Source organism: Gulosibacter hominis (assembly GCF_904842695.1).
GTDB lineage: Bacteria > Actinomycetota > Actinomycetes > Actinomycetales > Microbacteriaceae > Gulosibacter > Gulosibacter hominis.
Window position 1 is genome coordinate 230687 of the sequence record NZ_CAJGWQ010000001.1, and the last position, 57671, is coordinate 288357.

Genomic DNA, 57671 nt, shown 5'->3' on the forward strand with positions numbered 1-57671 from the left:
CCGGCTTTCCATGATCGCTCGCTGCAGGGGCGACCACGTGAGCACAGAGCGCAGCACAACGACTTACTAGGTCGCGCTGAGTCGACACCCACAATGGTGAATGCAAAACAGGCTGCGCCGTGAGGTCAGTGTCGACCATCCGGGGCAGAGCGCAGCAAGGACGGTTCACTGTAGAGTCGGCGATCTTTGCAAGATTGATCAGGATGGTGCGCTCGGAAAGCTGTGTATGTCTGTGCAATTTAGAGAGCGCCCATGCATCCACAAAGATCTGGGCAATACTGGCGGCACCGCTCGGTATTACTAGCGGCATCCGATAATGTACATTATGTCATTCGGTAATGATGGTGCTATCGGTTCGACGTGCGGATGCACTGCAACGCATAGGCTGCCACTCCTTCCCCGCTGCACCGGCCGGACGTAAAAAATCGTGGGGCCACCAGACTGGCAGCCCCACGATGTTCTGATTCCCGATTCCCCCCAACGAGGTATGTCAACGATACGAAGAATGGCGCGCCATAGGCTGAGTGTCGATGGCATATGCGCTGGGTGTTGGCTGTGATACCCAAAAAACTGCTTGAGCTTCAGGCTGTTTTCAGCGCCCAGGTCGCAAGGTGGACGGGTGAACGAACAGAACGACTTCAACTTCCAACGCGGTAATTCGGAACCCGAATCGGCCGCTCCTAACAGCGCGGCTGCCGCACAGCACGAAAAAAACAACGACACTGCGGAAGCCAGCCGGAACGAAGTTATCAATAGCGCGGAAGTTGAGAACAGCACCGTGGATGCTCAGCGCCACGACACCGTGCCGCTGCCCCGCGACGACGACAACCCCCGGGCTCTTCCTGAGCTGCCGCTGATCAAATCAGTCTCACAGGGCTCGAGGCCACATTCGCCTGCCGATACATCCGTCGATCCATCACCACTGGCACCGCTACCCCAGTTGCCCCCGCTGCCTGAGCTCGGCGTACCCGATGGCACACAGCAGAGTAAGGATGCGGGCCAGTCACGGCAACGCACCCCGTGGGCCGCAATTGTCGCCACCGCCGCAGCCACCGCCCTGGTGGCGGGCTCGCTCGCTTCGCTGATCACTGGCCAGATTGTCGGTCAACAGCCCGCCAGCGCGGGTCATCCCGCACAGCAAGCGCAGCAGGCTACCCCGGCAACTTCACCGAGTGACTGGAGCTCCGTTGCCCAAAAAGTGGAGCCCTCGGTAGTGGCTATCCAGGTCGTTGATGGTGAATCTCGCGGTAGCCAGGGATCGGGCGTGGTGTGGGACGACCAGGGCCACATCGTCACCAACAATCACGTGATTCATGGCGCCTCACCCGACGGCGTAGTCGTGATTGTGGGCAATAACACTTACGCTGCCTCGATTGTTGGCGGCGATGCTGCCACCGATATCGCCGTGCTCAAGCTTGAGCGGGTACCGGACGGGCTCACACCAATTCAGCACGGCAATTCGGATTCGCTCGTGGTGGGTCAAGAGGTGGCCGCCATCGGTAATCCGCTGGGGCTTTCGGGCTCGGTCACCACCGGTATCGTTTCAGCCCTCGACCGACCAATTGCCACCGGTGGTAGCAGCACCAAACCGGTCATCACCAACGCCATCCAAACCTCCGCGCCACTCAACCCCGGTAATTCGGGCGGCGCGCTGGTCGACCGTAATGGCGCACTCATCGGCATCAACTCGGCGATCGCCAGTGTCAACGGCGCTGACTCTGGGAAACAAAGCGGCAATATCGGCATCGGTTTTGCAATCCCGATATCCCTCACCGAAAACATCGCGAGTCAGCTCATTGAAAACGGTAAAGTCTCGCACGCCTTTTTGGGGACCGCCACCGTCGACGGTGCGGTGCAGGTCGACGGCGAACAGCGACTTGGTGCTGAAGTAAAAACCGTCGTGCAAGACGGGCCTAGCGAACACGCCGGCCTCGAGGTTGGCGACGTGATCGTCACCCTCGACGGTCACGAAATACTCGGTTCACAGCATCTGGTCGGCACTGTGCGCACCCTAAAAGTGGATCAACAGGTCACGATGCAGGTGGTTCGCAAAGGCAAACGCGTTGACCTCGAGGTGAAGCTTGGCACCGCTCCCGACCTGTAAACAGCGAACGCCGTAACAGACCGCGCTTACGAGAATGTCACCTCCTGGTCGACTGAACATCAGACTCGTCCACTAGTGTCAGCCACATGACGCACGCACAGTTGACAGTTCGAGACGGCTCCCCCGCGGTTCGCCTGTCGGCCCAGTTCCCGATTCCGGCCGGCAAACTCTGGTCACAGGCGCTCACACCCGAGGGCCTTGCCACATGGTTCCCGTTTCAGGTCGAATTCGCTCCCGAGATCGGCTCGCGCATCACCTTCACCGACAAAACCTCGGATGCGTCCACAAACTTCACCGGCGAAATCACCAGCCTGCGAGACCCCGAAGAGCTGGCCTTCACCTTCGGTGAAAACAGCCACGTCACGATGACGCTCAATAGCGATGGCAAAGAAACAACGTTTGCAGTGGTTGAGCGACTGGCAAATGAAAACGAGGCTGCCCGAAACGCTGCCAGCTGGCACGCGGCAGTATCGAAGCTCGAACGCCTGCACGGGGTCGATTCCCCCGAACTCGACTGGAACACCATCTACGAGCGCTATGTCGACGAGGGTTTCCCGACCGGCGCAGCGGTTCCGGGAATCGACGAGGAAACGCTCGTCTAGCATCCCGATCGAATTCAGCTCACTCCCCTCAACCTTCCGCTTTATGCGGCAAACGAAGACAGCACCATGACACTGCGGCACATCATCTGGGATATGGGCGGCACGCTCATTGACACCTATCCGAGTGTGGCGAATTCACTCAGCCAGGCCATTCGGTCCAGCGCGACTGCGGACCCTGATGAGCAGCGGCTCACGCAACGGATGCGCGCCTCCTCGATCGCCGAAACTATCGCATCGCTGGCAGCAGAATACGACATCTCCCCCACGGTGCTTGAAGATGCCTACCGGGCGCTCAAAGCCTCGTGGGAGCACGGTGCCACTCCCCCGGTGATGCCGGCGGCGGCAGGTCTGATCCGACGCGTTCAGGCAGCCGGCGGCAAAAACATCGTGGTCACCCATCGCGACCGTGAGAGCGCCAGCGCGCTTTTGGCCGGCACCGGGCTTGCTATTGACGGCATGATCACCGTGTCGGACGGCTTCGCGCGCAAACCCAATCCGGCGATGTTTCATGCCGCTCTCACCCGCTTTGATCTCGACACGGCGCAGACACTGGCAATCGGTGACCGAATGATCGATATCGCTGCGGCCGAGGCGGCGGGATGCACGGCAGTACTGCTCACGCATCCCGGCGATCTCGCACTCGATGCCGCGGCTGGCGACAGCGACAGGCGCGTAAACCGCATCGGATCACTGACCGAGGCTGCGCCCCTGATCCCACTCGACACCCCACACGCAAAAATGATCGCAGGCGAGCCCTACTACGCAGATGTGCCAACACTTGCGGCTGCTCGCGTGCGTGCCCGTGCGCTCAGCCAGCAGTTCAATAGCTCAGCACCGGATGCGCTCACCGAGCGCGCGGAGCTACTGACGCAGCTGCTGGGTCGAAGCGGTGGAGTTGATCTGCAACCGCCGTTCCACTGTGACTATGGCACCAATATTCGCTTCGGTGACGCCTGTTTCGTGAATTTCGACGGGATATTCCTCGACGTCGCCCCGATCATCATTGGCGATCGCGTCCAGTTTGGTCCGGGAGTGCAGCTACTCACGCCAACGCATCCGCTGGATGCAGCAGAACGTGCAACGGGTATCGAATCCGCCGCGCCCATCACGATCGGCGATGACGTCTGGCTCGGCGGCAATGTCATGGTACTCGGCGGCGTCACCATTGGTGCCCGAACAATTGTTGGCGCCGGTTCGGTGGTGACCCGCTCACTGCCCGAAAATGTGATTGCGGCCGGTAACCCGGCACGCATCCTGCGCGAGGTTCCGACCGCAACCGAGCGCTAGACCAGAATCCGCCCAGCTCAGGCCGAACGCAAATTATTGGCCGGTGAAATTTGGCCGGCGCTTCTGCTGAAAAGCCGCGAACCCCTCCGCGTAGTCGGAGCTCGAACACAGCTCGGCCTGGGAGGTGTTTTCATTGGCGATTGATTGCCACATGCCGATGCGCTGGTCACGAATTTCATGCACCAGTTTTTTGGATGCGGCAAAGGCGAGCTGCGCGCCCCTGGCGGCTCGAAGGGCACGCTCCCTGGTGAACTCAATCAGTTCATCATCAGCGACCCAGCGACTAAACAGGCCCTGTTCGACCGCTTCGCGGCCGTTCATAAACTCGGCGGTATAGGTCAGATCGAGAGTGCGATGCGGGCCCAGTCGCTCGGTAAACAGCCAGTGCCCGCCCGAATCGAGGGTGGCTCCCAGGTTGGCAAACGGTGAGCCAAGTTTGGCGCTTTCAGCCACATACACAACATCACAGGCCAGCGCCAGGCCAAGGCCAACTCCGAGGCAGGCGCCGTGAACGGCCGCGAAAGTGGGTGCCGGAAACTCGCTGAGCGCGCGCATCACCGCCGTCACATGACCATCGAGATAGGCCGCAACATCGTCGGTGGCCGGAACAACCAGGGCGATATCGCGCCCGGCACAAAAGCCCCGGCCTTCGCCCCGCAAAAGCAGCGCTCTTGCGCCCGCTGCCGCAGCAGTTTCAAGCTTTGCGTGCAGTTCTTGCAAATTGTCCGCATCCAGCGCGTTAAGTTTTTTCGGGGCGTTGAGCACCACTTCGGCGAGGCCCGTTTGTTCGTCAAAGTTCAGATCGATCATGTATTCATTCCTCGGTTTTGAGTGTTCAACAACCCGCACACTGTCGGGTCGCGCAACGACTTGGTGGGTGTGGCCGGTCGACACTAGGCGTCGAAATCGACCACGACCCTGTCGCTGGTGGGACGCGATTGACAGGTGAGCACATAGCCGCGCTCCAGCTCGTCAGCTTCAAGCGCATAGTTTTCGGCCATGTCGACCGTTCCCTCGACCACCTTGGCGCGGCAGGTGCCGCACACGCCACCGGCACATGCGAACGGCACATCGGGGCGCACCCGCAACGCGGCGTTAAGCACGGTTTCGCGGGCATCCTTGGGTGATTGCACCTCGCCCGAAAGCCCGTCGAGATTAAACGAAATATCGAAGTTTTCGCCCTCCGGGTCAACCTCTACCGGCCGACCGGCCTGTGCGCTCGGACCCTCCCCCGGCTCACCGGTGGTGAAGAGTTCAAATCGAACCCGGTCGGTCGGCACCGCACGCTTGGTGAGCTCGTCGCGGATCAGCTGCACGAGTTCGAACGGGCCACACAGGAACCATTCGTCAACTTTGGGCACGTCAATGAGACGGTCAAAAATCGTGTTGAGTTTTTCTACGTCGAGTCGGCCCGAGTAGATCGGTGCCTGGCGTTGCTCGCGCGACAGCACGTGGTGAATGGCCAGTCGTGTCGGATAGCGGTCTTTGAGGTCGGCGAGGTCTTCGAGAAACATGACCTCTGCCGTGGCGCGGTTCGCATAAATGAGGTCAACGAAGGTGCCCTCGTGCGCCAGCAGCGACTTTGCGATTGCCAGCACCGGGGTGATGCCCGAGCCAGCGGCGGCGGCCACGAAATGGGCGTTGCCCGATTTCACGGCAGCGGCCGAAAGCTGCTCGGGATCGTTCATATCGGTGAGTCGGTGCTTCGAAATAAACGCACCCTGCGGGCTCATCACGTCAATTTCGAATCCCGGGGCCAGATGGTCGTTCGCCCAGTTCGAAAACAGACCTCCATGGTCACGTTTGATACCGACCTTGATCGTCCCGGCTGTGGGTGCCTCACAGATCGAGTAGCTGCGGCGCACCTCCTGGCCGTCAATATTGGCGCGGAGCGCTACGTACTGTCCGGCCACATAGTTGTATTCATCCTGCAGGTCTGCGGGGATCTCAAACGAGACTTCGATCGACTTTTCGGTGAGTGGACGCACGGCGCTCACCTTCAGGGTGTGAAAGGTTGCCCGACGTTTCGCCGGTATCACATCGGTTTTTTGGGCTTCAAAATTGGCTTGTTCGTTGGTCACTAGTGCACCTTGAAATAGTCGAAGGGTTCTTTGCAGGATGCGCACTGGTAGAGCGCCTTGCAAGCGGTGGAGCCAAAACGGCTGAGTTGATTGGTGTCGATCGACCCGCAGCGTGGGCAACGCACCGAAAGCGACAGCGAGGTTGGAGCGCGTTCGCCAAGTCTTGGAGCGGCGCCGGTGGGTGCCGCGATCCCGTACGCCTCGAGCTTGCGCTTGCCCGATTCGCTCATCCAGTCGGTAGTCCACGCCGGCGAGAGCACAAGGCTCACCTCTGCCCTGTGGTAACCGGCTTCATGCAGCGCGTGTTCAACATCAGCTTTGATGGTGTTCATGGCCGGGCAGCCTGAATAGGTGGGCGTGATCACAATCTGCACGGTGCCGTCGCTGCCAATAACGGCGTCGCGGAGGATACCGAGATCGGCAATGGTCAGCACCGGAATCTCCGGGTCGCAGACAGTGGCGGCAACGTCCCACGCGCGACCGGCTTCCGGATCATCGGGCCGGGTGGTGGCGTCAGGATGCGATGCAGCGTTGGTCATGCGATCGCCTACCAGGTTGCGCCGGGGTGTTTACGAGCAAGCACCTGCATTTCGGCGAGCAGATAGCCGAGGTGCTCACGGTGTTCACCGCGGCGACCGCCGGTTACCGCCTGCTTGACATCGGGAACCTGCAGGCCGGCACGCTCGATGATGTCGGTGATGCCGGCCATTACCGGTTCGCGCAGTGTCGAGGGCCGCACCGCGACCCCTTCGAGACGGTCGTGCAGTTCGTCATCCTCGAATAGCTCGTCGATATAGGGCCAGCAATAGTCGAGCCCAGCCTGCAGTCTGCGATTGGCTTCTTCGGTGCCGATGCCCAGCCGCAGCGACCACTGTTCGGCGTGGTCGAAGTGGTAGTCAAGCTCCTTTGCCGCCTTCACTGCAATCGCCCGCAGCGTTTCGTCGCCCGTCTCGAGACCGGCAAGACGCGTGTACAGCTCATAGGCGTAGGCACTGTAGATGAGCTGGCGCGCGATGGTCTGACCGAAGTCGCCATTGGGTAGCTCAACCAGGTGGAGACTGCGAAACTCTTCTTCCTCACGGAAGTAGGCGAGATCGTCTTCGGTCTTGCTCCATGCGGTGCCAGCGTAGGTGAGCAGCACTCTGGCGTGACCGATGAGGTCGAGCGCCACATTACCGAGCGCAATATCTTCTTCGAGCTCGGGCGCGCGTGAAATCCACCAGCTCAGTTGCTGGCCGAGAATGAGCGCATCATCGCCGAGACGGAGCGCGTATTGAGCGACATCTTCGCTAGCTTTCACCCCGAGCTGCTGGATCTCTTCCGAGGTGAGTGCGTAGCCCGCCGATATGAGCGTGGCTGAGTCAAATCCCTGGCTCACAGGTGAGGCACCCCCTCCGACTGCTGGTAGTAGGTGGCGTGGCGGTAGTTCTTCCCCTGCGACGATTCAAAGAAGGCGTCTTTGTGATCGGGGTCGGATGCGGCGATGTCCGAGCTTCTCACTACCCACAGCGAGACCCCTTCGTTGCGGCGCGTGTAGAGATCCCGGGCGTTGCGCAGCGCCATGGTGGCGTCCGGCGCGTGAAGTGATCCGGCGTGCACGTGGCTGAGGCCGCGCGATGAACGCACGAACACTTCCCACAGTGGCCACTCGTTGTCGGTTGCGGGTGCGACACTTTTTTCAGTCATATTGATCCTGCTCTCCATTGAGTTGCGGAATGCCATTGAGTTGCGGAATGCGAGTGCCTCGGCGATGCCACCGCCCGGATTGGTCCCGAGCTGGTCACCCAGGGTGCGTTATGCCACTGCCGCTTCGCTTGCTTCTCGCTGTTTGCGGGCGTACTCGGCGGCTGCTTCACGCACCCAGGCACCGTTTTCGTGCGCTTCGACGCGGCGTGCCAGGCGCTGTGCGTTGCAGGGGCCGTGGCCCTTAATCACCCCAAAAAACTCGTCCCAGTCGAGCTCGCCAAAGTCGTAGTGGCCGCGCTGTTCATTCCACTTGAGATCGGGATCGGGCAGGGTCAGTCCGAGTGCTTCAGCCTGGGGCACGATCATGTCGACAAAACGCTGGCGCAGCTCATCGTTTGAAAAGCGCTTGATCTTCCAGGCCATCGACTGTTTCGAGTTCGGCGACTGGTCGTCCGGTGGGCCGAACATCTGTAGTGCCGGCCCGTAGAACCGATTCACCGCATCCTGAGCCATCTGTTTTTGTTCTGGAGTGCCGTTCGAGAGGGTGTAGAGAATCTCCCACCCCTGGCGCTGGTGAAACGATTCTTCTTTACAGATGCGAACCATCGCTCGACCGTAGGGGCCGTACGAGGTGCGGCACAGTGGCACCTGATTGCAGATCGCGGCACCATCTACGAGCCAGCCGATAGCACCCATATCAGCCCAGGTGCGTGCCGGATAGTTAAAAATTGACGAGTACTTGGCTTTGCCCGTGAGCAGCTGTTCATTGAGCTCGTCACGCGGTGTGCCGAGGGTTTCGGCAGCCGAGTAAAGGTACAGGCCGTGACCGGCTTCATCCTGCACCTTTGCCATCAGGATGGCCTTGCGTTTCAGTGACGGTGCGCGGGTGATCCAGTTGGCCTCGGGCTGCATGCCGATGATTTCTGAGTGAGCGTGCTGTGAAATCTGCCGAGTGAGCGTCTTGCGGTAGGCGTCGGGCATCCAGTCGGCTGGCTCAATACGTGAGTCGCGAGCAATGATGTCGTCAAAGTAGGCCTGAGCGCGTTCGAGGTCGATCTCGTCACGCTGCGGCAGATTGGTCACGTTGTTCGTCATGCTGGAGTCTCCTTTGGCCACCTATTGGTCAGTGGATGACCTGAGTTGCAACTTGATGGCTCCACTGCCATCAATTTACAGAACGTCCGTTCAGTATATGCCGCCACGATTCTAGGTCAACAACAGAACACCCCAATCGTCGCACGATCTCTCGGTAACCTCACTGGCAAAAACACTCAAATCGGCGTATTTTCTGTAACACTGGTCAGGAATTCACAAAGGAGTGACACATGAACCAGCCAGGTCGAAAAACCGCAGGCGAACAGCCCTATGCCGACCTCGCCAGCGCGCACCGAATTTTGCGCGACGATTTCGCCAGCGAGTGGATGGGCGTACGGGTGTTACACGTCGCCCCCGGCGAAGCAAAAATTGAGATGGACCTGCGCCACGAGATGCTTAACGGCTTCGGCATAGCTCATGGCGGCATGATTTTTGCTTTCGCCGACACCGCTTTCGCACTGGCTTGCAACAACCCCCACGAGGACGACGGCACCATCACCGTCGCCTCCGGCGTCGATGTGAACTTCCTGCGCCCGGCCCAATCCGGACAGACAATCACCGCCCACGCCAAAGCGCTCCACGAGGGGCGCAGCGGCGTATACGACATTGAAGTTTTTGCACAGGGCCCCAACGACCCCGAACCGATACGAATCACCGTGTTCCGAGGTCGTAGTCGCACCATTTCCAAGCCCGGCTCGAAACAGTAGCGATCAACGCGAGTTTCCCGCATATCCCTCAACAACCACCCAAGAGAAGGCAGCGCCGCCATGGTGACCGACACCAAATTTGATCTCGAAACACTCGACCCCGAAGAACTCATGTCTCGTGAAGAGCTCGAAGCACTCCAGCTCGAGCGCCTCAAGTGGACTGTGAGGTACGCCTACGAAAACGTGCCCATGTACCGCCAAAAATTTGACGAGCACGGCGTCAAACCCGACGATCTCCAGACCCTCAGTGATATCAGCAAGTTTCCTTTCACCACCAAAGAAGATCTGCGCCGCAACTACCCTTTCGACACCTTCGCGGTGCCGATGGACCAGGTGCGCCGCATCCACGCATCATCTGGCACCACCGGACGCCCGACGGTTGTTGGCTACACCGAAGGCGATATAAAAATCTGGGCGCGAGCCTTCGCTCGGGTGCTGCGCCTCGCCGGCGCCCGAAAGGGCGATATTGTGCACAATGCCTACGGATACGGTCTGTTCACCGGCGGTCTTGGTGCCCACTACGGCATCGAAGAAGCGGGTTTGACGGTGGTTCCTATGTCGGCCGGCCAAACCGACCGACAGATTCAGCTCATCCACGATTTCAAACCGCGCATCATCATGTGCACGCCCTCGTATCTGCTCACCATTCTCGACCGCATGCAGGCCGAAGGGATTTCTGCCCGTGACACATCGCTTGAAATTGCGGTGCTGGGTGCTGAACCGTGGAGCGAGCAAATGCGGCAAGAGATTGAAGCCGGTTTCAACCTCAAAGCGGTAGACATCTATGGTCTGTCTGAACTGATGGGGCCGGGCGTTGCCGGTGAATCAGCCGAGCATCAGGACGGCTCGACCATTTGGGAAGACATGTTCCTGCCCGAAATAGTGAACCCCGACAATCTCGAAGAGGTGCTCCCCGACGGTGAAGCTGGTGAGCTCGTTTTCACGGCGCTCACCAAAGAGGCGATGCCAATTATTCGCTATCGCACCAAGGACATCTCGGTGCTCTTGCCCGGGGATGCGCGCCCGAATATGCGCCGAATGAAGAAAGTTGCTACCCGCACCGATGACATGATCATTTTGCGCGGTGTAAATATGTTCCCGTCGCAAATTGAAGAGCTCGCGCTCACCCAACCCGCACTCAGCCCGCACTACTTCCTTGAGCTCACCCGTCCAAAGCGGATGGACGAGCTCACCGTGGTGATCGAACGCCGTCCCGAGTTCACCATGATCGAAGCCGAACAGGCGGCCAAGGCACTCCAGCACGACATTAAGATCCGCATCGGTTCGTCGGTGCGCATCCACGTCGTCGACCCCAACACCGTGGCTCGATCCGAGGGTAAGGCCAAACGGATCTACGATTACCGCGACCGAGCCGGGCACGAACTTCCCGCTCATCTGCGGTAATTGCGGGTAGGCTGGTCGTTCAGATCAAATGGCGGCGGGCGGGCAGACTCGATTCAAAGGTCTGTCGCCCGCCGCCATTTTGCTCGGTGACTGTTTGATTTTGTGCCTCCGGAGGGCTGTCGATGTCCACTACCGTTCACTCCCCTGCCCGCCGCGGACGCCCCGGTAACGATCGAGCCGATGTGGTTGCCGCGGCGGTCGCGCTGTTCAATCAGCACGGCTACGAGGCAACTTCCGTGGGGATGATCGCCGAACGACTCGGTGTTTCAAAATCAGCCATCTATCACCACGTGGCGAGCAAAGAAGAACTGCTCAAACAGGCCCTCGACCGCGCCTTGAACTCGCTTGAAGCGGCTCTTATGTCAGCACAGGCCCACAATCCTCAAACGCCGGAGGAACACCTGCAGCAGCTCGAAACTCTGATTCGGGCAACTGTCGACGTGCTCATCGACGAACTCCCGTCGGCGACGCTGCTGCTGCGGTTGCGCGGTAACACCGAGCTGGAACGCGCCGCGCTCGATCGGCGCCGCAAGTTCGATCACGCTGTGGCGCGCATGGTGGCATCAGCTGCCGATGCTGGCGACCTCGCCTGGCGCAGCGACACCCGCGCCACCACGCGCCTGGTGTTTGGGATGATCAATTCGATTATCGAGTGGTACAAACCCGGCGGTTCACTCGGCCCCAAACAGCTCGGCGATCTCGTGGTCGCCATCGTATTTGAGGGGCTGCGACACTAGCTATTCGCCGCCTCCCCTACTCCCCGCCGAGGGCCTGCTCCTCCCGCTTGCCCGCAAGGGTGAGCACGTCATAGTTGGCGATCGTCTCGCCGTCCTGGTTCAGTAACAGTGCATCCCACACGACCTCGGCGTAGTCTTCCGATTCGCGCGGCGTGATGCGTTTAGCGGTCAGCTCTACCCGCACCGAGTCGCCGGGCGACACCGGCTGCAAAAAGCGCAGATTATCCATCCCGTAGTTGAGGTACACGGCGCTGCGGCCCGGGGCCACAAACAGCCCGGCGGCCCAACTCACCAGCAGATAGCCGTGCGCCACAATGCCCGGGAAAAACGGGTTGGCTTCCGCCGCCTCGGGATTGGTGTGTGCGTAAAACACATCACCGGTGTCATTGGCGAAACGAGTGATGTCGTCGAGGGTCACCTCGCGCAAATCACTGATGAAAGCGTCACCGATACGCAGCGTCTCGAGCGACTTCCGGAACGGATGCACGGCGCCATCAACACCCTCGGGGGTGGCGTTGAATTTTTCGCAGCCCACGCGCACCTGATCGGCGCCGAGGTGCCACTGCCCGGTCACCGCGGTGAGCAGATTCGGCGACCCCTGAATCGCAGTGCGCTGCATGTAGTGGAAGACCGCGCGAATACCGCCGAGCTCTTCACCGCCGCCGGCGCGGCCAGGGCCACCGTGCACGAGGTGTGGCATCGGAGAACCGTGTCCGGTCGAGGTCTTGGCGTCTTCGCGGTTGAGCAGGTGGATGCGCCCGTGATAGCCGGCGATTCCGCGGGAGATTTCGGCAACCGCAGCCATGTCATTGCTGCAAACCGTGGCGACCAGCGAACCGTCGCCGAGGGCGGCAAGTTCAACTGCTTCCGACACCGATCCGTAGCCCAGTACCGAGGTGACCGGCCCGAACGCCTCGGTCGAGTGCACCGCCGGCGCCCGATTATCGGCCCAGCGCAGCACGATCGGTTCCATGAATGCGCCGGCACCCTCGCGCAGCTCATTCGAACCGATCACAATTTCACCGCCACCGGCAACCAGGGTGTCGACTGCGGCGCGCACATCCCGCAGCTGGTCAAGTGAGGCGAGCGCCCCCATTGAGGTGTGTTCATCGCGGGGGTCACCCACCCGAATCTTGTCGCCGACCCGTTCAGCCAGCGCAGCAATTACCGGCTCGACCAGCTCATTCGGCACGATCACCCGGCGAATCGCGGTGCACTTCTGGCCGGCCTTCGCTTGAGTTTCACCCACGACCGAACGGATGAAGGCCGCGAACTCGGGCGTTTCGGGGGTTGCATCCGGCCCCAGAATCGCCGCGTTGAGCGAGTCTGCCTCGGCGGTGAACCGCACCCCACCGGTCGCCACGTTCGGGTGCGCCCGCAGCGTGTCGGCGGTCTGCTTCGACCCGGTGAAGGCGACCATATCGCGGTAGTCGAGGTGGTCGAGCAGATCGCGTGCCGAGCCCGAGATTAGCTGCAGCGCACCGTCGGGGATGATGCCCGATTCGACAATCATGCGCACACACGCTTCGGTGATGTAACTGGTGGGCGTTGCGGGTTTCACCACCGAGGGAACTCCGGCAACGAACGCCGGCGCGAATTTTTCGAGCATCCCCCACACCGGGAAGTTGAACGCGTTGATCTCAACCGTAATTCCGGGGATGCGGGTGTAAATGTGCTCTCCCAAAAACGATCCGTCTTTTGAGAGCCGCTCGGTCTTGCCATCAATCACCACGTTTGAGTTGGGAAGTTCGCGGCGGCCTTTTGAACCATAGGTGAACAGCACGCCGATACCGCCGTCAATATCGATGAAATTGTCTACCTTCGTGGCACCCGATCGGGTCGAAAGTTCGTAGAGCTCTACCTTGCGTTCAGTGAGGTATATCGCGAGCTCTTTAAGTTTGAGCGCGCGCTGATGGATGGCGAGCTCGCCAAGCTGGTCACGTCCGTTTTGGCGTGCGTAGTCGATCACGCTCGCGATGTCGAGACCCTCAGCAGACACGGTGGCGATCGGCTCATCGGTGCTGGCATCGAGCACCTCTCGACCGACCGTGCCGGCGGCGGGAGTCCACCAATCACCGCGCACATAGCTGGCAACGTAGTTCGATGGGGTCGGTGCAGTTGAAGTCATCATCGTCCTTCTGTTCGCTGCGCATCATCGCGCGGTCGAGCGTTGATATCCCGACCAATCGGTCAGAAATACGTCTCTACACTACTGGAAGCACCTCAAAACCGCGGCCCCGAACAGAAAGACGCACCTATGTCGCAAGGCCCACCCGTTCGATACCACCCCTGGACCATCACCCTCGGTGAACTGGATGAGCGTATGGGCATTGAGATCGTCGAACAGTCGGCGCATCGGGTGGTTGCCAGGATGCCAGTTGCCGGTAATCGGCAATCGCACGGCCTGATGCACGGCGGAGCATCGCTGGCGCTCGGTGAGGCGGTTGGCTCGTGGGCCGCGGTGATTCACGCTTCCACCTACGGGAAGGTTGCTGTCGGCGTGGATGCATCCGGCACCCACCACGCTTCCGCTCGCGATGGCTGGGTGCGGGCCACCGCCACGGCAATCCACCTCGGCCGCACCCTCACCTCGCACGACGTGATTATTGAGCACGAACAAACCGGCGCGCGCTTGTGCACCTTCCGCATCACCAATGCCGTGATCGACCGCAAGATTCCCGGCTTTGAATATGTGCCGGTGAGTGACTAACTGTGAGCAGCACACTGCGGGCCGGAATTGCGCAATAGCATCCCGGCCCGCAGTGAAGCGTTAGGTCCAGTCGTAGAACCCTTTTCCGCTCTTGCGGCCAAGCTCTCCGCGCTCGACCATTTCGCGCAGCAGCTGCGGCGGCGCGAACCGCTCCCCCAGATGTTCGGAGAGATATTCGGCGATGCCGAGGCGCACGTCGAGTCCAACAATATCGGTGGTTTTCAGTGGGCCCTGCGGGTGGCGGTAGCCGAGTTCCATGGCCGCATCGATGTCTTGGGCACTGGCGACTCCTTCTTCAACCATGCGGATTGCCTCAAGCGCGATGGCCACCCCGAGACGTGAGGATGCAAAGCCTGGCGAATCTTTCACCACCACCGGGGTTTTGGCGAGCTGTTCCACCCAACGGGGTGCGGCTGCAACTACATCCTGACCGGTCTTCGGCGCAATCACGACCTCGATGAGTTTCGAGGCCGGTACCGGGTTAAAAAAGTGCAGCCCCAATAAGCGCTCTGGCCGGTTGAGGGGTTCGGCCAGATCAGCGAGCGAAATCGACGAGGTGTTCGAGGCCAGTACGGCCTGATCGCCAAGCACGGCTTCTGCCGCGGTGAGCGCCTCAAGCTTGACGTCAAAGTCTTCGAACACGGCTTCAACCACGAGGCCGCAATCACGCAGCTGGTCGTAGTCGAGCACCACCTGCAGTCGCTGCGTAACCTCGTCGAGGTTTGCGTCGGCGGCGCCAAGCTCAATCGACTTTGCCACCGAGCGCTCGATGCGCTCCACTGCCGCCTGCAGCGCAATGGGCTCACGCTCGATGACGGTGACACGACTGCCGGCCATGAGGAAGGCGTGGGCGATACCCCCGCCCATGCGACCACCGCCGATAACGCCAACGTGGTCGGGAATCTTGGTCAGATCAGACATGGCTCAACTCTCCTGTGCGTTCGATTCGTTTGCGGCGGCGCGCTCCGCCTCGCGCTGCGCTCTGCGGGCGGCGCGCTGATCGAGAAATCCCTGCATCCGCTCAAATTTTGCTTCCGATTCAAAAAGGATGCCTTGAGCGAGCGTGTCAATAACGGGGTGTGCTTCGCGCGGGGTGTGGAAAACCGCTTTGGTGATGCGCACGGCCAGCGGATCCTGCTTACTGATGCGATCGGCAAGCGCGTGTGCTGCCGGTAGCAATTCGTCGGCCTCGTGCACCTCGGTGATGAGGCCACAGGCGAGTGCCTCACTGGCAGTGAGTTGCCGGCCGGCGAGCAAGATTTCTTTGGCGAGCGGTTCGCCAACCAGCTCACGCAGGCGCCAGGTGGCGCCGGCAGCGGCGAGGATACCGAGCGCGGTTTCCGGATTACCAATCTTGATGTCCGGCGTGGCGATACGAAAATCAGCCGCGTAGCCGAGTTCGGCGCCGCCACCGAGCGCGTATTTTTGCATCGCGGCGATCACCGGCATTGGCAGCCGCGCGATGCGATGAAAAATCGTTGAGTTGATACCGGCGAGGGCGTCGTCTCGACGGCGTTCTTTTAGCTGCGCAATATCCGCACCCGAGGCGAACAGCCCGTTGGCCCCGGCGATAATCAGCGTGCGCGGATCCCGTTCAAGTTCGGCACACACCGCGTGCAGCTCATCGACCATCTGCTGATCGATGGCGTTGCGAGTGGCGGCGTGGTCGAGTACGACCTCAACACGGTCGGCGCCGACGGTCACCCGCAGGCGTTCCCACTGCATGTCGTTGAGTGTGTCGACGCTCATTTAACCGCCTCCAGCAGCACTGCCTGCCCCTGGCCCACACCAATACACATGGTGGCCAGGCCTCGCTCGGCGCCCTCCTGCTCCATGCGGTTGAGCAGCGTAATAGCAATACGTGATCCCGAGGATCCCAGTGGGTGACCGAGCGCGATTGCGCCACCGTTGCGGTTGACGATCTCCGGGTCGAGACTGAGCTGATCCATACACACAAGCGACTGGGTGGCAAATGCCTCGTTAAGTTCGACAGCGCCGAGGTCGGCCACCGACCAGCCAGCACGATCGAGCGCCTTGCGGGTTGCGGGAACCGGCCCGATGCCCATGATCTCAGGTTCGAGGCCGGCCGCAGCGCCCCGCACGACACGAGCCCGCGGTGTGAGTCCATATTTTTCGACCGCCGCCGACGACGCAATCACGAGTGCCGAGGCCCCATCGTTCAGCGACGACGAGTTGCCAGCGGTCACGACTCCCCCGGGCTTGACCACCGAGCGCAGACCGGCCAGCGCCTCCATCGTGGTTCCTTCCCGCGGCCCTTCATCGGTGTCGACCACGGTCACCTGGCCCTTACGGCTCGGAACCTCAACGGGCACGATTTCGTTGTGAAAGCGACCGCCGTGAATGGCGTCGAAGGCGAGCTCGTGTGAGCGCACCGCGAACGCGTCGGCAGCTTCACGGCTCACCTGAAAAACTTCGGCGACTTCTTCAGCGGTTTCGGGCATCGAATACAGCATCTTGCCGTCACGACTGAGTTCACCCTCGGCAAACTTGGGGTTCGGGAAACGCCAGCCGATGGAAGTGTCAAATGATTCGCCCGGCTTCGCCCAGGCTTTGGCTGGCTTTTCGACAACCCACGGAGCACGGCTCATCGACTCAACGCCGCCGACGACCACGAGATCTGCGTCGCCGGCCTTAATCGCCTGGGCGGCCGAAATGATCGCTGTCATACCGGATGCACAGAGCCGGTTGACGGTGTAGCCAGGCACGTTCAGCGGCATTCCGGCCAGCAACCACGCCATTCGTGCCACGTTGCGGTTTTCTTCGCCGGCACCGTTGGCATTTCCGAAAATCACCTCATCGACGTGCTCTGGGTTGATCTTTGCGCGTTCAATAACTTCGCCAATCACCAGCGCCGCCAGATCGTCGGGGCGCACCGGTGCGAGCGCACCGCCGTATCGACCCACCGGAGTGCGAACACCATCGATGATGTATGCCTCGGCCACTTGAACTCCTTTGTTGTGAACCATGCCTATTGACACTTTACGCATTTTCGCGCGTAATCCTGACCGCAGCGTCAGTATTGCTTGGTTCAGATGACCGGGTCATTGAGAGGACATGAACGAATAGTCCCGCGTGTGGCGCAAGGGCCACCACGCGGGACATTACCGACACGGAGACTCCCTAGCGCTTTTGCCGCTTCCCAGCAGCACCGACGAGTGCCATCACGATGACCGCACCGATCGTCGAGAAAATCCACATGAACGGGTTCCAGAATCCCCAATTCGCATCACCCGGCAGCAGCAGCCCGGCGAGAAACCCGCCGAGTGCAGCACCCAGGATGCCCAGCACAAGCGTGAGCCACCAGGGGTAGCTCTGCTTCATAATTGCCGATGCAATGAGCCCGACGATTATGCCCACGATGATCCACGACAAAAAACCTAGTTCAAACATCCGTACTCCCTCTCGCTTCTACCTCAGTTTGTAGTCACTATTGTCGTGCACTGCCGCGAGCTAATGCTGAAAGCACGGGTCAATGCCCGCGAGTCTCCGCGATTTCACGCCAGCGGGCGACGTAACGCGGCTGCAGCTGCGAAAACGTGAAACACACACCCACCACCATCACCCAGGTGAAAAACAGGAACAGTTCCGAGACGGTGATCGCGGGCAGAGCGCTAATTACGAGCCCGCCACAGGCGCTAGCAAACGCATCCCCAACGCTGAGCCTGGTGACTTCTCGCTCACCGAACATCCTGCTACCGGCAGTCAGCGCGAGCATGATTCGATAGCCGAATGCATAGCCGGCCGCCAATGCCACTGACATCACGACCCAACCCAGCAGCACCGACACGAAGCCAACCCGCTGCAGCTGAAATTCGAGCATCCCGGTGCCGAAATAAAACAGAAAAAATGACAGCAGCCAGGCGATAAGCGTCACCCAAAAAATGGGCCGCATAAGTTCGCGGGGTTCGCCACGTACCTCATAGGCACGGATGCGATAGATACCATCATCGCGCCGCTCGCGACGTCGAAAAAGCTTCACTAGTTCCCGCTGTAGTTCTGGGTGGCGGCGACGAACCGTTCAAGCTGTGTCAGCGCGCGACCCGACTCAATCGTGTCGCGGGCCACGGCAATCTTTGCGATCAATCGATCGCGGATTGGTTCTTCCGCGCTATCGGGGTTGCGAGCCAGATCAAAGGCGACCATGCCGGCAGCGGCGTTCAACAGCACAATGTCCAAAACTGCGCCCTCAACGTTTCCGGCGAGCGTTTCACGCAATATCTGCGCATTCTCTTCCGGCGTGCCGCCGATCAGTTCTTGCATCCGGTAGGTGCCGAGACCAACATCACGTGGATGAATATCGTGTTCGGATACATCCCCTCGGCACACCTCCCAGATGCGCGAGTAGCCCGTGACCGTGAGCTCATCCAGCCCGTCATCGCCGCGGAAGACCAGCGCCGCCGCACCACGAGTGCGGAATACACCGACAACGAGCGGAATCCCCTCGCGCTTGGCGCAGCCAACGGCACTGGCTTCGGCGCGGGAGGGGTTAGTGAGTGGGCCCAGATAATTAAAGATGGTCGAAACACCCAGCTGTTTGCGCACCGGTGCCACGTGCCGGAATCCGGGGTGGAAAAGCGGTGCGGCGAGGAAGGTCATCCCCGTTTCTTCGAACACCTGGCTGAGCTCAGTTGAATTATTGCCGTGACGAGCGCCGAGCGCGGTGAGCACATCGGTCGCGCCCGACTTAGCCGACGCGGCACCGCCACCGTGTTTAATAACCGGCACACCAGAACCTGCGATCACCATCGCCGACATGGTCGATACGTTCACGGTGCCAACCATGTCACCACCGGTGCCAACGATGTCGACCGCCCACGGCGTAATGTCAATCGGCGTCGCATTGGCGAGGATGGCATCGCGAAAACCGACAACCTCTTCTACCGTCTCACCCTTGGCACGCAAGGCGATCAGCCAACCGGCCAGCGAAGCATCTGATACTTCACCGGTCATGATCTGTTCCATAGCCCAGGTTGCCTGGGCTACCGACAGGTCTTCGCCGCGCAGCAGCGATTCGATCATCTCGGGCCAAGTCTGAAGTTGCGTCATGGGCATCAGTGTACGCCGCCTTACTAGCCGCTAAATGCAGTTGATCAGGCAGAACCTTCACACGGTTTTCTAACGCGAGTCGCGTCGAAACTTGGCCAAACTGAGAAATCGGTCATAATGGACAGGTGACTTCAGCAACATCCATTTCAGGCGCTCCGCGCGTCCATCGTCCAAATACCCTTGCGATCGGCACGATCGTCTGGCTCGGCTCGGAAGTTATGTTCTTCGCGGGCCTATTCGCGATCTACTTCACGCTCCGCGCGATGGCGCCGGAGCAGTTCGTGGCCGGACACGACGTGATGAACATTCCGTTCTCTACGATCAACACGCTCATCCTGGTGTCCAGCTCGGTCACCTGCCAGTTCGGCGTTGCTGCCGCCGAACGCGGACAGCGTTTCCGTGAGAATGGTCGTCTCGGGGTAATCGAGTGGTTCTACATCACCTTTTTCCTCGGTTCGGTATTCGTTGCTGGACAGATTTTTGAGTACGCCACGCTCGTCTCCGAGGGTTACGTATTCAACCTCAACCCCTTCACCAGTGCCTTCTATATGACCACCGGCTTCCACGGTCTCCACGTGATCGGCGGTCTGTTCGCGTTCCTGCTCACCATCGTGCGCATGTATGCCGTGCGTCGGATGGGCCAGCGCGAGGCATCGATGGCGATCGCAGTCTCGTACTACTGGCACTTCGTTGACGTTGTGTGGGTCGGACTGTTCTTCGTCATTTACATCCTTCCGTTCATTTCTTAGTAGCCAGGAGAGCTCCACATGTCACTCGTCACTAAGAAGGCTGCGAAGAAGTCACGCAAGCGCAGCCGCCGCACACCGCTCGCCTCCGCAGCGCTACTCGGCATCGGCCTCCTGGTTGCCGGCAGTGCGTACGCGGCCGTCGACACCGTCACCGCTGCTGAGGGTGACACCGCTGTCCCCCTCGACAGCGCCCAGACTATTGCCGCAGGTGAGTCGCTGTTCAACGCCAACTGCGCTACCTGTCACGGCATGAACGCCGTCGGCACCGAGAACGGCCCGAGCCTCGTCGGTGTTGGCGCGGCGGCAGTCGACTTCCAGGTTGGTACCGGTCGTATGCCGATGCAGATGCACGGTCCGCAGGCTCCGAAGAAGGCTCCGCAGTTTGATGAGGTACAGACTCACCAGATGGCTGCCTACGTCGCATCGCTTGCTCCCGGCCCAACTATCCCCAGCCGTCAGTGGTTGACCGAGTCGGAAGCTGACATCGCCCACGGCGCCGAAATCTTCCGCATCAACTGCGCCATGTGCCACAACGTTGGCGCCGCCGGTGGTGCGCTCACCGAGGGTAAGTTCGCCCCTGAGCTGCAAACCGTCGACCCGGTTCACCTCTACGAGGCCATGGTCACCGGCCCCCAGAACATGCCGGTGTTCAACGACGCGAACCTCAGCCCCGAGGACAAGCGCGACATCATCGCCTCGATCCGTTGGATGACCGACAACACCTCGTCGATCGGTGGCTACAACCTCGGTGGTATCGGCCCGGTTGCTGAGGGTCTGTTCATCTGGATCTTTGGTATTGGCGGCGCTGCCGCCGCCGCCATCTGGCTCACCTCGCGCCCCAACTAGGCAACGCGAACCCATAACTTCTGATTTCTGCTGCACCTCCTTCTAGAAAGGGAATTCCTCATGGCTCAAGACGAACACGGCGGGGAGCTTCGCACCGCCCATTCGTCGGACCGGTCGGTGAGTTCGGGGGCCGCAATCCTGGCGGATAGCGAGTTCACGAACCCCGGACTGCCCGACCACCACGAGCGGGTAACCGACACGGACCCCAAGAAAGAAAAGAACGCTGAGCGCGTAATCACCGTCCTGTTCTGGGTGTCGCTCGCTTCGGCGCTCTTTGCGACGGTCGCCTACTTCGCTTGGCCGATCGACCGCAACGACATCACCTCGGTACGCGGTAATAACTTCTTCCTCGGTCTTGGCATCGCCCTGAGCATGCTGACGCTCGGTATCGGCACCGTTGCCTGGGCGAAGTACCTCATGAAGGACAAGGAGATGGCCGAGGCGCGGCACCCGATCGCCGGCAGCCCGGCAACTCGCCAGCGGGTCAGCGAAATCTTTGCGCAGGCCGACGAAGAGTCAGGCTTCTCGCGCCGGAAGATGCTCCGCAACTCGCTCATCGGTGCGCTCGTGGCACTGCCGCTGCCAGGCATCGTGATGCTGCGTGACTTCTACAACGCCAACAACGAAAAGCCGGTGAAGCTGCTGCACCAGACCCTCTGGGGCGAGGGCGTGCGCCTCGTGCGTGACCCTTCGGGCACCCCGATCAAGTGGGCAGACGTCACCATCGGTTCGGCCTTCCACGTGATTCCGGAGACGCTCATCGAGCTTGAGGAGAACCACGACCCGAACTTCCTCAACGAGAAGGCCAAGGCCGTTGTGCTGCTCATGCGTCTTCCCGAAGAGCGTTTGAAGATCGATCCGGCCCGCAAAGACTGGTCGTTCAAGGGCATCGTCGCCTACTCGAAGGTCTGCACCCACGTTGGCTGCCCGGTGGCACTCTACGAGCAGCAGACCCACCACCTGCTGTGCCCTTGCCACCAGTCGCAGTTCGATGTCACCGAGCACTGCAAGGTGATCTTCGGTCCTGCTGGCCGTCCGCTGCCGCAGCTGCCGATCGCTGTTGACGACGAGGGCTACCTCATCGCCACCAGCGACTTCCACGAACCTGTTGGACCGACCTTCTGGGAGCGTCGTCATGACTACAACGTATAGTTCGCCCGTGGCCGAGGGCTCCCGCCTCGCAAAGGCCTCCAACTGGATTGACGAGCGCACCAGCATCTCGGGTGCGGTTAAGGAATTTGGTCGCAAGATCTTCCCTGACCACTGGTCGTTCATGCTCGGTGAGGTGGCGCTCTACAGCTTCATCGCCATCCTCATCTCGGGTACGTTCCTCACCTTCTTCTTCGATCCGTCGATGACCCACATGGTTTACGACGGCCAGTATGTGCCGCTCAAGGGTATGGGCATGTCGGCGGCTATGGCCTCGACACTCGACATCTCGTTCGACGTACGCGGTGGCCTGCTAATGCGTCAGGTGCACCACTGGGCGGCACTGCTGTTCGTTGCCTCCACGATGATGCACATGGCCCGCGTGTTCTTCACCGGTGCATTCCGCAAGCCCCGCGAGCTCAACTGGATCATCGGTCTCGTGCTGTGGATCATCGCCATGCTCGAGGGCTTCAGCGGTTACTCGCTCCCCGACGACCTGCTCTCGGGTAACGGTCTGCGCATCGTAGACGGCATGATCAAGGCGATCCCCGGTATCGGTACCTGGATGTCGTTCTGGCTCTTCGGTGGCGAGTTCCCCGGCGACATGATCGTTGGCCGTCTGTACTCACTGCACATCATGATCCTGCCGGCAGCCCTCATCGCCTTCCTGGCGATGCACCTGCTGCTGATGGTCGTGCACAAGCACACCCAGTGGCCGGGTGCCGGCCACACCGAGCAGAACGTGGTCGGTAACCCGGTGCTCCCGGTGTTTGCCGCTAAGGCAACCGGCTTCCTGTTCATCGTTATCGGCTTTATCTACCTCATCGCCACCTTCTTCCAGATCAACCCGGTTTGGAACTACGGCCCCTACGACCCCTCACCGGTGTCGGCCGGTACCCAGCCTGACTGGTACATCGGCTTCGGTGACGGTGCGCTGCGTCTCATCCCGCCGGGCTGGGAGGTGCCGCTTGGTAACTACACGCTGAGCTTCGCCATTCTGGTGCCGTTCTTGATGATGGGCATCTTCGTGATCGGTCTGTTCGTCTACCCCTTCATGGAGTCGTTCATTACCGGTGACAAGCGCGAGCACCACCTGCTCGACCGCCCGCGTAACGCTCCTACTCGCACCGCTCTCGGTGCGGCGTGGATCAACTTCTACGCGACCATGTGGGCGGGTGCATCGTCAGACCTCATCGCCACGCACTTCCACATGGCGATGGAGCACGTGATTCACTTCCTGCAGTTCTGGCTCATCGTTGGTTCGGTGATTGTGTTCATCGTCGCCAAGCGCTGGTGCCTCGCACTGCAGCGTCGCGACCGCTCGCTGGCATTGCACGGTATTGAGTCGGGTCGTGTGATCCGCCTCCCCCACGGCGAGTTCCAGGAGGTCGAGGTTCCGCTCGAGCCGCACGACCAGTGGCAGCTTGTTTCGTACGAGTCGTACGCGCCGATCACCGCTCAGCCCGACCCGAAGACCGGTAAGGTTCGCGCGGGCCAGAAGTTCCGTGCGACCCTGTCGCGCTGGTTCTACAGCGACCGAGTCGAGGCCCCCACTGCAGCCGAGATCGAAGCGGCACACGCAGCACACCACGGCGAGATCGAGCGCTAGTTCGACGCACCTTCGCTGGCGGGCGGGATGTTCTTCGGAATGTCCCGCCCGCAGGCGTTTCCGCGTGTCGCCCCCCCCCGATTCGCTCTTTGCGCGTCGGGTAAGGTATTGTTCTCGACAGCGGATCTGTAGCTCAGTTGGTAGAGCGCCACGTTTACACCGTGGATGTCGTCGGTTCGAGCCCGGCCGGATCCACCATTTCGTGTCTGGGATGCTTCGCAGTTTCGTTTGCTGCCGAGCATCACATGTCTGACTCCCCGACTCTCGGCGTTCGAAATTTTTCTCAATTCACCCAAGAGCATGCGGTATTCAGTCTGCCTTGAACGTCACTGTGGTCAGCTAGTCGGCAACTACACTTGCACCCGAGGAAACGGCATCGTGAGTTCTTCGTCATCGCCCTACAGCAACGGGCAACCTTCTGACGGCGAGACGCACACTACTCCCCCGGTTTCAGGAGCAAACAATGGGCAGCACCAGCAAGCTCCCGGCAGCGCAGACGGCGTCTGGACCAGCGGTGGTGCGCAGTGGCAGTCCGAAGGCGCGCAATCGCCATACGCATCCAGCAATGCATCCACACCGGGACAGCAGCCACCCCAATACCAGCAACCGTACGGTTCGCCCATCGGCCCGACGATGTATCCCCAAGAGAATCCCTATCGGATTCAACCTCCGGCAGCGGGTAACGAAACCTGTCTCGGTTGCGGCTCGATGGGATGCCTCTTCGGCGTGATCTTGCTCTCGTGCGTGATCCTGATCTTTGTGATGATCTGGATCCTCGGTGGCGCTATGTGGGCAATCCGATAGGCCTGAGCGAGCTACTCCGACATAGTTCCGCAGGGAAGTTCAATGTCGATTGTGGCCGTGACCGCATAGTCGGTTCCCGAGACCACCTTCCCCGAGACACGGAGTCCGTCCTCGTCAAGTTCAATCTTGGTCGCTTGCGTCTCGTCGCCGTACCAAGCCTGGTTCTCTTCGATCAGCAAAAGCAGTGTGCGTTTCCCCGGCCCACCGTGGCCTGCTGTCAAGCTGGGGTACTGCTCGCTTTTCTGCGGTGAACTCGCCAATAGCCACGGTTCATCCGTACTGAAATTACAGCGCACCGACCAGCCGCTGGGTGGCGCATAGCTTTCTCCGTTTACACGGACGTGACCGCTGGTCACCGTTGCGGGAATCGCAGGCTGCGTAGCGTCACCAGCCGGGACGTTCGCGTTCTCCGCGCATCCCGTCAAGAGTGCGGCCAAGGTGACCAGCGAAACGGCGGCACAACGGGATTTGACTCGCATCATTCGGCTTCTTTCTCGTGTCACAGGCCGCAACGCTACAGCGGCAATCGCAGTCTAATGCTCAGCGTTCCAGCCGGATGCGGCCAACCGGATACCCCGCTCGTGATCGCCCTTTGCTCGCGCCACCCCGGCCGGGCTGGCGGCAACCTGCACCCAGGAGCCAGCAACATCGATGGCAAAGCTCCGGCGATGCGCGGTGCCCGATCGCTCATCGAACGCAGCAAAGTGACTGGCGAGCGCACCGTGTGGCCAATGATCGCTGATTCCGATGAATCCGGCCGAGCCATCCGCATCCGCCAACCAGGCCCGCAATGTTGCCGGAGTGTCGCAGCTGGCGACCAGCAGCCGCACGTCGAGTGAGCTGGCGAGACCGCTGAGCCCAGCGAGTTCTTGCAACTCACTACCGCACACGGGTGTGAAAGCGGCCGGTACAAACATCAGCAGCGAAGCCTCACCCGGCTTAAAAAGATCAATTGTGTCGCCTCGGTGTGTGCGCACCGGAAATGGGGATGCGGCGCGGGCTGACACGGTCGGCTCCATATTTGACTCCGCCCACCTTTACTACGAAAAATGCAGGGTTTGTTTGTTGAATGTGGCTAAGCTTGCAGCCGCATACTCTCACAACATTGAGAGTTCCCGTCAACTCTGACTCCGCTTCATGAAAGAGGTCACCAGTGGCTGTACACACGCAGGATCCCTACTCGGAAGATTTTGTCGATACCGATCCGCAAGAAACGGCCGAGTGGAAAGAGTCGCTCGACGCGCTGATCGATGAGCGCGGCCACCAGCGCGGCCGTGACATCATGCTGGCGCTCCTTGAACGCTCGCGCGAACGCCTGCTGGGCGTGCCGATGGTTCCGGTAACCGACTATGTCAACACCATTGCCCCCGGCGACGAACCCGAGTTTCCCGGTGATGAACAGCTCGAACGCACCTACCGCCGCTGGATCCGCTGGAACGCCGCACTCACCGTCCAGAACTCGCAGGATCCCGGCATCGCCGTGGGCGGCCACATCTCGTCATACGCTTCACAAGCGACGCTCTACGAGGTTGGCCTGAACCACTTTTTCAAGGGCTACGACCACCCGGACGGCCCCGACCAGGTCTACTTCCAGGGGCACGCATCCCCCGGTAACTATGCCCGCGCGTTTCTCGAGGGGCGGCTGACCGCCGACCAGCTCAGTGGTTTCCGCCAGGAAGCATCGAAGGCGCCAAACGGTCTGCCGTCCTATCCGCACCCGCGCCTGATGGAAGACTTTTGGCAGTTCCCCACCGTGTCGATGGGTATCGGCCCGATGAACGCCATCTGGCAGGCTCATTTCAACAAGTACCTGACCAACCGCGGCATCAAGGATGTTTCGGGCTCGCATGTGTGGGCGTTCCTCGGCGACGGTGAGCTCGATGAACCCGAGTCGCGCGGTCAGCTGCAGTTCGCCGCAAATAACGAACTCGATAACCTCACCTTCGTCATCAACTGCAACCTGCAGCGTCTCGACGGCCCGGTTCGCGGTAATGGCAAGATCATCCAAGAACTCGAGTCGTTCTTCCGCGGCGCTGGCTGGAATGTCATCAAGGTGATCTGGGGACGTGAGTGGGACGAGCTGCTCGAGCGTGACGAACACGGGGCACTGCGTCGCCTCATGAACGTCACTCCCGACGGTGACTTCCAGACCTACAAGGCCGAATCAGGCAAGTTCGTTCGCGATAATTTCTTCGCCCGTGACCCGCTCGCACTCAAACTCATCGAAAACTACACCGACGACCAGGTGTGGGGGCTCAAGCGCGGCGGCCACGACTACCGCAAGATGTATGCCGCCTATAAGGCCGCGGTCGAGCACAAGGGCCAGCCCACGGTTATTCTCGCGCACACCATTAAGGGCTACGGTCTGGGCAGCCACTTCGAGGGTCGTAACGCAACCCACCAGATGAAAAAGCTCACCATCGACGACCTCAAGCGGTTCCGCGATGGTATGCAAATTCCGATCTCGGATGCAGAGCTCGAGCGCGACATCTACAACGTGCCGTTCTACCGCCCAGATGACAACGACCCGGCACTCGAGTACATGATCGAGCGCCGTCGTGCACTTGGTGGCCCTGTTCCCGAACGCCGCTCGAAGTACACGCAGATCGACCTGCCCGACGACAAAACCTACGCGATTACCAAGAAGGGATCGGGGCACCAGGAAATCGCCAGCACGATGGGCTTCGTCCGCCTGCTGAAGGAGCTCATGCGCTCGGGCGAGTTTGGCCGCCGAATCATCCCGATTATCCCGGATGAGGCGCGCACCTTTGGTCTCGACTCGTTCTTCCCCACAGCGAAGATCTATAACCCGCGTGGCCAGCACTACATTGCCGTCGACCGTGAGCTACTGCTCGCCTACCGTGAGTCGCCGCAGGGCCAGCTCATGCACGTGGGAATTAACGAGGATGGTGCCACCTCGGCAATGATCGCGTCGGGCACCTCGTATTCGTCACACGGCGAGATCACGATCCCGATCTACATGTTCTACTCGATGTTCGGTTTCCAGCGCACCGGTGACGTATTCTGGGCGGCGGCCGACCAGATGACTCGCGGTTTTATCATCGGTGCCACCGCAGGACGCACCACCCTTACCGGTGAGGGCCTGCAGCACATGGACGGGCACTCGCACCTGCTGGCTTACACGAACCCGGCCGTTGTCAGCTACGACCCCGCCTATGTGTACGAGATCGGCCACATCATGCGCGCCGGTATCGAGCGGATGTACGGCGGCAAGCACCCCGACCCGAATGTCATGTACTACATCACCATGTACAACGAGCCGATGGTGCAGCCGGCCGAGCCCGAAAACCTCGATGTTGACGGCCTACTGAAGGGTATTTATTACCTGAACGCACCCGTGCGTAACGATGGCCCCGAGGCTCAGCTGATGGCTTCCGGTGTCGCAGTGCCGTGGGCACAGCACGCTCAGCAGCTGCTGAGCGACGACTGGGGCGTGCGTGCGCATGTCTGGTCGGTTACCAGCTGGAGCGAGCTGCGTCGCGAGGGTCTGGCGGCTGAGGAACACAACTGGACCCACCCGAGCGAGCCCCAGCGCGTGCCGTACCTCACCGACAAGCTCTCGGGTTCAAACGGTGTGTTCCTGGGCGTGAGTGACTACAACCACTCGCTTCCCGATATGGTTCGCCCGTTCGTGCCCGGCGACTATGTCACGCTCGGTGCTGACGGCTTCGGCATTTCCGACACTCGCCCCGCAGCCCGCCGCTTCTACAAGATCGACTCGCATTCGATCGTCGTGCGAGTGCTCGCCGAGCTTGCCCGTCGCGGTGAGATCGATCCCTCGGTCGTCCAGCAGGCGATTGATCGCTACGACCTGCACAACCCCGCTGCTGGCCAGTCGGGTACCGCGGGTGGCGACGCCTAAAAAGGCGCTCCCTGTGACCTACTGGTTCGAGGTCGCAGCAGGCTGATCATCAATTGACGATCTTGCCGGTGGTGGGGTTGCTGACCACTTCCCCATCACCGGCTCGGCATATGACTGAACTCACTCAAGATAAGCACGCAGCCATCACCTGGCTGCGCAGTATTACCGGCGATCTGAGCACCACGGTGCACAAGCGCATGGAGCAGCAGCTCCCGTGGTTTCTCGAGATGCCGCCGGGTCGCCGCTCGGCGGTGGGCCTTGTTGCCCAGGCAGGTATTGCCTCGTTCGTGCAGTGGTTTGAAAATCCGGATGCGGCCACCTGGGTTGCCCGTGACGTGTTCGATTCGGCGCCCCGCGAGCTACTGCGCTCGGTGAGTTTGCAGCAGACCCTGCAGCTGATCCGCGTTGTGGTGGATGTGTTTGAAGAGCGCACTCTGAACGCGCCGCAATCGATTCGCGAGGGTGTGCTGCGTTATTCGCGTGATGTCGCGTTCGCGGCCGCCGACGTGTACGCGCGTGCCGCTGAGGCACGCGGCCTGTGGGATGCGCGACTCGAGGCGCTGGTGGTCGATTCAATCCTCACCGGTGAGCACGACAACGAGCTACCGAGCCGCGTGGCCGCGCTCGGGTGGCACGGCCACGGTGAGGTTGCGGTGTTGGTTGGCACCACCCCGCGTCAGATCGAGGTGGATCAGCTGCGCCGCACAGCCCGCCACAACCAGGCCGATCTGTTGGTTGGCGTGCAGGGAAGCCGGCTCGTGGTGGTGATGGGCAGGTCGAAGCCCGCCGCAGACCTCGATGCCGAGCCGGTGCCGTTTTTACAGATCGCCCGCGCCATCGAGCCTGGTTTCGGTGAGGGACGCCTCGTACTCGGGCCGGAAGTGCCTTCGGTGGTGCAGGCGTCGCGGAGTGCTCGGGCAGCGCTCGCCGGCTTTTCGATTGTTGAGGCCTATCGACGCAGTGAGCGCCCGATGCTCGCCGACGATCTGCTTCCCGAGCGTGCGCTCGCCGGAGACTCGCTCGCGCGCCAGACGCTCGTGCAAAACCTCTATCGTCCGCTGGCGGATCACCAATCGGATCTTTTGCTGACGCTGTGGTGCTATCTCGATAATGGCCGGTCGCTTGAGGCCACGGCTCGTGAGTTGTTTGTGCATCCCAATACCGTGCGCTATCGCCTCAAGCGCATCACCGACCTCATTGGCTGGGATGCTACCGGCGCCCGCGAGGCGCTCGTGATGCAGTGCGCGCTCATCCTCGGGCAGATTGCCGACTCGGGTACTGCTGAAACGAACCGCCCGTTGTCTCGCTATCAGCGTCGCGATCGCTAGGCCGAAGCGAACAGTTGCCGGCGCATTTAGTAGCCACCCACGAAGTTTTTGCGTTTTTCTTGAACAAAACCACCAAGCAATCGGCCAAATTCCTGGAAAGATAGTCATCATGACCATTGCCGTGACATTCCCCGGCCAGGGATCGCAGAAGCCGGGTTTTCTCGAACCCTGGCTCAGCGAATCCAAACACCGCGAAACTCTCGAGCGCGTCAGTGATGCTGTTGACATCGATCTCATCAAACACGGCACGGAATCGGATGCGGAAACGATCCGCGACACGGCCGTTGCCCAGCCGCTCATTGTTGCCGCAGGCATCCTCGTTTGGGATGCGCTGGTAGCGCGCTCTGCTGATCAGCTCGCAGGAGTCGTGGTCGCCGGGCACTCCGTTGGTGAGATCTCGGCCGCCTACGCCGCCGGTGTTTTTGATGCCCCCACCGCCGTGCGGTTTGTCGCGCGCCGGGCAGAGCTCATGGCGGCAGATGCCGCTGCCACTCCGACCGGCATGGCGGCGGTGCTGGGTGGTGAACCGGATGCGGTTGTCGCGCAGCTCGAACAGCTGGGCGCCGCTGCCGCCAACTTCAATGGCGGTGGCCAGATCGTTGCAGCAGGCTCCCCCGAGACGCTGGCAGCGGTGCAGGCTGAACCACCGGCGGGTAGTCGAGTGATCCCGCTCAAGGTTGCCGGGGCTTTCCACACGCGCTACATGGACCGCGCACACGACACCCTGGCTGCCGAGATCGAGCAGTTCGAGGTCGCCGGCCCGCAACGCCCACTGCTCACCAATTTTGACGGTGCGCGCGTCGACTCTGGCATCCAATTCCGTCAGCTTTTGGTTGATCAGGTCAACCGTCCGGTGCGTTGGGACCGCTGCATGGAAACCCTCACGAAGCTTGGCGTATCCGGCCTGGTTGAGGCTGCCCCCAGCGGCACCCTGGTGGGTCTTGCCAAGCGCGCAATGCGCGGCACTCCCACGGTGGCGTTGGCCTCGCCAGACGACCTCGAGGCGGTTGCAACACTGCTCGACTCCGCCGCCCAGTGATCGACAGCTTTACGAAAGGATCGTTCCGAATGAGCGCACCAACCCTTAAGCAGGCCGTTGGTCACCCCTACACCCAGATTCTCGGTCTGGGGGCCTATCGCGGCGATACCGCGGTCGACAATCACGAACTTGCCGGACCGATTGACTCGAGTGACGAGTGGATTCAGCAGCGCACCGGCATCATCACCCGTGCGCGGGAACGCGGCGGTAAAAACGTTATCGACATGGGTGTCATCGCCGCCCGCGAAGCAATCGACAAGGCCGGCATCACCCCCGACCAGATCGGCGCGGTGATTGTCGCCACGATCACCAATGTGATGCAGACCCCTGCGGCCGCCACTCGAATTTGTGCCGAGGTGGGCGCCGGGGATGCGGTCGCCTACGATATTTCGGCCGGTTGCGCCGGTTATTGCTACGGCATTGCACAGGCTGATGCGCTGGTTCGCTCGGGAGTTGCCGACTACGTGCTCGTGGTGGGCTCTGAAAAACTCAGTGACCTCGTCAACCCCACTGATCGGTCGATTTCATTCCTGCTCGGTGACGGTGCCGGCGCCGCTGTGGTCGGGCCAGCTGACACGCCTGGTATCTCAAAGTCGGTGCTCGGCTCGGATGGCAGCAAGTGGGATGCCGTGGCGATGAGCGGTGAGCTGATGGCCTACCGGCGTGGTGAGGCTGAGTGGCCCTATCTGCGTCAGGATGGCCGCACGGTTTTCCGCTGGGCCGTGTGGGAGATGGCCAATGTGGCGCGTCAGGCGCTGGATGCAGCGGGCATCTCATCGGCGGATCTGGCCGCGTTCATTCCGCACCAGGCCAATATGCGCATCATTGATGAGTTTGCCAAGCAGCTCGAGGTGCCCGAAAACGTGGTGATTGCCCGCGATATCGCCACCACCGGTAATACCTCAGCCGCATCCATCCCGCTGGCAACGCACGCGCTGCTGCAGGAGCATCCCGAACTGTCCGGTGGTCTCGCACTGCAGATCGGTTTTGGTGCCGGTCTCGCCTATGCTGCCCAGGTGGTGCGACTTCCCTAGGGCGGGCGGTTTCTCGCCGCTTTCAGCCAACACGCTTAGGTTTTATTTAAATCCCTATCCCCCGGCCGCGTCCGCATAAACTGGCACGGCCACAATTCCATCAAGTAAGGAGAACCCCATGGCCTTCTCGAACGAAGAGATCCTCGCTGGCCTCGCCGAGCTCGTTAACGAAGAGACCGGTATTGCAGCCGACACTGTGACCGCTGACAAGTCGTTCACCGACGACCTCGACATCGACTCGATTTCGATGATGACCATTGTTGTGAACGCCGAAGAAAAGTTCGACGTGAAGATCCCCGACGCCGAGGTCGAAAACCTCAAGACCGTCCAGGACGCTGTCGACTTCATCGCTGGCGCACAGGCGAAGTAGTTTTTTGCTCGGATGTGGTCGGCCGCTACCAAATGGTCGACCACATCCCGCACCAGCGGGCAGCAGCCCGCTGCCAACAAGTCAGGCTTCCATTCGGTGTGGCACGGCTGCTGCATCGTTAAACGAGTGAAAGCAACAAATGAGTAAGAAGATCGTCATTACCGGCCTCGGTGCGTTTTCGCCGCTCGGTGCCACCGCTCCAGACAGCTGGGAGGCGCTGCTCCGTGGCGGTTCGGGTGCCCGGCCCATCGAACCCAAGGGCGTATTCGAATCAATTGAGCTTCCCGTAACCTTCGCTGCCAGCGTCGCAGTCGACCCCAGCGAAAAACTCGAGCGCGTCGTTGCCCGTCGCCTCGACCCCTCAAGCCAGTACGCGCTCATTGCCGGCCGCGAAGCATTCGCTGATGCTGGCCTCACCGAAGATTCTGTCGACCCCGAGCGCCTGCTCGTCGACTGGGCAACCGGTATCGGCGGCGTGTGGTCGCTGCTTGATGCCTGGGACACGCTTCGTGAACGCGGTGCGCGCCGTGTGATGCCGCTGACCGTGCCCATGCTCATGCCGAATGCGGCTGGCGCTGCCATCGGTATGCATCTCAATGCTCGCGCCGGTATCCGCACTGCAGTGTCGGCCTGCGCTTCGAGCACCGAATCGATCATTCAGGCCTATGAGCACCTGCAGCAGGGGCTGGCGGATGTGGTCATCGCCGGTGGTTCTGAAGCGGCAATTCACCCGCTGCCGGTCGCCGCATTCGCCGCCATGCAGGCGCTGTCAAAACGTAACGACAACCCGGAGGCGGCCTCGCGCCCCTACGATGTCGACCGCGACGGGTTTGTGCTCGGTGAGGGTGCGGCGGCGCTCATCCTCGAAACCGAGGAACACGCGCTGGCCCGTGGCGCCAAGATTTATGCCGAGGTTGCCGGCGGTGGTATTACCGCCGATGCCTACCACATCACCGCTCCCGAGCCCGAGGGCCTGGGGGCATCGCGAGCAATTGAGCAGGCGCTGCGCGTGGCGGATGCGAGTCCCGAGGATATCGCGCACATTAACGCCCACGCCACCTCCACCCCCGTCGGCGATATCGCCGAGTACAACGCGTTTAAGCGAGTGCTCGGTGCCCGCGTTGATGAGGTGCCGGTGTCAGCAACTAAGGCCGCAACCGGACACCTCCTCGGCGGCGCCGGCGCTATTGAGGCCCTGTTCACGGCTCGGGCGCTGTCGGAGAACTTGCTGCCACCGACCATCAACCTCGAAAACCAAGACCCCGAAATTGGTCTTGACGTGGTGACGAGCCCCCGCGAGGTGAATCTCGCAAGCGGTTCGCTGGCGGTTTCGACCTCGTTCGGATTCGGCGGTCACAACGCCGTGCTGGCGCTGCGAAAGATCTAGCATCACTTCGTAATACACAAGGCAGTGGGCTCCCACCGTATTCGGCGGGAGCCCACTGAGCTTTTATGCGGGTCTTGACCACTCATTGAGACGAAAACCAGTCGTCGACAAGACCTCGCGCGGGTGCCGGGACTGCTCTCAGTTCTTGACGGCAGCTAGCCGACGCGATGCATCCAGGTCACCGGGCTGTCGTCACCGGCGAGTCGGAAGGGCTCGAGTTCTTCATCCCATGCCTGCCCCATTGCCAGGCGCAGTTCGCGGTGCAGCTCGGTGGCGTTACCGCCGGCCACCTCGAGTGCGTAGCGGATGCGTTCTTCGGGCACCACAACATTGCCGGCGGCGTCGGTCTGCACGAAAAAGATTCCGAGACCGGGTGTGTGCATCCAGCGGCCACCATCGGCCCCGTCGCTGGGGTCTTCGGTAACTTCGAAGCGCAGGTGTTCCCATCCGCGCAGTTCGGAGGCAATTTTTGCCCCGGTGCCCACCGGGCCCTCCCAGGCGTATTCGGCCCGCAGCGTGCCGGGAATTACCGGCTGTGCAATCCACGGCATAGTTGTGGGCACACCGGTTGCACGCCCGAGCCCCCATTCGACGTGTTGACACAGCGCGCGCGGCGCGGAATGCACGTAGAGCACACCGCGCGTGTTCGGTGCAGTCATATTTCCTCCAGTTTCACGGGTGGTACGTCTTCCCCTACGACCATTCCGTGACTGCAAGCTCTCGATCAGCACCTGTATCAAGTTATCGACGCGTTCACGCGTAAACGTTTCTGCTGTCACCGGAATTATGCCTGACGCTACCCGTGAATGACAAGGGTGTAATCCATTCGTTCGGCGTGTTGCCAGGCAATAGTAAAAGGTGACCGGATGCATCCAGTAGCTGATGCATCCGGTCACCTTAACGGTGTGCTTGCGCTACGAGCGCGGGAACTGCACGAGCCCCATTTCGGCGGGCGAGCGCAGCAGTGCGTGTTGCGGAACCGCGCGCACGGTGAAACCGAACTTGCCCGGCACATCGAACGGCACCTGCGCAACCCAGCGACCGGCTTCGACATCGTCGCGGCTCATGGGCAGGGCCTGCGGTCTTTCGAGGTCGCCGAACTCGTTTACTTCGCCGATCAGCGCCTCAACGCGAACGTCCTGTTCCTGCAGCTCGCCGAGCTCGACGTGGGCGCTCAGCTGCACGTCGTTGCCGGTCGTGGGCTGGGCGGTCTCGTTGCGCACATCACGCACCACCACCTGCGACCAGGCCTGACGCACCCGCTGCTGCCATTCGGCGAATTCGCGCGGAGCCGACAGGTCGCGCACGGCGCGTGATGAACGGCCGGCGGGGATGTACAGCTCGGTGCAGTAGTCGCGCACCATACGTTCGGCGGTTACCTGCGGGCCGACTTCCGACATTGACGTGCGAACTCGGTCAACCCACTCCTTGGGTAGGCCCGTCGCGTCGCGGTCGAAGAACATCGGCGCAATCTCGAACTCGATGAGGTCGTAGAGCGCTTCCGACTCGAGCAGGTCGCGCTGGCGCTGGTCGTCGGTGGGCACATCGGGGATCGTCCAACCGTAGCGGTCGTCGCGCAGCTCATCCCACCAGCCGTCCGAGGTCGACAGGCTCAGGCAGCCGTTCATGACGGCTTTCATACCCGAGGTGCCCGAGGCTTCCTGCGGGCGGATGGGGTTGTTGAGCCAGATGTCGCTACCGGCGACCAAGAACTTGGCCATGGTCACGTCATAGTCAGGCAGGAACACCAGGCGGTCGCGGACACCGGCCTCGTCGGCAAAGCGGATGAGCTCCTGCAGCAGCTGCTTACCGCCCATGTCGGCGGGGTGGGCCTTACCGGCGATGATGATCTGCACGGGGCGGTCGGGGTTCGTGAGGATGCGGCGCAGACGCTCGGGGTTCTGCAGCATCAGAGTGAGCCGCTTGTAGGTTGACACGCGACGGGCAAACCCGATGGTGAGCGCGTTGGGGTCGAGCATCGACCGAGTCCAGCCGAGCTCTGCTTCTTCGGCGCCGCGGTCGAGCCACGACTGGCGCACCAGGCGGCGCGCGCGGGTAACCAGGTCGGCACGCAGTTCGTTTCGGATGCGCCATAGTTCCTGGTCACCAACGGCGTCGGCTTCGTGCCAGTGGTTGGCGGTGGCGAGTTCGCGGCCGCCACTCATGGCCGCAACCACCGATTTCATCGCACCGCGCGTCCAGGTTTGCGAGTGCACACCGTTAGTGATTGACGTGATTGGCACCTCGTCGATGTCGAAGTTCGGGTAGAGGTTGCGGAACATGCTGCGCGACACGGCACCGTGGAGTTTTGCCACACCGTTGGCGTACTGCACCATGCGCAGACCGAGGTGCGCCATGTTGAAACGCGACGGGTCTTCATCCGAACCGAGTTCGAGGATGCGCTGCACCGGCACTCCCCCGGCAACCAGTTCGCTGTGGCCCTGATCGTTGCCCTGCAGGTAGCGCTGCACGAGGTGCAGGTCGAAGCGGTCGATACCGGCCGGAACGGGGGTGTGCGTGGTGAAAATTGTCGAGGCGCGAACCACCGCCAGCGCGGTTTCAAACGATTCGCCCTGCGCCATGATCTGCCCGATTCGCTCCACACCGAGGAAGCCCGCGTGGCCCTCATTCATGTGGTAAACGTCGGGGTGCGGCTGGCCCGAGATTTCGCAGAAGCGCTGCACCGCACGCACACCGCCAACACCCAGCACAAGCTCTTGTTTGATGCGGTGCTCAACATCGCCGCCGTAGAGACGGTCGGTGATTGAGCGGAAGTCTTCGGGGTTCGAGTCGATATTGGTGTCGAGTAGCAGCAGGGTGGCGTTACCCACCACTACCTTCCACACGGCAACGTCGACGGTGCGGTTTTCGGGGAACTGGATGCCGATGTGCAGCTGCTTGCCCTGCTCATCGAGCACGGGTGCCACGGCGAGACTGTCGGTGGGGTGGGTGGTGTAGTTCTCTTGCTGCCAGCCCTCGCGCGAGAGGGTCTGCGAAAAGTAGCCGTAGGTGTAAAGCAGACCGATGCCGATGACCGGGGCGCCCAGGTCGGAGGCCGATTTCATGTGGTCGCCCGAGAGCACGCCGAGGCCGCCCGAGTAAATCGGCAGCGATTGGGCGATACCGAACTCCATCGAGAAGTAGGCGACGGTGGTGTTGGCGTCTTCACTGCCACGGGTCTGCTTGGCGTACCAGCGGTCTTGTTCGAGGTAGCTTTCGAGCTCTTCGAGCTCTTGTTCCATCCGGTGCAGGAACTCGGCGTCGGTGGAAAGTTCACGAAGTCGCGACGCGGGCAACTGCTGCAGCAGCTGGATGGGGTTGTGCCCGGTCTCTCGCCACAGGTGGTCGTCGATTGAACGGAACAGTCGTTCTGACTGCGGCCGCCAGGTCCACCGGAGGTTCATGGCGATGGTTTCGAGGGGCTTGAGCGCTTCGGGAAGTACGCTCTGGACGTCAAGAGAATTGAATGCCTTCACACCTGTCAGCGTAGCCAATCAAGTAAACGGCATATGGGCACTTGGCGGATAGATGCTGAACATTCGGCGGCTGAGGCGGACGCGGCCCGCGGCACATCCCGCAACAGCGGCTGTTGCGGTTGACAGTCCTTGATGGCCGCTCAAGTGTCAAGACGCACTCACGAGTTAGTGGGGTGGACGGGACTTGAACCCGTGACCGATGGATTATGAGTCCACTGCTCTGACCTGCTGAGCTACCACCCCGTGGACGTGACCATATTACGCGGTCACGTCGCTGTCGGTGCAATGAACGCCGACCTCTGCGCCGGCTTCGGGCGCACGTGGCCGTCGCCGTGCACGAGCCACTTCGTGGTGGTGAGTTCGGCGAGCCCCATCGGGCCACGGGCGTGCAGCTTCTGGGTCGAAATCCCCAGCTCGGCTCCCAGCCCGAACATGCCACCATCCGTAAATCGCGTGGATGCGTTCACCATCACCACAGCGGCATCCACCTCGGCCGTAAATTGTTCGCTCGCGGCAAGCGATTCGGTGATGATGCACTCGGTGTGCCCGGATGAGTAGCTGCGGATATGCTCGATTGCCTCGTCAATCGTGTCGACCACACGCACGGCAAGTTCGTAATCGAGGTATTCAGTTTCCCAATCGGTTTCGGTGGCCGCTGCAACATTCGCGCCGCCGGGAATGAGATTGCGGATGCGATCATCGGCGTGCAGGGTTACGTTCCGTTCGGTGAGCGCTGCATACATGCGCGGCACAAACGCCTCCGCCACATCCGCGTGCACCAGCAGGGTTTCAACCGCGTTGCACACGCCAACTCGCTGGGTTTTTGCGTTGATCACAATCTCTAGCGCGTGATCGAGGTCGGCATCCGCATCCACATAGATGTGCACGTTTCCGGTGCCGGTTTCAATTGTGGGCACGGTCGACTGTTCCACAACGGTGCGGATGAGCCCCGCTCCCCCTCGCGGCACCAGCACATCCACGAGTCCGCGGGCGCGCATCAGCGCCACCCCGCCCTCGCGACCGTAATCATCCACGCTCTGCACGAGGTCACGCGGCAGCTTCACCTGTTCGAGTGCATCCCCCAGCACCCGCACGATCACCCGGTTTGATTCCAGCGCTGCCGAACCGCCGCGCAGCACCACGGCGTTACCCGATTTCAACGCCAGCCCGGCCGCGTCGACCGTGACATTCGGGCGGGCCTCGTAAATCATGCCGACCACACCCATCGGCACCCGCTGCTGACGCAGCCGGATTCCGTTCGCGAGCGTCGAACCACGCACGATTTCACCAACCGGGTCGGGCAACGCCGCCACCTCCCGTAGCGCAGCGGCGATGCTCGCCACGCGCTCGGTGGTGAGCTCGAGTCGGTCGAGCAGGCCGGCACTCATCCCGCTGTCGCGACCGCGCTGCAGATCGAGCGCGTTCGCGGCGATAATTTCGTCGCTGGCGGCGGTCAGCGCGTCGGCGCAGGCAAGTAGCGCGGCGTCTTTGGTAGCGCGGGTTGCGGTGGCGAGTGATCGAGCGGCGATCTTTGCCTGCCTGGCGATTTCGAGCACCTGTTGCTCGATTTCGTTGGCGGTCAGATCGGTTTCGGATACGGCGGCGTTGGCGTTCATATCAGGAGTCTAGCCATACTGGCCGTCACCGATGCAGCTATTGCCCCCGGTGAAGCTATTGCGCTGTGTGCTGGTTCCGGCCGACGATGACCATATCGTCACGCTGCACAATGGCACGCACCTTGCGCACGCCGCGCTGCTGGCTCAACTCACCGCTTGAGCGGCCCAGCATTTCGGGCAGTTCGTCGGCGTCGTAGGCGATGATGCCGTGCGCTACGGGCTCGCGGTCTTCGGTAATCACTTCAATGGGGTCGCCAGCCACGAACGTGCCCTCGACCTTGCGAATACCAGCCGCAAGCAGCGATGCACCCCGCTCACGCAGCGCTTCGGCCGCGCCCCGGTCAATAATGATCCGCCCGTTCAGCCCGGCTGCGTGCTCGAGCCAGGCCTTACGGCGGCTCGAACGTCCCGCCTGCGGCACAAACCAGGTGCCCACATCCTCGCCATCAATGAGTGCGCGATGCGCATTGGCGGCGGTGGTGAGCATCACGCCAATACCCGAGCTCGTGGCGATCTCGGCCGATTGCAATTTGGTGATCATGCCGCCGGTGCCGAATGTCGAGCCCCTACCGGTAACTTTCACGTCGGTGAGCGCGCTCAGATCGGTGACGAGCGGGATGCGTTTTGCCCCGGCCGTCACCGGCGGCGCGTCATACAGGCCGTCAACATCGGTGAGCAGCACCAGCGCATCCGCGTGCACAATCTGTGCGACCAGCGCCGCGAGTCGGTCATTGTCACCAAACCGCAGTTCGCTCGTGGCTAGCGCGTCGTTTTCGTTGACGATCGGCACCGCGCCAAGTTCGAGCAGCCGCTCCATCACCTGCACCACATTGCGGTGCCGGTCGCGGCTGACGGTGTCGCCGGCGGTCATGAGAATCTGCCCCACCGTGATGTCGTAGGCCGCGAACGCATCGGTGTAGTGCGCCATGAGCGCTGATTGGCCAACAGCCGATGCCGCCTGTGCGGTCGCAACCTCAGTTGGCCGAGCATCCAGCCCGAGCGGCATGAACCCGGCGGAAATACCGCCGGAGGTGACCAGCACCACCTGGGTGCCGCGCTCCCACACCTGTGCCAACACATCCACGAGCTTGCGCAGCGCCGGAATGTTGAGTCGGCCGTCGGGGCGAGTCAGTGAGGATGATCCGATTTTGACAACCACCCGCTGTGCCCGCTGCAACAGCGAGCGGTCAGCCGCCACAGTGTCGGTTGCGGCTACGGTCTGGGGGTACGAACGCGGATCGGTCACCCCTCTATTGTGCCGTGTCTGGGCGCACCGTCGGAATCGATCCAGTAACCGCCTCGACCACGTTATCGAGCGAGTGGTCTTGTTCGTTGGCCGAGTCTTTGGCCACATCATCGGCGCTTTCGCCCCGATAGAGACGCTCAAACAGCGTCATAGTGGCGTCAATATCGTGCATGTCGACCATGTCGTATCCGGCACGCCCCATTTTGACGCGCTGCTGGTGTGGTGCATCCAACACCCGCTGCAGCGCCTCGGTGCAGGCGTCAACATCGTTCGGCGGGAAAAGATAGCCGTTCACACCGTCGTGCACGAGGTGCGGGAGCGCCATCGCGTTTGCGGCCACCACCGGCAGCCCGGATGCCATTGCCTCCATAGTTGCGATTGATTGCAGTTCGGCGGTTGAGGCGATCGCGAACACTGTGGCGTCACGATAAATGCCGCGCAGCTGCTCGTCGGATACCCGCCCGTGAAACACCACCTGCTCGGCAACACCCTGTTCTTTAGCGAGCCGTTCGAGCGTGCCGCGCAGATCGCCATCGCCCACAATGTCGAACCGGAGTTCGGCGTGATTTGGCAGTTTTGCAAACGCTTTGATGAGCACATCGATGCGTTTTTCGCCGGTCACTCGACCAACAAAGGCGATGCGTTTGACCGGTTTTTTGTTCCAATCGGCGGTGTAGTCGCTCTTCCGCAGCCCGCACGAGATGGCCAGCACATGACCGATCCCACCGTTTGATTCGAGAAAGTCTGCCGCCCGACGCGTGGGGGTTGTGAGCGCATCGGTGGCCGCAAAAGTTTTGCGTGCATCCGCCCACCAAATCTTTGATCCGAGTCGCTGCAGCGGTTTGATCAACATCGTGTGCTCGAGCAGGTTTTCGAGCATGAGGTGGTTGGTGCCGATAACGCGCAGCTCGGGGTAGGCGCGCGCCTCACGCACAACAGCACGTCCGAGCACCACTGCCGACTGATAGTGCACCACATCGGGTTTGATCTCGGCGAGTTTTTTGCGCATCCAGTGCCGTGCCCGCCACGGCTTTACATAGCGCAGCCAGTCGTGAGGCCACCAGCGATCGGATGGCAGACGGTGCACGGTGAACGTCTGCCCGTCGTAGGTTTCCTGCGCTGTGCCGTGGTAGCGGTCGGCGGAGGGTACAACTACGTGCACGTCGTGTCCGCGCGCCGCCATTGATGAAGCGAGGTTGACCGTGAACTTTGCCGCTCCATTGATGTTGGGCGGGAAGGTGTCTGCAGCGATGAGTAGCCGCAGCGGCTTGCTGTCGTGGTCCCCATGCTCGCGCTGCTGGTTGGCCACGCGGTTATCTGGAGTTTCGGGACTGGTTGACGCTTCGGGGCTGGTGGGCACTGGGTCGGTCCTTGTCTGGTTACGGTCGACAGACGATCTTAGTTGAACCCCAGCTCGAAAGGGCATCACCCCGCGGTAGCAAAGTAGGGTGTTTCTATGACGATTTTGCCCATCCAGATCTATGGCGAACCCGTGCTGCACGATGCTGCCGAACCCATCAACGAAATCAATGATGAGGTGCGACAGTTGGTTGCCGACATGTTCGAGACCATGGATGCGGCACCGGGAGTTGGTCTTGCCGGCCCGCAGGTGGGCGTAAACAAGCGACTATTTGTGTATGCCTGGGATGAGCCGGGCCTGTCGGTGCGGGATGTGGCAATCAACCCCGAGCTATGGCTCGCCCCTATCGTGCCCGAATCAATCGACGAGGTTGATCCCGACGAAGAAACCGAGGGGTGCCTCTCGTTCCCCGGTGAACGGTTCCCGCTGCGCCGCTCGCAACGGGTGCTGATGCGCGCAACGAATCTAGACGGCGAGCGGTACGAACTCGAAGCTGAGGGCTGGCTGGCGCGCATCCTGCAGCATGAGAACGACCATCTCGACGGCGTCATCTATATCGACCGGCTGGCGGGCAATGACTGGCGAATGGCGCAAAAGATTCTTCGCAAGCGCCGCTGGGGCGTGCCGGGATGCTCATGGCTGCCGGGCACTGACGACCTCGAGGGGTAGCTTGGGCGATGCTTTGAGCGCTTTCTGAGCGATTCGCGGTTGTCTGTGAATACGCTTGGCATCGGGTGATTTTTGGGCTTGTTTTTGCATCCCTCGCTGCTAAGGTGACCGCAACCTCGACGACGTCGTCGCCGGTTACCGCAGACGAAGGAGTGCGCATGCCGCTCTACGAATTTAGATGTCCCGAGCGCCACGTGTCCGTGGCCTTGATGCCAATCTCAACCGCTACTCGCGAGCGGGAGTGCCCCGATTGCGGTGCGACCGCGCACCGCCGCATCAGCGCGCCGGCGGTGTTCACTGCAAACCGCGCCGCGGTCGCTGCCATTGACGCTACAAAACGCAGCGCACATGAGCCACAGCTGGTATCGAGCCTGCCCACAAGCGGTGCAAAATCACCGACCCGCGTGACACACGATCCGGCACATCGAGGCCTTCCTCGTCCCTAGCTCCAGTTCCAACAGATACCCATCGCTCAAAGGAGAGACATGCCGAAAAATCTGTTCCCCCTCGACTCATCCAAGAGTTTCCCCGAACAAGACATTGTTGGGCACAACCGCTGGCACCCGGATATTCCCGCAGCGGTCACTGTGAACCCCGGAGACTCATTCCGCATCGATTGTCGAGAGTGGTTTGACGGTCACATCAAAAATGATGACAGTGCCGAAGACATCCTGACCGCGCCGGTCAGTAAGGTGCACGCGCTTTCGGGCCCGTTTCACGTCAAGGGCGCCAAGCCCGGAGATCTGCTCATTGTCGACATTCTCGATATTGGTGCGATTCCTCAGGAAGAGGGCCCGCTGGCCGGCCAAGGCTGGGGCTACACGGGAATTTTTGCAAAGAACAACGGCGGTAGCTTCCTGGTCGACCAGTTCCCCGACGCGTACAAGGCAGTGTGGGATTTCAATGGCCAGACGGCAACCTCACGACACATTCCCGGCGTCTCGTTCACCGGCATCATCCACCCGGGGCTGATGGGCACGGCGCCCTCGCATGAGCTGCTTGCGAAGTGGAACCAGCGTGAGGGCGACCTGATCGCCACCGACCCCAACCGGCTGCCGCCGCTGGCGCTGCCGCCGGAGCCACAGGACGCAATTCTCGGTAGCCTCACCGGCGCAGACTACGACCGCGTTGCCGCCGAGGGCGCCCGCACCGCTCCCCCGCGGGAAAACGGCGGTAACCAAGACATCAAAAACCTGTCAAAGGGTACCCGCGTGTTCTACCCCGTGTTCGTTGACGGGGCGAACTTCTCGGTCGGCGACCTGCACTTCTCACAGGGTGACGGTGAAATCACCTTCTGCGGTGGCATCGAGATGGGTGGCTACATTGACGTACACGTGGATGTGATCCCCGGCGGTATGGACAAGTACAACGTCAAAGAAAACGCCATCTTCATGCCCGGCAACGTTGAACCGCGCTATAGCGAGTGGCTTTCGTTCTCGGGCACTTCAGTCACGCTGGATGGTCAGCAGCGGTATCTCGACTCGCAGCTCGCCTACCAGCGCGCCTGCCTGCACGCGATCGACTACCTGAGCACCTTTGGTTGGACGCCCGAGCAGGTGTACCTGCTGCTGGGTGCCGCGCCGATCGAGGGCCGCCTGTCTGGCGTTGTCGACATTCCGAACTCGTGCGCAACCGTGTACATTCCCACCGCGATCTTCGATATTGATGTGCGGCCGAGCGCCGGAGAAGTTCCGCGGATCGATCCCGGTATCGGCGCTCCCCGCGCGGCGAACCGCTAACCGTATCTCCCATTCAAACGCCGGGGGCGGTGTCGAGCTCTTTAGCTCGGCCGCGCCCCGGCGTTTTTGTTGCGTTGGGTCCCAGGCTGCTGAACGGTACACAGATCTGAAAAACAGTCGGTACGTCGCCCAGTCGGGGTGTTTTAACTGTCGGCTTCCGCTCCCTGCTTACGGCGAATCATCAATAGCCACAGCCCCAGCCCGGCGATCATCACCGTCAGCGCGATCAGGGTGTGTTGACCCTCAGCACCGGTACCGGCGAGCCCGTTGTTGTCAGCCTGGTTGTCTGCTGCGCTGCTGGATTCTTGGCCACTGGCGCCTGTCTCCCCTGGTGGAATTGGGGTGCCGGTGGCATCGTCTCCAGGTTGCTCATTGTCACCAGGGTTCTGACCGTCGCTCGGCGGGGTCGACGAGTCTTGCTCGCTTACCTCGACCTTGATCTCGGCCGTGATGCCGCCGGTGGTCACGCTGATGGTCGTAGCGCCCTTCGCAAGGGCCGTGACCTCGCCGGTAACCGGATCAACGGTGGCAACCTGTGGGTCGGAGCTCGACCACACGTGCGAGAGCGGTGCCTGCACGGGCATCACCGGCGGATTATTGTCGCCCTTACCCGCTGTGTTGATTGCGGTCGCGGTGTATTGACGGGTTTCGCCGACAGGCAGCGGCTCGGGATCGGTGTTCGTCGATCGGCCGTCAACCGGGCCCTGCTTATCTCCCTGATCGATCTCAACCGATTGCAGCAGCGGTTCAACCGTGTACTGCACGGTACCGTCCGGGTTTACGTGAAAGAGAGCGAAGTGGTAGAAGCCGCCCTTGTCTGGCGCAGTGTAGGGTGGCGTGCCAATGTCTGCCACCGTGAACTGCGGGATACCCGTTTCAGCGGTTCCGGGTCGCCCCATTGGATCGATGAACTGGCTGGCGAACCCTCGAGAATGGCCGTAGAACACCACTACTCGTTTGTCGGGGTGAGCCTGCTTGTAATTATCGATGATTTGCAGGAACTGCTGCGCTTCCCAACGGTTCTGGAACTGGTTCGATTTATTTGGGAGCGGGTCGTACGCGGGCCAGTGCGTGGCAATAAACACCGTCTTGGTCGATGCTGACTCGAGTTCATTGACGAACCAGTCGTACTGATACTCGCCAGGTACCTGCTGGCTCTGGCTGGCCGTCACTCCACCGCGCGAGCTGTCAACTGAGATAAACGTTGAGTCACCCTCAACAAAGCTGAAGTGTGTGTCTTGGCCGAATACGTCGTAGAAGTTGCCGTTGGCCGGAAGCGCGCCCTGGCTGACTTCGTGATTTCCGACGACGTCATACAGCGGTACGCCGAAGCCTTCCCACTTCTCCTTTGCGAATTGCAGGTTCTCAACGTCCCCGGTGTCGGAGATATCTCCGAGGCTCACAGCGATTTCGGGTCGACCTTCTTCCGCGAGCGGTTCGACGGTCTGTCCCGCTTGGCTGGTGTAGGTCTCCCCCTTGGTGCGCTTGGCCATGTTGTCGACGTTGACCGCGCTGGATGATTCGGGCTGAGCTGCAATCAGGTGACCGTCATCACCCATGATGTACGTGGTGCCGCCAGGTTTGAACGCCTCGGCACTATTTTCGTACTGCAGCCAGTCAGGGTTGCCAGATGCGATGGGCTCGTAGTCATCCTCGGCTGCGCTCGGCGGGTAACTCAGTTCGGCTTTGGCAAGTTTGAAGGTGCCCGAACTCGCTTCTTTAGCGTTTTGTCCCACCCAGCGAATATTGCTGAAGTGCAACGGGTATTCGGTCAGCTTCCCCCAGCGCACCTTTTTGCGGATAGTGATCCACTTGTTGTACTGGTCAGGACGGATTTCTGACCACAGAGCCTGCACCTGACCGTTCGCATCCACGAGATTGTTTACGAGCCAAGCCGGTTGCGGATTCTCGGCATCGTTTTCAATTTTTACCGTGAAGTACACGTAGGTTGGCGCGATACCGTTTCGCTGTGGCACCTCAAAACTCGTGTCGCCATCGGGCAAAATCGTTACCGAGTGCTGTTTCGGGTCATTGGGGAACGAAAAGTCGAAACTCACCGAACTCGACTGGTCGGAGCCTTCCGGCACATCATCGGATGCAACAAACCCGCTTTCAGGTTGAGTCGTCGCGCCGTCCTTGGGCTCGGTCTTGAACTTCGCAGGGTCATCCGCAACGAAGATCGTCTCGTAGTTTGAGCCCGAGCTGATTTGTGTGGCTGCTTTTTGGTCGCCGAGCGCGGCAGTCACCGTCACAACGCCTGCTCCAGCCTCCGCTGCAACGTAACGGCCATCCTTGCTGATCTCGCCGAGCTCTGCATTGTCAATCGACCACTCGACCGACCCGGCGGGCAGCGCGACTTCCTGACCGTCCTTGATGCCGACGAGTGTCAGCTGCTGTTCATCGCCATTGTCGACACGCGGACTATCAGGACTGACAGCGAGGCTGTCGAAGTCGCTGATGACCTCCACGTCAATCGTCTGTGCGATGCCGTTAACGCTGGCGGTGAGGGTCCCGGTTCCTGCCTCCTTAGCGGTGAAGGTACCGTTCTCCCAGCTGCCGAGTGACTCCGGAGCAACCGAAACGTCCACCGTGTCCCCGGTGGGATTGCCATTGCTATCGGCGGCAAATGCACTCACCGAGGCTTTGGCACCGGCGGCCACCTGTAGCGGTTCGTTTCCGTTCAAATGTACTGATGTGGCAGAGCCGATCTCGGTGGCGGTGCTGTAAAGGAAGATTCCGTCCGAGACTGGACGTTCGGGGCCGCCTCCGGTTGCCGGGGCGTTCGCAACGGTGGTTTCGGTGTCTCCCGGCACGCGAGTAACCATCGTGCTCGATCCGCCACCGTCAAGCAACACTGCATCCGTGATGCCGAGTGATTTCAGGTAGTTGGCAACGTACTTCCAGTTGACCCCCAACGCAGTGTCGGCAGGCTGGCCACCGTCAAAGGTGATCAGCACGAGCTTGCCGTTGCGATCAACACCCGCGGCGGTTTCGGGATGCACTTTTTTGAGTGACGGCATTTGATGATTAGGGTCGTCAAACACCTCACCGTCCTGCAAGATTCGTCCCGGCCCCTGCACCATATCGGCGATGTCGTTGTTGGGTGCGATTTTCGATTCTGTGGTGATGCTAGAACCAGCCGCTGCGTTGTCGTGCAACCACTTGGCGCCCGAGCTGTCTGGTCCACCCGCGAGCAACCCGTAGGTCCCCTCGGACAGCTCGTCGAGTGCAGCGACGGTTTTCACTTCGCTAATCTGGATGGTCTTGCCGCCATCGGTTGAGGCACCGACGGCGAGAGTCTTCTCACCTTCAAGCCAGGTGCTGGCGACCTCGCCGAGACGGGGAGTGATCAGCGTAATTTGGTCTTCGCTTGCTCGGTCGATCCAGTTGATTGAGTCGAGCGCGTGTGTCCCTTGAGTTCCGGTGATTGTGCCGGAAAATTCTTGTTTGCCGATCTTGATCGAGCCGTCTTCAAGCACCGAGAAGGTGCCTTCCTGGTCGTGAGCCGGGCTCTTCCAGATTTCACCACCGGCGATATAGCCGAGGTTCGGTTGTCCGGACGCGTTGATGCGGAAATAACCGCCATTCACGCCAGCAATCGCTCCGGTGCGGTTCGCCATAGACGAAACCGCTTCGTTTTCGGGATCAATGATTCGATCATGTGAGCTGACGGTTCGCACCGCAACGTTGGGGTCGTTCGTGTCAGCGGTGACTATGTTGATGGGCTGGTGCCCTTCTACCGAGTCAATGATTTCTTCGGAGTATTCCACTCCATTGGTGAGCTGTAGCGGGGCGGTTGAGGTTCTTTTCGTGATCGTCGCCCAGCCCGCAATCTGTTCAGGCATCCAGGTGTTAGCGGTCGACGCGGCCCGAACTGGGCTGACCCCCGTCAGCAGCAAGGCGAATGCCGCAATGGTGGATGCAACCAAAGATCGGCTGCGGTTCGAGCGAGTAGCAGTACTTTTCGCGGGCATGCTGGCTCCAAATAATCGGACAGTCGCTGCGATGCGACCAAAACACAGACGCCTCTTGGTTAATGATCGCGTGTTAATTAAACGCACACACAGAATGAACGACGCGCCAAAGCAAAGTGTCGACCGGGTAAGAACTCCAGATCAACCCGGAGAAGAGCAGGTGCGTCTCGACACTCGCTTGGCAACATTGCCCGGAAAATGCACTGTGCGGGAGGCCTCTTCAGTGGCGCTCCCGCACTTTGCTTTGATGTTCAGCTCCCCGAGTTGGACTCGAACCAACAACCTGCCGGTTAACAGCCGGCTGCTCTGCCATTGAGCTATCGGGGAAGGCAACTACGCCAGAGTAGCACGCCCCGCAAGACAAGTGAAATCGCCTCCGTCCGGCGTGTCGAACCCCACTACTGGGCATAGAGCTCTGGTCGCCGTTGACCGATCTGCATCGACGGATGCGCACTGCGATCCACACACTCCAGCTCGACCACAACCGAGTCTTCACCGCTGTCGGCAAGCTGCGCAAGCACCGAACCATCAGCGGCCACCGCACGGCTGCCGCCACAAAAATCGAATCCCGATTCGGCACCGCAGCGGTTGCTGTACGCCAGCGGCAGCGCGTTTTCAAACGCGCGAGCCCTACACGCGAGCAGATGGTCTTCGTAATACGGATGCATATTGGCGCTCCCCGCGAGAATTACCTCGGCTCCGCGCAGCGCCAGTGTGCGCGATACCTCGGGAAACTCGAGCTCGAAGCAGTTCACAATCCCGGCCCGCAGTCCGCCAATTTCCACCGGTTGGAGCTGGTCGCCCGCACTGAATGCCTCGGCCTCCCCACCGAACAGGTGGGTTTTGCGCACACTCGCCACCTGGCGGCCGTGTTCGTCGACAACGAGCATCGAGTTAAACACCCGCTCACCGTCGCCCTCGATATAGCCAAACACCGTGCCGCGCCCGGCGGCGCGGCACGCATCCGCAATTGCCGCCAGGCGTGCGTCCGCGCGCGGCAGCGCCAGCTCAGCGACGTTCGTGAGCGTATAGCCGGTCAAAAAGAGCTCCGGCAGCAGCACCACCTCGGCGCTGCTGCCGTGCACGAGCTCGATCACGCGCCGCACATTGTCATTAACAGCTCCCGGCAGCGGGGCTGCCTGCACGATTTCAACGCTCAGCTGCTGTTTCATCGACCAGCGCCCCTATCGCTAGTAGCCCCGCACCGGGTCGGCAATACCCACAAACTCACCAGTGCGCAAAAACGCTGCCACGTTCAATCGCACGCGCTCGGCAAATAGCGGCGCAACCTGCTCGGGAGTATCAGCCGTGTGCGGAGTGATCAAACAGCGGACGTTCTGCCACAGCGGATGCTCGGCAGGCAGCGGCTCGGGATCGGTCACGTCAAGCCCGGCACCATAAATCTCACCCGCATCCAGCGCCGCAGCCAGCGCATCATTATCAACCAGCGGCCCGCGACCAACGTTCACCAGCACCGCCGTCGATTTCATCGCCCGCAGTCGCTCAGCGTTAATCATGTGGCGAGTTTCGTCGGTGTTTGGCGCGGCAAGCATCACCACATCCGCATCCGGCAGCACCTCATCAAGCTCGGCAAAGGTGATCGTGCGGTCGGCACCGGGCACTTCACCGGCGCTGCGACGCACCACGGTTACCGTGCATCCAAATGGCGCGATCTGATCGATATAGGTGAGCGCAATCCCACCGGCACCAACAACCACAACGTTATTGCCGTACAGCGACAGCCCACCGTTTTTACCCCACTCGGTGGCTCGCGCCCGCTGCACCACCAGCCGCTGCATCGCAAGCGTCATCATCAGCGCGTGCTCGGCAACCGGCTGCGAATAGGCGCCCTTTGCCGAAGTAAAAATCACACCCCGCTGGGCATGCGGCACAAGCCGCTTGGCATACGCATCAATACCGGCGAATGGCAGCTGCACCCAGCCAATCTGCGGATACTGCTCGAGCGTTTCGATAAGCGTGTCGACATTGCTATACGAGGTGTAAACGATCCCGCGCGTTTCGTCGCTCAGCGGTGCAACGGTGCCGCCCGCCGCCGTAATCGCCGCATTTTCGTTTTCCTCGCGCCCGCGAACCGGCAGCACCGCAATCGGCCCGGCTTCGGGGCGCTGATCGTCGGGCAGCACGGTGGGAGCGACTGCGATGCGGGCAGCGTGCTGTTTGGCGTCAGTGGCTGAAGTCACCATTACTCCTTAACAGTTTCAGATTCGGATGCCGACTCGGCATCGGTATTAAAAAAGCGGGCGAACTCTGGTCGGTTTTCAACCAGCTGATCGCGGGCGGCCTCCTCGGCACGTTCGCGTTCATCCTCAGCGCTGAGTTCGACAAAAAGCCCCTCGACCACGCGCTCGGCCGCGGCGACCGTCTCTTTGTTGACGAGGCCCGGCAGCGGTGCCCGAGAAAATTCACGCGCATCCCGCAGCCGTCGCAAATACCCGTCGGCCGAACCACCCAGTGCCTCGTCGATGTCGCCCTGCGCGATCACCCTGCCGTCGTCCACGATCAGGATGTTTCGTGTCAGTCGTTCAATAGTGGCCAGATCATTACTGATCACAATCATGGTCAGTGCCCGGGCACGGTTGAGCCGCTCCAGCAGCGAAAACAGCGCCGGTCGCGCAATGATGTCAATACCCTGAGCGGGCTCATCGACAATCAGCACCGCCGGCTCAACTATGAGTGCCTGCGCGAACGCGACGCGTTGACGTTGACCGCGTGACAGTTCGTGCGGATAACGGTTGAGCACGCCCAGCTCGAGATCTACCGCGTCAATGAGCATGGCTGCAGCCCGCCCCAGCGCCTTGCGGTCAAAATTGCGGTCGCGGCTCAAAATCGGTTCGGCGATGTTTTCCGCAACCGTGAGATCCACACGCAACTCATTGCCCGATTCCTGCGCGAGATAGCCAACATCAAGACTCAGTCGGCGCAAATCCTCAGCGCTGGGGTTGCGCAAATCAATCCCCGCAACCTGCGCCCCGCCACCCGAAATCCACGGCCAATCAGCACCTCGGCCGAGCAAGCCCCGCCCGGAAAGCACCCGCCCCAGCGCGGTCTTACCGCTGCCAGCGGTGCCGACAATGCCGAGAATTTCACCGCGCGCCAGTTCAAAAGACACACCAGAAATCACGCGCTGGGATGCATCCGCACGTTTGCGACCATAAGAAACCGACAGATCATCGGCAATGATCGCCGTGCCGGTAGCTGCCTGAGTTGCCATGTATCGACCCTACCGGGCAGCGCCCACGCCTATCCTCAGCGTGCGCGAGTCACGCATATGCCGCCGCTATTGCTGTTCGGCGAGCGCCCGCAAATCGCGTTTGCGCTGCTCGAGTTGCACGAGCTGCTCGCTCAGCTGCCGGTGCTGCTGCGGCTCGCGTTCAATATCGGTGCGCTGCAATTCACTCATGAGCTCGGCCTTGCGGCGCAGCAGGTCGCGCTCGACAAGTGCCGCCGCAACCGAACGCACATAGGCGGTGAGCTGCTCCTCACCCGAACCGGCGGGAATTGGTGCCATTGTGAGTTCGGCCACCAGCGGCAAAAAGGTGCTCGGCACCTCCTGCTGCACCTGCGGCAGCCAATTGGTGGTGCCGAGGCTGCCGCGCGTGGCAACAATTGCGTCGCGCACGGTCTGTAGGGATGCATCCGAAAAATCAGCTGCCAAAACGGCGTCGATCTGTGCCTCGGCAAGAAGCCGCGGATACTGCAGCAGGGCGGCGAGCGCATCGCGTTCAAGCCGCGTCATCGGGTCGTTTGGTAGATCACGCAAGCGCACGGTGGGAAGCGCATACTCGCCCGAGGGTCCCATCCCCGGCTCGGCCGCTCCCCCGTACGGGTCATTCGAGCGTGGATCGGTGTGCCGCGCGGCGGCACGCACCGCGCGCTCGACCGTGTGCATGTCCATGCCGAGCCAGCCGGCGAGTTGACGCACATACTCGGGTTGTAGGGCGCGGTCTCGTATCCCCGCCACGATCGGCGCGGCCTCACGAAGCGCTGCCACCCGCCCCTCGGCGGTGCGCAGCGAGTGTCGTTGCAGCTGCTGGCGGATCACAAACTCGTACATCGGTTGCGGTTCGTCGATGAGCTCGCGCACCGCGGCTTCGCCGTGTGTCAAGCGCAGGTCGCAGGGGTCAAGACCGTCGGGAGCTACCGCCACAAATGTTTGCGCCACAAAACGGTTTTCTTCAGCAAAGGCACGCATTGCGGCCTTACGGCCAGCCTCATCCGGGTCAAAGTTAAAGATCACCCGGCCGCGATGTGATTCATCGTCCATGATCCGGCGCAAAACCTTGATGTGTTCGACACCGAACGCCGTACCACACGTGGCCACCGCGGTTGTGACGCCAGCCAGATGCGCGGCCATCACATCGGTATAGCCCTCAACCACAACCACCTCGTGCTGGCGAGCGATATCGCGCTTGGCAAGATCGAGCCCGTACAGCACCTGGGCCTTGTGATAGATGTCGGTTTCGGGAGTGTTGAGGTATTTCGGGCCCTTGTCGTCTTCCCGCAGCCGGCGCGCACCAAATCCGAGCGTCTTACCCGAGGTGTCGCGAATGGGCCACACGAGCCGGCCACGAAAGCGGTCGTAGCTTGAGCCGCGGTCGTTCGTTGAAACGAGCCCCGCTGCGCGCAGCTCATCCATTGTGAAACCCTCGCCGCGCAGCTGCTTGGTGAGCGCATCCCACGAGTTGGGCGCGTAGCCAACACCAAACCGCGTCGCAGCCTGCGGGTCAAAGCCTCGCTGCCCCAAAAAATCGCGAGCGGCCTGCGCTTCGGCGCTGCCGAGCTGGCGTTGAAAAAAGCGCTCGGCTGCCGCATTGGCTTCCAACAGCCGCACCCGGCTCGAGTGGTCGGTGGCCGGTGCCCCGCCCTCCTCATAGGTCAGCTGATAGCCGATTCGTCCCGCGAGCCGCTCCACTGCCTCGACGAACGTGACGTGGTCCATCTTTTGCAGGAAGGTGTAGACATCACCCGATTCACCGCATCCGAAGCAGTGATAAAACCCCAGCTGTGGGCGCACATGAAATGACGGCGTACGCTCATCGTGAAACGGGCACAGCCCCTTTTTTGAGCCAACACCGGCGGATTTGAGAGTGACGTAGTCGCCGACAATATCCTCGATGTTCGTCCGGGCACGAACCTGCTCGATATCGGCTTTGCTGATGCGAGCCATACGCGACAGTTTAGATGGTCGTTTCAACCGTGCCGCCGGTAATGGCGGCGTGCAGCGCCAGCGCTGACTGGTCGGTGAGTGAGGCCACCTGGTCAACGACAACGCGCCGACGCTCACGATCGTTGCCTGCGCCGCGCCATGCCTCAGCCAACGCGGGCTCGAGGTGCCGCTCGCCCGTGCGCCACAGTGATTCGAGCAGCTCGTGCAGCAGTTCACGCTGTCTCGCATACACCGGTTGCCGCACCGGCAGCGACATCACGAACCCGGCAACCGCGCCCTTGAGCAGCGCAATTTCGGCGGCAATTTCACGCGGAATAACCACATCGGCCTGATACCGCAGCAGCCGGGCCTCGGTATCATAGGCCGCGAGTGTCGCATTCGTGGCGGCCTGCGCAAACCGGCCAATGAGCTGCGAGGTGAGGTTTTTCAGTGCGGCGCTGGCAACCATCGACCCGTCAAAGTGATGCACCCAGTAGGGTTGCGCCACCAGCCGGTCAAGCGCCGCGCCGAGCTCGTCGGCGCTGAATTTGCCGCCCGACCAGTCTTCGGCGCTGAACAAAATCGCATCCCGGTTTTCGGCAAGTTCGAATTCGTGAATTGGTAGGTAGCCGGCAACTACCGCGTCTTCAAGGTCGTGCACCGAGTAGGCAATGTCGTCGCTGAGATCCATTACCTGCGCCTCGATACATTTGCGTTCGGCGGGGGCGCCGGCACGCAGCCACGTAAACACCTCTAGGTCATCGTCATAGACCCCGAATTTGCTGGTGCCGCGACGTTCAGCCGCCTCGCGGTCCCAGGGGTACTTGCAGCTGGCGTCAAGGCAGGCGCGGGTGAGGTTCAACCCAAAACTACGGCCATTCACGATCACCTTGGGCTCTAGCCGCGCGATCAAGCGCAGCGATTGGGCGTTGCCCTCAAAACCGCCGATGTCGGCCGACCACTCGGCAAGCGCCCGCTCACCATTGTGACCAAATGGCGGGTGCCCAATATCGTGGGCCAGACAGGCGGTATCGACTACATCGGGGTCGAGTGCCAGCGAACTGGCGATTTCGCGCCCCACCTGCGCAACTTCGAGCGAGTGCGTGAGCCGGTTGCGAGCAAAATCCAGACCCGTGGTGGGAGACAGCACCTGAGTTTTTTGCGCCAGGCGCCGCAGCCCCGAAGAGTGCAGGATGCGCGCCCGGTCGCGAGCGAATTCGCTGCGGCGGCGGTTTTCATGGTGTTCGGGATGAAACCGGGCCTGAGCGTGTTCGTCATAGCCGGTTTCAGGGCCGGCCAATGGGATGCGTTCCACCCTTACCCTCCCGAGTCGTCGAGTTCGGCGTCGGCGAGCCCGCAGCGCTCGGCATCAGCGAGCAGCGGTGAGTCGAGCCAGCCCTCAGGCAGGTGGGCTCGACGGGCCCGCCCGGCTCGGCCGCGCTGGCCGGTGGCGCTTTTACCCGGCCACGGTTCATCCGGCAGTTGCGCGACAAGCTCGCGCAGCTCGGCCAGTGAGTCAATCAGCGCAAACTCGCGCCGCACCTCACCGCCAACCGGGTAGCCCTTGAAGTACCAGGCGACATGCTTGCGGAAGTCTCGGCAGCCGCGGAACTCGTCTTCGAAGAACTCCACCAGCAGTTCGGCGTGGCGGATCATCGCCGCACCAACCTGCAGTAGGCCGGGCCGGATGCGTTCGGGACGCCCCGCCAGCGCCGCCTGCAGGTCACCAAACAGCCACGGCCGTCCAAGCACGCCGCGGCCAACCATGATGCCGTCGCAGCCGGTTTCAGCCATCATCCGCACACCGTCTTCGGCTTCAAAAACATCGCCGTTGCCGAGCACCGGGATCGAGGTGATGTGCTGTTTTAGCGTGGCGATCGCATCCCAATCGGCCTTACCCGAGTACTGCTGCACAAGCGTTCGACCGTGCAGCGTGACCGCCTGCATCCCGCTATCTTCGGCAATTTTTGCGGCCGTGAGATAGGTGAGGTGCGCGTCATCAATACCCTTGCGAATTTTGACCGTCACCGGGATATCGCCGGCGCGTTTGACCGCTTCACGACAGATCGACTCGAATAGATCCTGTTTCCACGGCAGCGCCGAACCGCCACCCTTGCGGGTCACTTTTGGAACCGGGCAGCCAAAGTTGAGGTCGATGTGGTCGACCCGGTCTTCATCCACAAGCTGCTGGACAGCGCGGCCCACCGTTTCGGGGTCGACACCGTACAGCTGAATGGAGCGCAGTTTTTCGCTCGGGTGGTGACGGATCAGTCGCAGCGTGGTCGGGTTGCGTTCGACAAGTGCTCGAGTGGTCACCATTTCGGTGACGTACAACCCCGCACCATATTCCTGGCACAGTCGTCGAAACGCCTCATTGGTGATGCCCGCCATTGGAGCGAGCACCACCGGTGAGGCAAGTTCAAGCGGCCCGATGCGCAGCGGCAGAGCTGAAAACTCCGTGGTTTCGGTGGTCAAGGTGGCTAGCAACCCCGCAGTCGCTCAGCCAGGTAGCCGTACAGCTCGTCAATCGCGACCCGTTCCTGCGCCATGGTGTCGCGTTCGCGCACGGTGACGGCGCGGTCGTCGAGCGAGTCAAAGTCGACGGTGACACAGTACGGGGTGCCGATCTCGTCATTGCGGCGGTAGCGGCGACCGATCGCACCGGCGTCATCGAAGTCGATGTTCCAGTTGCCGGTGCGCAGCTCCTGCGCCACTTCGCGAGCCAGCGGGGTGAGCTGCTCATTACGCGAGAGCGGCAGCACGGCCGCCTTGACGGGCGCCAGGCGCGGGTCGAGTTTGAGCACGGTGCGCTTGTCTACACCGCCCTTAGCGTTGGGAGCTTCGTCTTCGGTGTACGAATCGATGAGGAAGGCCATCAGTGAGCGGGTGAGACCGAACGAGGGTTCGATCACGAACGGGGTGTAGCGTTCGCCGGCCGCCTGGTCGAAGTAGGCGAGCTCGGTGCCCGAAGCCTTCGAGTGCGAGCCAAGGTCGAAGTCAGTGCGGTTGGCGACGCCCATCAGTTCTCCCCACTCACTGCCTTGGAAACCGAAGCGGTATTCGAAGTCGATAGTGCGTTCGCTGTAGTGGGCGCGCTCGTCTTCGGGCACGTCGAACTGGCGGATATTGTCGGGATTGATGCCGAGGTCTACGAACCAGTTCCAGCAGGCCCCCACCCAGGCATCGAAGTGCGCGGATGCATCCTCGGGCTTGACAAAATATTCGATCTCCATCTGCTCGAACTCGCGCGTACGGAAGATGAAATTACCGGGGGTGATTTCGTTGCGGAACGACTTCCCCACCTGCGCAATACCGAACGGTGGCTTGCGTCGGGCGGTGGTCACCACATTGTTGAAGTTGACGAAGATGCCCTGAGCTGTTTCGGGGCGCAGATAGTGCAGCCCCTCTTCGTCGTCGACCGGGCCGAGGTAGGTTTTCATCAGGCCCGAGAAGTTTCGCGGTTCGGTCCAGTTACCGGGCTGACCGGTTTCGGGGTCGCGGATGTCGGCAAGCCCGTTTTCGGGCTCGTGACCGTGCTTCGCCACATAGGCCTCGATGAGGTGGTCCATGCGGTAGCGCTTGTGCGTGTGCAGCGACTCAACCAGCGGGTCGGTGAAGGTTTCGACGTGACCCGACGCCTGCCACACTGCGGTGGGCAAAATAATTGACGAGTCGAGGCCCACCATGTCACCGCGGCCGCGCACAAAGGTGCGCCACCACTGCTGCTTGATGTTTTCTTTCAGCTCGACACCGAGCGGGCCATAATCCCATGCCGACCTGGATCCGCCATAAATCTCGCCCGACTGGTACACGAATCCGCGTCGCTTTGCCAGCGCGATGATCTGGTCGAGTTTCGATGCCGCCATGTTGTGGTGTCTCTCCTGAGCTGTGGCCGGGCGCCGCCGGATGCGGTGCCGGAATCGGCTCCCGCTATCCTAGCCGGCAGCGGCGCTGGCCGGGTGCAATCACTCGTTGGCGAGCTGCACGTCTCCAGCCGGGTTGTCGCCCGCAAACTCGGGCTTACGGGCAACGATGCTCGCAGCCTCCTGCCGCGCGGGTTGTTCGGTGGCCAGATGCTGCAGCTCGGGTGGGATCGCTCGGCCGAGTTTGGTCATCACCTGCGCCCACAGTTTGCCCGCCCGATACGACGAGCGCACGAGTGGCCCCGCCATCACGGCTTCAAAGCCGAGTTCGCGCGCGTAGTCAGCGAGGTCGATGAACTCCTGCGGTTTTACCCACCGGTCGATCGGATGGTGCAGCGCACTCGGGCGCAGGTACTGCGTGAGTGTCAAAATATTTACCGAATGATCACGCAGATCGCGCATCGTGGCTTCGATTTCGCCACGCTCCTCCCCCATACCGAGGATGAGATTCGACTTCGTAATCATGCCGAGTTCACTGGCGCGCGCGAGCATCTGCAGCGATCGCTCATATCGAAACGCTGGCCGAATCTGTTTAAAAATCCGCGGCACGGTTTCGAGATTGTGTGCAAACACCTCGGGAGCCGCGTCGCAGACCGCCTTGATCGGGGCATCTCCGCCACGGAAATCATCCACCAACAGTTCCACACCGGTTCCAGGGCTGAGTTCACGAATCTGTCGGCAGGTTTCGGCAAATAGCCAGGATGCACCGTCTTCGAGATCGTCACGCGCGACACCCGTCACCGTCGCATAGCGCAATCCCAACTCGCGCACAGACTCGGCGACCCGGCGCGGCTCATCCCGGTCGTAGGAGGCGGGTTTACCG

At 61.3% G+C, this 57671-nt stretch carries 49 protein-coding genes and 3 tRNA genes (1 of these 52 cut by a window edge); 21 read left to right on the top strand and 31 right to left on the bottom strand.

Annotation, left to right across the window (positions count from 1 at the left end; genetic code table 11):
• The first annotated feature begins 619 nt into the window (after nt 1-619).
• From JMV54_RS01060 to JMV54_RS01070, 3 genes are all read left to right on the top strand, one after another.
• Complete coding sequence (locus JMV54_RS01060) at nt 620-2104, top strand: S1C family serine protease (protein WP_230972749.1); 1485 nt, start codon at nt 620-622, stop codon at nt 2102-2104.
• Nucleotides 2105-2190: 86 nt separating this feature from the next.
• Entirely contained in the window at nt 2191-2706 is a 516-nt protein-coding gene (locus tag JMV54_RS01065; RefSeq protein ID WP_201517026.1) for an SRPBCC domain-containing protein, read from the top strand.
• Nucleotides 2707-2772: 66 nt separating this feature from the next.
• On the top strand, nt 2773-3993 hold the full coding sequence (locus JMV54_RS01070; protein ID WP_201517027.1) for an HAD-IA family hydrolase: 1221 nt from the start codon (nt 2773-2775) through the stop codon (nt 3991-3993).
• A 33-nt stretch (nt 3994-4026) separates the two neighbouring features.
• Here the strand turns inward: JMV54_RS01070 and JMV54_RS01075 are convergent, their stop codons facing one another.
• The 6 genes from JMV54_RS01075 to paaA form a co-directional block, all read right to left on the bottom strand.
• On the bottom strand, nt 4027-4803 hold the full coding sequence (locus JMV54_RS01075) for an enoyl-CoA hydratase/isomerase family protein (protein WP_201517028.1): 777 nt from the start codon (nt 4801-4803) through the stop codon (nt 4027-4029).
• Between the two features lie 83 nt (nt 4804-4886).
• Nucleotides 4887-6074 carry a 1,2-phenylacetyl-CoA epoxidase subunit PaaE gene (paaE, locus tag JMV54_RS01080; protein ID WP_201517029.1) on the bottom strand — a complete coding sequence of 396 codons (1188 nt, stop codon included), beginning with the start codon at nt 6072-6074 and terminating at the stop codon, nt 4887-4889.
• Nucleotides 6074-6613 carry a 1,2-phenylacetyl-CoA epoxidase subunit PaaD gene (gene paaD, locus JMV54_RS01085; protein WP_201517030.1) on the bottom strand — a complete coding sequence of 180 codons (540 nt, stop codon included), beginning with the start codon at nt 6611-6613 and terminating at the stop codon, nt 6074-6076. Before paaD ends, paaE begins: the two co-directional genes overlap by 1 nt.
• An 8-nt stretch (nt 6614-6621) precedes the next feature.
• Complete coding sequence (gene paaC, locus JMV54_RS01090; RefSeq protein WP_201517031.1) at nt 6622-7452, bottom strand: 1,2-phenylacetyl-CoA epoxidase subunit PaaC; 831 nt, start codon at nt 7450-7452, stop codon at nt 6622-6624.
• Entirely contained in the window at nt 7449-7760 is a 312-nt protein-coding gene (gene paaB / locus JMV54_RS01095) for a 1,2-phenylacetyl-CoA epoxidase subunit PaaB (protein ID WP_201517032.1), read from the bottom strand. Before paaB ends, paaC begins: the two co-directional genes overlap by 4 nt.
• A 108-nt stretch (nt 7761-7868) precedes the next feature.
• A complete protein-coding gene (paaA, locus tag JMV54_RS01100) occupies nt 7869-8855 on the bottom strand; it encodes a 1,2-phenylacetyl-CoA epoxidase subunit PaaA (protein WP_201517033.1) in 987 nt (328 codons plus the stop codon).
• 230 nt (nt 8856-9085) lie between these two features.
• Here paaA and JMV54_RS01105 point away from each other — a divergent pair, with 230 nt between their 5' ends.
• The 3 genes from JMV54_RS01105 (at nt 9086) to JMV54_RS01115 (ending at nt 11703) form a co-directional block, all read left to right on the top strand.
• Nucleotides 9086-9562, top strand: coding sequence for a hotdog fold thioesterase (locus tag JMV54_RS01105; protein WP_201517034.1), 477 nt, complete (start codon nt 9086-9088; stop codon nt 9560-9562).
• A 60-nt stretch (nt 9563-9622) separates the two neighbouring features.
• Nucleotides 9623-10966 (top strand): AMP-binding protein, encoded by a 1344-nt coding sequence (locus JMV54_RS01110; protein ID WP_201517035.1) that lies wholly within the window; start codon nt 9623-9625, stop codon nt 10964-10966.
• A gap of 122 nt (nt 10967-11088) precedes the next feature.
• Nucleotides 11089-11703: a TetR/AcrR family transcriptional regulator gene (locus tag JMV54_RS01115; RefSeq protein ID WP_201517036.1), complete on the top strand. Its 615-nt coding sequence runs from the start codon at nt 11089-11091 to the stop codon at nt 11701-11703.
• Nucleotides 11704-11719: 16 nt separating this feature from the next.
• Here the strand turns inward: JMV54_RS01115 and paaZ are convergent, their stop codons facing one another.
• Nucleotides 11720-13831: a phenylacetic acid degradation bifunctional protein PaaZ gene (gene paaZ, locus JMV54_RS01120; RefSeq protein WP_201517037.1), complete on the bottom strand. Its 2112-nt coding sequence runs from the start codon at nt 13829-13831 to the stop codon at nt 11720-11722.
• A gap of 129 nt (nt 13832-13960) precedes the next feature.
• On the opposite strand from paaZ, the gene JMV54_RS01125 reads away from it, so the two are divergent.
• On the top strand, nt 13961-14413 hold the full coding sequence (locus JMV54_RS01125) for a PaaI family thioesterase (RefSeq protein ID WP_201517038.1): 453 nt from the start codon (nt 13961-13963) through the stop codon (nt 14411-14413).
• A gap of 60 nt (nt 14414-14473) precedes the next feature.
• Here the strand turns inward: JMV54_RS01125 and JMV54_RS01130 are convergent, their stop codons facing one another.
• From JMV54_RS01130 to trpD, 6 genes are all read right to left on the bottom strand, one after another.
• Nucleotides 14474-15334 (bottom strand): 3-hydroxyacyl-CoA dehydrogenase family protein, encoded by an 861-nt coding sequence (locus JMV54_RS01130; RefSeq protein ID WP_201517039.1) that lies wholly within the window; start codon nt 15332-15334, stop codon nt 14474-14476.
• Nucleotides 15335-15337: 3 nt separating this feature from the next.
• Nucleotides 15338-16162, bottom strand: coding sequence for an enoyl-CoA hydratase/isomerase family protein (locus JMV54_RS01135; RefSeq protein WP_201517040.1), 825 nt, complete (start codon nt 16160-16162; stop codon nt 15338-15340).
• The gene (locus JMV54_RS01140; protein WP_420842070.1) at nt 16159-17400 is read right to left on the bottom strand and encodes a thiolase family protein; all 1242 of its coding nucleotides are present in this window, start codon (nt 17398-17400) and stop codon (nt 16159-16161) included. The genes JMV54_RS01135 and JMV54_RS01140 overlap by 4 nt, the downstream gene beginning before the upstream one ends.
• 154 nt (nt 17401-17554) lie before the next feature.
• The gene (locus JMV54_RS01145; protein ID WP_201517042.1) at nt 17555-17824 is read right to left on the bottom strand and encodes a GlsB/YeaQ/YmgE family stress response membrane protein; all 270 of its coding nucleotides are present in this window, start codon (nt 17822-17824) and stop codon (nt 17555-17557) included.
• Nucleotides 17825-17903: 79 nt separating this feature from the next.
• Entirely contained in the window at nt 17904-18413 is a 510-nt protein-coding gene (locus tag JMV54_RS01150; protein WP_201517043.1) for a hypothetical protein, read from the bottom strand.
• Nucleotides 18413-19480 carry an anthranilate phosphoribosyltransferase gene (gene trpD / locus JMV54_RS01155; RefSeq protein WP_201517044.1) on the bottom strand — a complete coding sequence of 356 codons (1068 nt, stop codon included), beginning with the start codon at nt 19478-19480 and terminating at the stop codon, nt 18413-18415. Before trpD ends, JMV54_RS01150 begins: the two co-directional genes overlap by 1 nt.
• 125 nt (nt 19481-19605) lie before the next feature.
• Here trpD and ctaE point away from each other — a divergent pair, with 125 nt between their 5' ends.
• From ctaE to JMV54_RS01180, 5 genes are all read left to right on the top strand, one after another.
• Entirely contained in the window at nt 19606-20229 is a 624-nt protein-coding gene (gene ctaE / locus JMV54_RS01160) for an aa3-type cytochrome oxidase subunit III (protein ID WP_201517045.1), read from the top strand.
• An 18-nt stretch (nt 20230-20247) separates the two neighbouring features.
• Nucleotides 20248-21075 (top strand): cytochrome bc1 complex diheme cytochrome c subunit, encoded by an 828-nt coding sequence (gene qcrC, locus JMV54_RS01165; protein ID WP_201517046.1) that lies wholly within the window; start codon nt 20248-20250, stop codon nt 21073-21075.
• Between the two features lie 60 nt (nt 21076-21135).
• The gene (gene qcrA / locus JMV54_RS01170) at nt 21136-22227 is read left to right on the top strand and encodes a cytochrome bc1 complex Rieske iron-sulfur subunit (RefSeq protein WP_201517047.1); all 1092 of its coding nucleotides are present in this window, start codon (nt 21136-21138) and stop codon (nt 22225-22227) included.
• The gene (qcrB, locus tag JMV54_RS01175; RefSeq protein ID WP_201517048.1) at nt 22211-23833 is read left to right on the top strand and encodes a cytochrome bc1 complex cytochrome b subunit; all 1623 of its coding nucleotides are present in this window, start codon (nt 22211-22213) and stop codon (nt 23831-23833) included. Before qcrA ends, qcrB begins: the two co-directional genes overlap by 17 nt.
• 122 nt (nt 23834-23955) lie before the next feature.
• Nucleotides 23956-24031, top strand: a tRNA-Val gene (locus tag JMV54_RS01180).
• A gap of 617 nt (nt 24032-24648) precedes the next feature.
• Here JMV54_RS01180 and JMV54_RS01185 read toward each other — a convergent pair.
• Together JMV54_RS01185 and JMV54_RS01190 are read right to left on the bottom strand one after the other, a co-directional pair.
• Entirely contained in the window at nt 24649-24858 is a 210-nt protein-coding gene (locus tag JMV54_RS01185) for a hypothetical protein (protein WP_201517049.1), read from the bottom strand.
• 312 nt (nt 24859-25170) lie between these two features.
• Nucleotides 25171-25656: a redoxin domain-containing protein gene (locus JMV54_RS01190; RefSeq protein ID WP_201517050.1), complete on the bottom strand. Its 486-nt coding sequence runs from the start codon at nt 25654-25656 to the stop codon at nt 25171-25173.
• Nucleotides 25657-25790: 134 nt separating this feature from the next.
• On the opposite strand from JMV54_RS01190, the gene aceE reads away from it, so the two are divergent.
• The 6 genes from aceE to JMV54_RS01220 all read left to right on the top strand — a co-directional run bounded on the left by aceE (nt 25791) and on the right by JMV54_RS01220 (nt 33678).
• The gene (gene aceE / locus JMV54_RS01195) at nt 25791-28520 is read left to right on the top strand and encodes a pyruvate dehydrogenase (acetyl-transferring), homodimeric type (protein WP_201517051.1); all 2730 of its coding nucleotides are present in this window, start codon (nt 25791-25793) and stop codon (nt 28518-28520) included.
• Nucleotides 28521-28630: 110 nt separating this feature from the next.
• Nucleotides 28631-29848 (top strand): PucR family transcriptional regulator, encoded by a 1218-nt coding sequence (locus JMV54_RS01200; protein WP_201517052.1) that lies wholly within the window; start codon nt 28631-28633, stop codon nt 29846-29848.
• 109 nt (nt 29849-29957) lie between these two features.
• A complete protein-coding gene (locus JMV54_RS01205) occupies nt 29958-30887 on the top strand; it encodes an ACP S-malonyltransferase (protein ID WP_201517053.1) in 930 nt (309 codons plus the stop codon).
• A gap of 29 nt (nt 30888-30916) precedes the next feature.
• On the top strand, nt 30917-31921 hold the full coding sequence (locus JMV54_RS01210; RefSeq protein ID WP_201517054.1) for a beta-ketoacyl-ACP synthase III: 1005 nt from the start codon (nt 30917-30919) through the stop codon (nt 31919-31921).
• Nucleotides 31922-32039: 118 nt separating this feature from the next.
• Nucleotides 32040-32291, top strand: coding sequence for an acyl carrier protein (locus JMV54_RS01215; RefSeq protein WP_201517055.1), 252 nt, complete (start codon nt 32040-32042; stop codon nt 32289-32291).
• 139 nt (nt 32292-32430) lie between these two features.
• Nucleotides 32431-33678 carry a beta-ketoacyl-[acyl-carrier-protein] synthase family protein gene (locus tag JMV54_RS01220; protein WP_201517056.1) on the top strand — a complete coding sequence of 416 codons (1248 nt, stop codon included), beginning with the start codon at nt 32431-32433 and terminating at the stop codon, nt 33676-33678.
• A gap of 155 nt (nt 33679-33833) precedes the next feature.
• Here the strand turns inward: JMV54_RS01220 and JMV54_RS01225 are convergent, their stop codons facing one another.
• The 6 genes from JMV54_RS01225 to JMV54_RS01250 form a co-directional block, all read right to left on the bottom strand.
• Nucleotides 33834-34337, bottom strand: coding sequence for a DUF3145 domain-containing protein (locus tag JMV54_RS01225; RefSeq protein ID WP_201517057.1), 504 nt, complete (start codon nt 34335-34337; stop codon nt 33834-33836).
• A 255-nt stretch (nt 34338-34592) separates the two neighbouring features.
• Nucleotides 34593-37154: an alpha-glucan family phosphorylase gene (gene glgP / locus JMV54_RS01230; RefSeq protein WP_201517058.1), complete on the bottom strand. Its 2562-nt coding sequence runs from the start codon at nt 37152-37154 to the stop codon at nt 34593-34595.
• A gap of 169 nt (nt 37155-37323) precedes the next feature.
• Nucleotides 37324-37397: transfer RNA gene (locus JMV54_RS01235), tRNA-Ile, on the bottom strand.
• Nucleotides 37398-37420: 23 nt separating this feature from the next.
• Entirely contained in the window at nt 37421-38770 is a 1350-nt protein-coding gene (locus JMV54_RS01240; protein WP_201517059.1) for a glutamate-5-semialdehyde dehydrogenase, read from the bottom strand.
• Between the two features lie 55 nt (nt 38771-38825).
• Complete coding sequence (proB, locus tag JMV54_RS01245; protein ID WP_230972750.1) at nt 38826-40016, bottom strand: glutamate 5-kinase; 1191 nt, start codon at nt 40014-40016, stop codon at nt 38826-38828.
• Between the two features lie 4 nt (nt 40017-40020).
• Nucleotides 40021-41376, bottom strand: coding sequence for a glycosyltransferase (locus JMV54_RS01250; protein ID WP_230972751.1), 1356 nt, complete (start codon nt 41374-41376; stop codon nt 40021-40023).
• A gap of 96 nt (nt 41377-41472) precedes the next feature.
• Between JMV54_RS01250 and def the strand changes: the two genes are divergently transcribed.
• From def to fmdA, 3 genes are all read left to right on the top strand, one after another.
• Nucleotides 41473-42045, top strand: a complete 573-nt coding sequence (gene def / locus JMV54_RS01255) for a peptide deformylase (RefSeq protein WP_201517061.1) — start codon at nt 41473-41475, stop codon at nt 42043-42045.
• Nucleotides 42046-42203: 158 nt separating this feature from the next.
• Nucleotides 42204-42491: an FmdB family zinc ribbon protein gene (locus JMV54_RS01260; RefSeq protein WP_201517062.1), complete on the top strand. Its 288-nt coding sequence runs from the start codon at nt 42204-42206 to the stop codon at nt 42489-42491.
• A 39-nt stretch (nt 42492-42530) separates the two neighbouring features.
• On the top strand, nt 42531-43784 hold the full coding sequence (gene fmdA / locus JMV54_RS01265; protein WP_201517063.1) for a formamidase: 1254 nt from the start codon (nt 42531-42533) through the stop codon (nt 43782-43784).
• 143 nt (nt 43785-43927) lie between these two features.
• Here fmdA and JMV54_RS01270 read toward each other — a convergent pair whose 3' ends face one another.
• The 10 genes from JMV54_RS01270 to lipA all read right to left on the bottom strand — a co-directional run.
• On the bottom strand, nt 43928-47629 hold the full coding sequence (locus JMV54_RS01270) for a phosphodiester glycosidase family protein (RefSeq protein WP_201517064.1): 3702 nt from the start codon (nt 47627-47629) through the stop codon (nt 43928-43930).
• A 384-nt stretch (nt 47630-48013) separates the two neighbouring features.
• Nucleotides 48014-48085: transfer RNA gene (locus JMV54_RS01275), tRNA-Asn, on the bottom strand.
• A 71-nt stretch (nt 48086-48156) separates the two neighbouring features.
• On the bottom strand, nt 48157-48930 hold the full coding sequence (locus JMV54_RS01280; RefSeq protein ID WP_201517065.1) for a nitrilase-related carbon-nitrogen hydrolase: 774 nt from the start codon (nt 48928-48930) through the stop codon (nt 48157-48159).
• An 18-nt stretch (nt 48931-48948) separates the two neighbouring features.
• Nucleotides 48949-49962 carry a D-isomer specific 2-hydroxyacid dehydrogenase family protein gene (locus JMV54_RS01285; protein WP_201517066.1) on the bottom strand — a complete coding sequence of 338 codons (1014 nt, stop codon included), beginning with the start codon at nt 49960-49962 and terminating at the stop codon, nt 48949-48951.
• A complete protein-coding gene (locus JMV54_RS01290) occupies nt 49962-50990 on the bottom strand; it encodes an ATP-binding cassette domain-containing protein (RefSeq protein ID WP_201517067.1) in 1029 nt (342 codons plus the stop codon). The genes JMV54_RS01285 and JMV54_RS01290 overlap by 1 nt, the downstream gene beginning before the upstream one ends.
• Before the next feature lie 66 nt (nt 50991-51056).
• The gene (gene dnaG / locus JMV54_RS01295) at nt 51057-52946 is read right to left on the bottom strand and encodes a DNA primase (protein WP_201517068.1); all 1890 of its coding nucleotides are present in this window, start codon (nt 52944-52946) and stop codon (nt 51057-51059) included.
• 10 nt (nt 52947-52956) lie between these two features.
• Nucleotides 52957-54231 (bottom strand): deoxyguanosinetriphosphate triphosphohydrolase, encoded by a 1275-nt coding sequence (locus tag JMV54_RS01300; protein WP_420842073.1) that lies wholly within the window; start codon nt 54229-54231, stop codon nt 52957-52959.
• 11 nt (nt 54232-54242) lie between these two features.
• Nucleotides 54243-55400, bottom strand: a complete 1158-nt coding sequence (gene dusB, locus JMV54_RS01305) for a tRNA dihydrouridine synthase DusB (protein ID WP_230972701.1) — start codon at nt 55398-55400, stop codon at nt 54243-54245.
• 5 nt (nt 55401-55405) lie between these two features.
• Entirely contained in the window at nt 55406-56791 is a 1386-nt protein-coding gene (locus tag JMV54_RS01310) for a glycine--tRNA ligase (protein ID WP_201517069.1), read from the bottom strand.
• 99 nt (nt 56792-56890) lie between these two features.
• Nucleotides 56891-57671 carry the 3' portion of a lipoyl synthase gene (gene lipA, locus JMV54_RS01315; RefSeq protein ID WP_201517070.1) on the bottom strand. Its footprint extends 293 nt past the window's final position, so 781 of the gene's 1074 nt are visible here — the last part of the coding sequence; the start codon falls outside the window, past its right edge — the gene reads right to left on this strand; the stop codon is at nt 56891-56893.

Bases quoted from the DNA above. Each gene is read 5' to 3' on its own strand.
- JMV54_RS01260 (WP_201517062.1), top strand. From the start codon at position 42,204: ATGCCGCTCTACGAATTTAGATGTCCCGAGCGCCACGTGTCCGTGGCC.
- JMV54_RS01220 (WP_201517056.1), top strand. From the start codon at position 32,431: ATGAGTAAGAAGATCGTCATTACCGGCCTCGGTGCGTTTTCGCCGCTC.
- JMV54_RS01290 (WP_201517067.1), bottom strand. From the start codon at position 50,990: ATGGCAACTCAGGCAGCTACCGGCACGGCGATCATTGCCGATGATCTG.
- JMV54_RS01285 (WP_201517066.1), bottom strand. From the start codon at position 49,962: ATGGTGACTTCAGCCACTGACGCCAAACAGCACGCTGCCCGCATCGCA.
- JMV54_RS01205 (WP_201517053.1), top strand. From the start codon at position 29,958: ATGACCATTGCCGTGACATTCCCCGGCCAGGGATCGCAGAAGCCGGGT.
- JMV54_RS01130 (WP_201517039.1), bottom strand. From the start codon at position 15,334: ATGTCTGATCTGACCAAGATTCCCGACCACGTTGGCGTTATCGGCGGT.
- JMV54_RS01225 (WP_201517057.1), bottom strand. From the start codon at position 34,337: ATGACTGCACCGAACACGCGCGGTGTGCTCTACGTGCATTCCGCGCCG.
- JMV54_RS01240 (WP_201517059.1), bottom strand. From the start codon at position 38,770: ATGAACGCCAACGCCGCCGTATCCGAAACCGATCTGACCGCCAACGAA.
- JMV54_RS01215 (WP_201517055.1), top strand. From the start codon at position 32,040: ATGGCCTTCTCGAACGAAGAGATCCTCGCTGGCCTCGCCGAGCTCGTT.
- JMV54_RS01125 (WP_201517038.1), top strand. From the start codon at position 13,961: ATGTCGCAAGGCCCACCCGTTCGATACCACCCCTGGACCATCACCCTC.
- JMV54_RS01140 (WP_420842070.1), bottom strand. From the start codon at position 17,400: ATGGTTCACAACAAAGGAGTTCAAGTGGCCGAGGCATACATCATCGAT.
- qcrC (WP_201517046.1), top strand. From the start codon at position 20,248: ATGTCACTCGTCACTAAGAAGGCTGCGAAGAAGTCACGCAAGCGCAGC.
- JMV54_RS01115 (WP_201517036.1), top strand. From the start codon at position 11,089: ATGTCCACTACCGTTCACTCCCCTGCCCGCCGCGGACGCCCCGGTAAC.
- paaZ (WP_201517037.1), bottom strand. From the start codon at position 13,831: ATGACTTCAACTGCACCGACCCCATCGAACTACGTTGCCAGCTATGTG.
- paaD (WP_201517030.1), bottom strand. From the start codon at position 6,613: ATGACCAACGCTGCATCGCATCCTGACGCCACCACCCGGCCCGATGAT.
- qcrA (WP_201517047.1), top strand. From the start codon at position 21,136: ATGGCTCAAGACGAACACGGCGGGGAGCTTCGCACCGCCCATTCGTCG.
- paaB (WP_201517032.1), bottom strand. From the start codon at position 7,760: ATGACTGAAAAAAGTGTCGCACCCGCAACCGACAACGAGTGGCCACTG.
- JMV54_RS01135 (WP_201517040.1), bottom strand. From the start codon at position 16,162: ATGAGCGTCGACACACTCAACGACATGCAGTGGGAACGCCTGCGGGTG.
- paaA (WP_201517033.1), bottom strand. From the start codon at position 8,855: ATGACGAACAACGTGACCAATCTGCCGCAGCGTGACGAGATCGACCTC.
- JMV54_RS01075 (WP_201517028.1), bottom strand. From the start codon at position 4,803: ATGATCGATCTGAACTTTGACGAACAAACGGGCCTCGCCGAAGTGGTG.
- JMV54_RS01190 (WP_201517050.1), bottom strand. From the start codon at position 25,656: ATGGAGCCGACCGTGTCAGCCCGCGCCGCATCCCCATTTCCGGTGCGC.
- JMV54_RS01065 (WP_201517026.1), top strand. From the start codon at position 2,191: ATGACGCACGCACAGTTGACAGTTCGAGACGGCTCCCCCGCGGTTCGC.
- JMV54_RS01105 (WP_201517034.1), top strand. From the start codon at position 9,086: ATGAACCAGCCAGGTCGAAAAACCGCAGGCGAACAGCCCTATGCCGAC.
- JMV54_RS01110 (WP_201517035.1), top strand. From the start codon at position 9,623: ATGGTGACCGACACCAAATTTGATCTCGAAACACTCGACCCCGAAGAA.
- qcrB (WP_201517048.1), top strand. From the start codon at position 22,211: ATGACTACAACGTATAGTTCGCCCGTGGCCGAGGGCTCCCGCCTCGCA.
- JMV54_RS01280 (WP_201517065.1), bottom strand. From the start codon at position 48,930: ATGAAACAGCAGCTGAGCGTTGAAATCGTGCAGGCAGCCCCGCTGCCG.
- trpD (WP_201517044.1), bottom strand. From the start codon at position 19,480: ATGACGCAACTTCAGACTTGGCCCGAGATGATCGAATCGCTGCTGCGC.
- def (WP_201517061.1), top strand. From the start codon at position 41,473: ATGACGATTTTGCCCATCCAGATCTATGGCGAACCCGTGCTGCACGAT.
- fmdA (WP_201517063.1), top strand. From the start codon at position 42,531: ATGCCGAAAAATCTGTTCCCCCTCGACTCATCCAAGAGTTTCCCCGAA.
- dnaG (WP_201517068.1), bottom strand. From the start codon at position 52,946: ATGGCTCGCATCAGCAAAGCCGATATCGAGCAGGTTCGTGCCCGGACG.
- JMV54_RS01270 (WP_201517064.1), bottom strand. From the start codon at position 47,629: ATGCCTGAACAGATTGCGGGCTGGGCGACGATCACGAAAAGAACCTCA.
- JMV54_RS01210 (WP_201517054.1), top strand. From the start codon at position 30,917: ATGAGCGCACCAACCCTTAAGCAGGCCGTTGGTCACCCCTACACCCAG.
- JMV54_RS01200 (WP_201517052.1), top strand. From the start codon at position 28,631: ATGACTGAACTCACTCAAGATAAGCACGCAGCCATCACCTGGCTGCGC.
- JMV54_RS01070 (WP_201517027.1), top strand. From the start codon at position 2,773: ATGACACTGCGGCACATCATCTGGGATATGGGCGGCACGCTCATTGAC.
- JMV54_RS01145 (WP_201517042.1), bottom strand. From the start codon at position 17,824: ATGTTTGAACTAGGTTTTTTGTCGTGGATCATCGTGGGCATAATCGTC.
- JMV54_RS01310 (WP_201517069.1), bottom strand. From the start codon at position 56,791: ATGGCGGCATCGAAACTCGACCAGATCATCGCGCTGGCAAAGCGACGC.